The organism is Pseudochryseolinea flava, from assembly GCF_003286915.1.
Lineage (GTDB): Bacteria > Bacteroidota > Bacteroidia > Cytophagales > Cyclobacteriaceae > Ohtaekwangia > Ohtaekwangia flava.
Genome location: NZ_QMFY01000012.1, coordinates 115,343 through 173,013, shown reverse-complemented (window position 1 = coordinate 173,013; position 57,671 = coordinate 115,343). Strand labels below are relative to the sequence as shown.

Sequence of the window (57,671 nt, the reverse complement as noted above, 5' to 3'; positions counted from 1 at the left end):
CCAAACGTGCATTGTCATAGCGCAAGAACTGACCGCGTTCCGTTGCTGCGTTAGTGCTCTCGAGCGTAGCCGTTTCAACGGTAGGTTCTTTTTTCGTGGTGAACGTGAGCCTCACATTGCCCAAGTGGTCTTTCATGAAGTATTGATACTCGGGATCTTGCTCCTCCAACTTCGTGATCTCAACTTCATTGAGATACATAATTTCACCGCTGACGGTCACATCCCACACAACGCCTACCTCGAGTGTTGTTTTGTTCGCTGGTATGGTTACAATCTGCTCAACCCACGATTCTGCCGCCGCACTCGATGACAATTTTACGCCAGGCCAATTTAAGTCCGTGCCATTTGTTTTGATTAACAGGTATGCATCTTTCGTGTTTGCACGATAGCCCTTCACACGAATCTTATAACGCTCTCCTCCTGCTACAGGAATTGCGCCACCGATTGGGAATACGCCCGTGCGCGCTGTTGTTCCTGACGCGGTGATCTTGATATACTTTTCTGTTCCATTTAACGTGGCGGTCTCTAACGTTGCATTCACGGCCGTCATCGAAGTTGTAACTTCACCATGATCTTCATAGATCAGTTTTGTGCCACCCACTACGATACGTCCTTCTTCGTGATTGATGAACTGTAATGCGTTGTTCTCGTAAATAAATTCACCGGCATAGTCGGTTTGTTTTGCATTGCTGCCAGAGGCTACAACTTGACAAAGTTTTCTACCCGTGGCATCGTAGATGTAGCGAATCGTATTTCCGCCTTTCGTTACGGTCTCCGGGAGGTTTAACAGGTTGTACGTAATTCCGCTCGCATTAATTCCTTTGTTAAGATCTTGCGTCATGTTGCCGTTGGCGTCGTACGCGTAGTCATTACTTGTGCCTGGACTTCCATCAACAAAACCCTTATAGTCATTCCCCCCATCAACGACACGATAAAGTCTATTGCCAGCCTGCCCACTCGCGTCGGTGTACTTGTAATCAAGACTATCCATGAATCCAGAAACGTTCTTATCGAACCTTACAAGTTTTTTGATGTTGCCATTCAAGTCATAGACCAATCCACGCTCATCAAAACCATTGTTTGATGGATCGGCCCATGACGTAGTTTTCTCCTTGTAATATGATCCTGCCAACCGGTTCATCGCATCATAAGAGAATGTATACCCTTTCTCTTTTGTCTCGCCGGCGTAATTGCTCCATTTGATACCGCCGATATTGCCATTGTACATGGCGTGATTTCCAAGTTCGTTGTCAACCTTATCGTATGAGAGGTTCATGCCGAAAAGGTCGGTTGCATCGTCATCATTCACACCGGTCTCAGACGTTAACGATGCGTTGTTGATGGAGGTGAGCCATCCACGAATATTGTATCGCATATCAACCGACTGATGCGCATCCGTTGCGTTCGCAGTTGTACTGTGTAGCTTCTTGTCTACGAGTTGACCGAGTTCATTGTATTCGTTTTTCGCGAGCAGTATAGCATCAAGCGTATCGTATTGGTGCCATACATGCGTGAGTCGTCCGGCGTGGTCGTATTCGAAAGTGCGAATGGTGCTGTCCGTAAGCATCGAAAATGAAGATCTCACATTTGTTAATGTACCGCTGATCGTACTCAACGCCGCATCAACGATTAGTGATGATGTCGTCGCGGTCAAGGGAGAATCAATAATCTTAGCATTATTTTTATAATACGTCACCTTATTTCCAACGCGCTCGATTCTGATCACATCGCCAGCAATACAAGTACCATTCCACGGATTGGGATTACCTGACTCATATATCTTCAACGAGTTTAAAGATGAATTAAAATAGACGCAGTAGTTGATAGACGTGTAATTCTGATTGGGATCAGCAGTAGCCAATCCAATCATTCTATTGCTATTCGCCTCGCTCACCACAACTTCCATCCAACCATCTGTATTAGCTGGAAGCGCCTCCACTGAAGAAGCACCGGAAGTACCCCAGCTTCCTGAGACTGTTCTAATGAGTTTATTTCCTTCCACTTTTGCACCAACTATATTTTTCCATGTTATATCACGTGTCGTGTGTACATTCTTTGTCTTCAGAACCTTTCCGACAAAGTCATATAATTGTGTGGTGCGATCTGTACCACTCTTGTAGTTATCTGCTACAGTTTGAATCACACGATATTTATCATCGTAATAATTCAATGTCTTCAACCACGTGTAACCACCTGAAATGGTCGACGAAACGTTGCCGTCAAGTACTTTTACTTTCGTACCTGTAACCTGGCCAACGATACGATTGTTTGTAACTATAGGTTGCGAATAGGTAACACCGTTTACGAGTTGTATTCATGTGATGATTCGATTGCAGGTATTTGCCGGAATCAAATTAGAAAGTAGTTGCAGGATAGATTTGTCGTAACCACCCGAGCAAATGCGTTAGCGTAATTATTTTACAGGCAGGACGTCTTCAATATTATTCACACTTCTCTTCGGAAGCTCTTCAAGCACAAGCGTGAGCCAACTCACCGGTTCGATCCGGTTCACTTTTCAACTTGCAAGCAAAGAATATATCATCGCTATTCGCTGCCCTGGTTCATCATTCGTCCTTACTCACTCCTGCTAAACTAATGATTTAATACCACGGTTGAGTAATCAGCACTTAACACAGACAGTTTTCCTTTCGTAATTAAAAATCGCATTGAATATCGAATGTAAACTTATAACTATCGTTCAATGTAAATTGGAACGAGTTCGGGACCTTTGTGATTTTGTCGCGGACCCTGATCTTTTCAAAATCCTTATTGTTCGAATCTGGAATCAACAGCAATATGTATTTCTTATTCCCATCCACTAAGACAACAGTCTCCGTCGCATGGTTTAACGTGTCGATAAATTTTTCTATTACCATACCTGACTTAATTTCGGAATGGAAAAGATCCTCGTGCTTCTTGCAAAGACTGTTGCTCGGTTTTACTGACAATAACATAACGATCATGCCAAGTATAACCAAGATCATGAAGTAGAGCATTGAATTCTTTATAGTCATTTGTGGAAATTGGTACTACTCATTTGATAAATCACCCCGACGTCAGTAGGAGCAGGAATGGCGACGAATGGCGAGTAGGAGGTATCGAAGTTTTTTTTGATATCGATGCCGTATTGATCTTTGGCTAACTCAATCATTTTCTCAAGGAAATCAATATTGAGCTGTTTCTGACCCACGATACGCTCAAGGTCAGAAATACGCTTCTGCATCTCCTTCAACTTCTGCTTACTATTATCTGCCATCTCGACAACTCTTATTCTACGTTTATTATACGCAGAAAATTTATAAATCCATCGATAGATGATGACACTCTGGATCTGATAAAGTTTGGATAGTTCCAGCACCGAGAGCTGGCCTGATTCATACTCCTTCACACAAGATTTTTTGAATTCTTCTGTGAAAGTTCGATTCGTTTTTACTGTGATTTTCTTTGTCATAAGTTAACCAATTGTGGTCAACCTATATCAGGGACGGGCAACTTGTCGATTGTCGATTGACTTGAACGCTTGCATTCACCACGTCAGCACCCCAACACATGAACACGACACATTTCTTGAACACTTTAACACTCGAACACTTGACACTGGATTAGGTTCGAGTTTCGAGCTGCGAGAAGTTATCGGTTATCTGTTGTCGTTATCAGTAATAGCTTCGAGTCTCTAAGTTGTTTCAGTTTCACCGGGTTTAAACCCGGTGAAACTGTTTAAGCTAGCTTCGAGCTACTACAAGTTATCGGTTATCTGTTATTTGTTATCAGGATTTACTTGAACGCTTGCATTCACGTCAACACATTCCCTGAATACTTTAACACTTGAACACTGGATTAGGTTCGAGTTTCGAGCTGCGCGAGGTTATCGGTTATCTGTTATCAGGATTTACTTGAACGCTTGCATTCACGTCAGCACCCCAACACATCAACACGACACATCCCTTGAACACTTGAATTGAACGTCAACACAAAAAAAAGGCGCAAGTATCACTACTCACGCCAATTTGTGTTACCATGGTTACATCCTAATCAACATCCCACCACAGTGGTGTTCCGCCGGTGTCGGCTCCCATTTTGCTTACGATGCGATTGATCGCTGCTCTGTTCGTAGCGTATTCGTTCGAGGTGAAGGGAAGACGCTTGATGAATCCTGGTATTTTTCCGCCGCTGTTGTTTACAATCACCGGGTATAGAATAGGATATCCTGTTCTTCGGAATTCACTCCATGCTTCTTGTCCTTCGGGATACATGGCGATCCACTTTTGGGTGATGATGCGTTCAAGTTTCTCATCATCATCAGCCGCGTCATCCCATTTGATGGTGATATCCGCAAGGTATTGACTTGCTCCTTTGATATCATTCTGGCCAGGTGTTACGGCTTTTGGATCGAGGTATTCGGCAGGTGTGCTTTCGTCGTCATTCAAATAGTCTGTGAGTTCACTGGACACACCGTGTTGCGCGAAAGAAACTGAAACGCCTTGTTCGTAGTTATCACCCATTGTACCTGCGTTATTCCATCCCCGAAGTGCCGCTTCTGCTTTTAAGAACCATACTTCTGCTGCGGTCATCAGCAAGATCTTATTTCCAAAAGTGATGAGTTTCGAATATCCTTCGTAGCGAGATTTTGCATCGATATTAATTCCTTGACGAATACCAATATACTCTCCTGCTACGGCAGCATCTGTCGCCGGTAGCGCGTACTTCGGAAGACGCGGGTCGTTGTAACCTTTCATGTACGACGCGAGTGGTGCACCAAATCTGATGTCGGCCCACTCTGTGTTGAATACATTCAACGGGTGATTATTTGCTTCGAGATCGACATTGAAATTGCCATCGTTTGTTTCGATGAGTCCCGCTTCGTGTGCAAGTGCCGCCTCTCCTTCTGCGATGGCTTTTTGTGGTGCTACATCAGCAAGACGCATCGCTAATCGAAGGCGAAGCGAATTGGCAAAACGTAGCCACTTCTCATAGTTTCCGCCATACACTAAATCAGATTCCGCAAATAACGCCGAGGGTGTTTTGCCAACCATGGGTGTAAGAATATCGATGGCTGTTTTTAAATCTGCGAAGAAAGCATTGTACGCTTCTTCTTGTGTGTCGTAATCCACCGTACCATCATCGTTGATGACGCCGAACTTGGTGTACACGATTGGCCCGAACACATCACTCACACGATGCAGCGATTCTACCTTGATAATTTTCGACATCGCATACACATCTTGTTTTGTCGGGACGTTTAGTGTACTGTCTTCAACTTTTTTGAGACCAGTCAAAACAAAATCATACGCTGGATCAAACGCATAAGCATTCCATCCATCGACGAGCGCGTACGTCATGTTGTTGGAGTTTCCTTGAAATGGTGTTGGCGACATCATGTATCCGCTGTAGATATCGGCGTTCAGATTTTGTTGCACTTGAACATACCACGCTGGATTAAATACATAGATACTCCGTTGTGCGAGTTTCAAGTTTCCTTTGATCAAGTCGTTGATCGCGACTGTTTCACTCAACTCACGTTCGGTGATACCATTCGGGTTGGTGTTAAATTCTTCAAACCTGTCGGTGCACCCTGCCGCCATACCGACGAAGGCAACGATGCTTAATATTTTACAGAATAAATTATTTTTCATGATTTCATTTTTTGAGTTTAGAACGACGCTTTCAAGTTCAAACCAATAGAGCGTGTTGATGGCAAAGCAAATGCATCTACGCCTTGTACACCTACACCTGTGCTCATCGACAATTCAGGATCGAAAGGTGCTTTGTTCGTGAAGAAGAAAAGATTTCTTCCGATGAGGGAAATCTTGAGATCTCTGATGACGCCGATCTTTGTTGGAAAACTATATCCCAGTGAAAGTTCACGTAGTCTGACATTGGTAGCGCTGTACACATAATGTTCAGAGATACCTGCTCTTCCACCAGCAGTCTGATAGAAAGTTTGCGCAGGGAGAAGACCTTCAAAATCTCCGCTTGTTGTTGCTCCTCCATCGAGTGTTACCACGGCAGGAATATTAACACCTCCCGCATTCCGTGCATCAGCGGTAGTTTTAGAAACACCTGCTTGATCTAACAATGCCTCGGTCATACTCATCACCTGGCCACCGAAGCGTCCATCGACAAGAATGTTGAGCGTAAAGTTTTTATAGGTCAGTGTATTGTTCCATCCTACAACTGCCTTAGGCTGCGGGTTTCCGACGTATTCCAATGGCCCACCTGCAGCGAGTGGTTTACCGCTATTATCGACCACGATCTTACCGTCTTTTCTAAGGAATTTTCTACCGTAGATATCGCCAAAGCTTCCGCCTTCAGTAAGATAAAAACCATAAGAGTTCACACCTGGCGCGCTAATCGCAAATGATCCATCGGCCAATGGAATGCCAGTCACTGTGTTTCTATTCGCGGTAAAGTTTATTCCTGTGTTCCATTGCAATGATCCATTTTGTAGAACGTCGACGTTAAGCGCAGCTTCTATCCCTTTATTTTGAACATCACCGACGTTTATACCGAAGCGTTGATAGCCTGTTGTCTTCGATGCATTCAAGTTGAAGAACTGGTCGGTATTGTTGATTTTGTAGAATGTAAGATCCAATGCTAAACGATCGTCGAGGAAACGGATTTCAGTTCCCAGCTCAAGCGACTTTTGTTTCTCCGGCTTGAGTTCATACTTCGCATAGTATTCAGGCAACACTTGGTTTCCTGCATTGAAGGTGTACGTCGATGACGTCATGTATGCAGGAAGTCCATTTCCGATTTCAGCATACGACGTGCGTATCTTCGCAAAGCTGATAACTTCTGGAAGTTGTGTGAGCTCAGATATAATCACATTCAAGCCACCTGAGAAGTAGAAAAAACCTGAATTCATCTTGGATGTAAATGCAAGTGAAGATGACCAGTCGTTGCGCGCAGTAAGATCGAGGAAGATAGCCTTCTTGTAATCGAACGAGACGGAACCGAAGAGACCTGCTGTTTGCACTTCAGAGCCTACAGTCTTCAGCGCGGTGAGTGACGTTGATGGAACCACAGCACCTAATGTGAAGACGTTTGCTGATACGAGTCCATCACCTGAACCTTTAGAATCTAAATTTTGCTGCGTGAATTGTTCATAGCGTAGTGCTGTACCCAACGTACCGGTTATGCCAAAGTTATCGGTAAGACTTTTCTTTGCTGTGAGAATCGCATCGCCATAAGCGACCATGCTATGTCCTTCTTGCCAAATGAAACGTCCGTTTTTATCGGTTAATGTTCCTTGCGTAGTAGCATAAACCTTTTGCTCGAATTTATCGGCGATATCACTCACGTTACCACGTACCTGCAAAGCAAAAACATCATTGAACTTATAATTCAATCCGACAGAGGCGAAAACATTTCTTCGTGTCAGGTCAGCGGCATTTCTATTGAGAATCCAATACGGATTTTGCTGATTGTCTTGACCTACTTTCGGCTCCGGCTTTGCATCCACGTCGATGTTCCACCACTTCTGCGCATAGATCAATCTTGATGGCGAAAAATATTCGAACTGTTTATACTGATCGAAGTTTAGTCCACGTGGAAACATGTACAAGCCCGTGAGCGGATTGAAATAAAATCCACCGGCCATCCTGTTGTGATTTTTCTGCAACCCCAAGATCACATTGCCGTCGATAGAGAATTTGCTATTGATGTTAACCGTTTGACGGTAGTTCAACGTATGTTGTTTAAAATCTGAAGTCGGCAGAATTCCCTGGTTGTTGGTGTTCGAATATGAGAGATATGTTTGTGATTTCTCCGTACCGGTGGAGATGCTCACGCTGTTAATCCACGTAGTCCCGGTGTCGAAGAATTTCTTAACGTGATCTTTACTAGAACCTTTTTGTCCCCAACTATCCGTTGCATCGGTAGCGGTTTGAAGATATTCATACTGAAGCTCCGGATAATACATAGGCTTATCGATGGTGAAGTTTGAGGAGAAGTCAACCTTCGTAGCACCTGCCTTACCTTTTTTAGTCGTAATGATGATTACACCGTTTTGACCGAGACTACCATACAACGTAGAGGCTGCTGCGCCTTTAAGAACAGAAGTGCTTTCGATGTCGGCGGGATTGATCATACTCAACACATCACCGCCATCACGACCTGCCCAGATTTCGGTTGTCTGTGTACTGTTTGCAGAGGCGATGGGTACGCCATCAATTACGATGAGGGGTTGATTATCGCGCGTCGACTTCTGACCCCGCAAAAGAATTCTGACGGATCCACCTACACCGCTTGAGCTACGGTTGATCACTAGGCCTGGGACTTTTCCCGTGAGACCGTTAATGAAGTTAGCATCCTTGGCAACGTTAAGTTTATCACCGTTGACTTGTTGCATCGAGTATGTCAACGTCTTAGAATCTTTTTCGATACCAAGCGCGGTGACAACAACTTCGTTTAGTGCAGTGATGTCTTCTTGTAGCGTAACGTCCAACGAAGTTTTATTGAGTACAGGGACCTCGATGGTAGCAAAGCCAATAAAAGAAACAACGAGTACAGCAGATGCTGGATCTGCCGGTGTGATGGTGTAGCGACCATCGGTGTCGGTGGTTGTGCCGAGGGTTGTTCCTTTGATGATGACTGATGCTCCTGGAATAGGAGAACCATCGGCCGACGAGGAGACTTTGCCCGTCACCGTTTGACCGTAGACCGTGGCGCTGGTGAGCAGAAGGCACAGCAATGCTACGATCTTAAAAGTAGATCTTTTCATTTGAGATTGGGTTAGGTTTAAACTTTGTTCGTGCATGGATCACCGCCGGATGGAAGGGTGAAAGATGCACGATGAAGATAAACGATATTACCATACGAGAACAATCATGTTTACGCGCACACAAGTAATGTGTTCGAACACATAAGGCTACTAAGATGAATGGCGCTCGAGGATGTTATAGCTCGCTGGAACAGTATGGGCTACCGTGTTAAGGCATCTTTATAGCTTGGCTTGATGGTCTTCTCGACGTACTGAGACAAGGGCTACTGGCTAGCGCGCTGCGACCGAATTTCGAAAGATAGGCGTGAAATTATGGGCTACGTTGAACATCATGATCGGACATCAAAAACTGTCGGTAAAATGCACCCGCCGTGAACGAGATTTGGTGGGCTACATTTGCCACAAAGAGATGAACAGCAATATCATCGACGGGCTACTAAAAAACTGTCAATAATTTTCAGATTTTTTTTCGTGTGCTTTTCAAAAAGATAGTCCGATGCCGTTAGGCATGAAGAACACCGGAAACACTTATTACCTGGTTTTTCAGGTTAATGGAATGTGTTGACGTGTTGACGTTGAATGCAAGTGTTCGAGTGTTCGAGTGTTAAAGTGTTCAAGGAAATACAGATCACTGATCACCGATAACAGGTAACTTCTCGTAGCTCTTAAACAGTTTCACCGGTTTAAGCCCGGTGAAACTGAAACAACTTCGAAACTCGAAACTATTACTGATAACCGATAACTGCTCATAAACTCGTAGCTCGTAACTCGAAGCTGTTTTCCAGTGTTCGAGGAAATACAGATCACTGAGCACCGAAGCAGGTGACGGACAACTTTTCGTAACTCGCAGCTAGCTTAAACAGTTTCCCCGGGTTTAAACCCGGGGAAACTGAACGACGCCGAAACTCGAAACTATTACTGATAACTGATAACCGATAATTTCCAGTAGCTCGAAACTCTAAGCTGATTTCCGGTGTTCAAGGAATGTGTTGACGTGTTGATGTGTTGGGGGGCTGACGTAAATGCAAGTGTTCAAGTGTTCGAGTGTTAAAGTGTTCAAGGAAATACTGATCACCGGTAACAGATAACTGATAACCGATAACTTCTCGAAGCTGAAATATCGTGAAAGTGTTTCAAATCTTACACCCTGAACGGTGCTGCCTACTTTTTCTCTATCATTGCGCCGTTAAGAAAAATAAACACACTATGAAAAAAATTTTACTGGTAAGCGCGATGGTACTCGTAGCTGGATTTTCTTATGCTCAGTCGATCATTCCGAAAGCGGGCGTTACGATGTCAATGTTCACGGGGGACATTTCTGATTCTTTTTTTAAACCTGGATTCACGTTTGGCGCAGCTTTTAACATGCCGCTCGGTGAAGGCAAGTTTTCTCTTCAGCCTGAAATTAATTTCATTCAAAAGGGCGTGAAGATGGAGGGATACAATTCTCAACTTATGATCGACTATACACAAAAGCTCACCATTAATTACCTGGAAGTTCCTGTATTAATCAAGGTGAACTTCGGCAAGTTCCACTTGAATGTTGGTCCTTCTGCAGCATTCGGTTTGGGCGGCAAAAGTAAATATAAGGCAGACGGCGGCGATGAAGTTGAGAGTGACGTCAAGTTTGGCGAGCAAAAGCTCGATGGAAATTATTACATTAAAGAAAGCACTGATGTAAACTTGCAATTTGGTTTTGGTTTCACCGTTGCCGAAAAAGTTCTACTTGATTTCCGCAGCGGTTTTGGCTTGACCAACTTCGACCAACGCGAAGACTACACGACAAAAAACCTTACACTTCAATTCACAGTAGGCGTACCGTTGTCGATCGGGAAGTAAGTTATCTCGTTCATCAGTTGCCAGTTTCCGGTTGCCTGGACTTTATAAATTACAACCCGGCACACGAAACGATGTGGTGCATAAAAAAAAGAGAGGCTGTCTTCACAAAGGCAGCCTCTCTTTTTTATTGGATCCTTATCTAGTAGAACGCTGGATATTTTTCAGGCCCGATGTAACTGCTTACTTCAGTTGTATACTGGATCGCATTACCCGACAATGGTTCCCACACGTATGTCTTGTGATTAGAGCTTCCATCATCCGAACGTGTGTGACATTCGATTATATTGCCATGATCGTCGGCTCCAAAGGTCTGCGTTTCATATCCGCTACCCAACACAGCAAGAAATCCTTTCGCATCATACTCGTAGCGCTCACCCATCCCTTTTTCTGGATACTTTCCTGTTGCCTTATCCAGTGTAAAACGAGTCTTCGTCGTAAGCTTATTTCCGCTCCACACATACTCCTCTTTGAAATCAATTTTAAGCTGACCACCCTCCTCTGTTAAAACTTCCTTACGAATCAACTTGTCGTTCGCATAGGAATATTTAACCTCGGCTTTGGGAGTTTTCAAATGTGGATCACACACATAACGTTCCAATTGCCCGGCAGCATTGTAGTAAAACTTTACAACGGAAGAATCATTTGCACTTCGCTGCGACATCTGCGATACCAACTTTCCATTCTTGAATTTTCTTGTATACAATGGCACGGTCGATGACTTTTCGCCATACACATACATGATATTGAGATCATGATCGTATTTAATGGTATGGACATCGCGTCTTTTCTCCCACCCTTTCGTGGACGGATTATAATTTTCTGTATATGTTCTTGACAAAAGTCCGTTATCAAGATATTCGAAGTAACGTCTTTCATCCGGTAATTTCTTGCTGAAGGAGTTGCTTTTCTGAATGGCACTGATACGATGTGCATGTTTGTTCACGACAAAATCAGGCGATACATAGTATGGGGATTTTATCTTTTCAATTACCAAAGCGTTACTCTTTCGTTTCAAATCTTGTTGTCTTCCCTTGATACCATCATTGACAATTTCTCCGATCATATCCGACCACGATGAACCCCTCGATTCACTGAGCATGGTTAAATAGCGTGTTGCCTCATTATCATTGATCAACCAGTTGTGTGTAAGCGCGAGGTTGGCATAAAGTGCCCCCACATTTTTCACATTGATTTTTGATTTCTTATCATCTGGATTAAACTCTAGAAGTACCTTCTCCCATATCGCAATTGCTTCTTGAAATAATTTTCTATTCTCATCATTCAAACCATTGGCAGAATAACTTTTAAGGCCGTCCATTGCTTTGGTTTGAGCTTGGTCCATTTCACTGTAATCAAATGATTTAGCTTTCATTGACCAGACAGGTATCGTAATCTCGTCAGTAGGATAGCCGTGCGTATACTTAAGGTATTGCTGAATTCCGAAGAAAGTTGAATTCATGCATTCACGTTTCGCTGCCGCTAACATCGATTCATCTTTATTTCCGGCCTCTGTCGCTGCAGCTTCGGTTGCATAGGTTGTCGAGCTTTGATAATGATACTGCGTCGCCTTAGGTTTTAACAAGGTAGACGTCTGATAAAATTCGAAACGACTATCGCCCGTGAGCAAACTAAGTCGAACATTTAGCGATGATTTGATGACGTACGCATATTTTGTTTCGTTCATGCCTTTCACGGCAGCCGTGGTCAATGTTTGATCATACTTATCAAGGTAGACCAAGACGATAACATCAGGTGAAGTGGGAGAAAATTCAAAACCGTCTAACCGCACATAACCATCAACAGCTTCTTTTTGTGGCAAAGGGAGCGGCGTTGAATTTAAGACTCGATAATGGTAACGTTTAATTTCTAACGGAAGGGGTTTCGATGGAAAAGATTTCATCTTGATGTCCACCTTTTCCATTTCAGCTTTCTGAGCGAATGCTGAGTGGCTACAAATAACAGCCAATAGGGCAACTATTACTTTTTTCATTTTGGGGTTGTTAAAAAGAAAAGTAAATATATCCAACACATCGTATGGGAGTTACAGCGTGTAAGATATCGGCAACTATTGATCAATATCGTGTGGGCAATTGGAGATGAGCTGTCAAAAATGGGTGATCGATGATCGACTTCAAACCCTTTTACAAAAGGTCAACGTCTACCAGGCATGAACGAACGTTCTACTTTCCACCTTTAACTTTTAACTTTAAACCCCACACACAATCAAAAGAATGTATTGGTATCAACTCGAACGGGATGCTAGTGACCTCTTTATGAAAAATGAAGAAGTAGACTGTCGTGTTGCGGCAAAATCGGCATGGGACATTAGCAGCGGCGATTTTGTGATGATTAGGCTGGCAAATGGCAAAAAATATAAAGCAGTAGTTCGAAAAATATCCTTATTCTCCTTTAAAGATGGTTTTGTTGGCGAAATGACCGTAAAAAAGACCCATACAACCTGAATTATTCATTTTAAAGGCTGCCCGTCTTTTGAATTCTTTCAAAAAATCACAAGATTTTGGCTTGTTGATTAAATTTTCTACGTATCTCAAACGTTTTCGATGACTTTATCTCAAAAACACATTCGCACAGACCCACCATTGCTTAAAAAAACGGATTTTTGAGGTACTACAACCAGAATTTTAAGCCACTATGAAAAAATCTTTAATCTTTCTCTTGTTGCTGATAGCCGTCAGCGTTGCAGGAGTTTTTATGCCTGCTGAAGCGCCCTTCGCAGGGGCCTATGATCAGGGAGATATTGCATGGATGCTTGCAGCGTCGGCACTTGTATTATTGATGACGCCAGGACTCGCCTTTTTTTATGGCGGTATGATCGACATGAAGAACGTTGTGACCACGATGTTCCAAAGCTTCATCGCGATGGGTGTTGTCGGCGTCGTTTGGATTGTTGTTGGTTTTAGTTTGGCCTTCGGCGACTCACAAGGCGGACTTATCGGTGACCCATTTTCACATTTCATGTTTCAAAATGTATTAGGACATGAACCTTGGAGCGGCGCGAAGACAATTCCTTTCGTGTTGTTCGCATTCTTTCAATTGAAATTTGCAATCATCACACCGGCGCTCATCACAGGTACATTCGCAGAGCGCGTTCGTTTCAAATCGTATATCATTTTCCTCGTTCTATTTACCATCTTCATCTATTCACCATTAGCACATTGGACATGGCATCCAAAAGGATTCTTGGCCGTGTGGGGCGTGCTTGATTTCGCGGGCGGAACAGTGGTGCACATGTCGGCCGGTATTGCAGCGCTTGCTGCGTCGATCTACTTGCGCACGAGAAATGAAGCAAAGACACACGTACAACCAGCAAACATTCCATATGTTCTATTGGGCACCGGCTTGCTTTGGTTCGGATGGTTTGGATTCAACGCTGGTAGTGCGATGAGCGCAGGTACGTTAGCCGCTGCGGCGTTTGCTACTACCAACACGGCTTCTGCCGCTGCTGGATTTGCTTGGATTCTTTTCGATGCCGTAAGAGGTAAAAAACCTTCCGCACTTGGCTTCTGTATCGGAGCTGTTGTAGGACTCGTTGCCATTACACCGGCCGCAGGATTTGTCACGATTCCTTCAAGCTTGTTCATCGGAACATTCGCGAGCTTAATCAGTAACATCATGGTAAGTTGGAAAACTTCTAAGACATCACTCGAAGATACGCTCGATGTATTCCCTTGTCACGGCGTAGGCGGTGCTGTTGGAATGTTGATGACAGGCCTTCTCGCCAATACAAAAGTTTACGGTAATGCAACAGGTGACGGGCTGTTCTTTAACTGGAACTCTCCCCTTTTCTTTATTCACGTGCAAGCGTTGATCGTTGTGGTCGTGTTTGTTTTTGCAGGATCAATGATCATCATGAAAATTACAGATCTCATCTCACCGCTCCTTGTGAAGTCCGATAAACAAGAAGCATATCAAACAGAAGAAGTAGAAGAAACACTTTACTCAACAGACTTGAGCTCTGCGAAGTAAAGATCTTTCGATGACTATAGCGAAAGCCTGGAAATAACTTCCGGGCTTTTTTTGATCGTGAGTTTCATAATGCGAATAAATCTATGGAACCGGTGTGCAGTGTTGTACGATTAAATCTGCGGAAACTGTGCGTAGTATAAAACATCGACCACCACAAAGCCATCGTGCGGATTGGCGCGCGATTACCCGCGGATTGAAATCCGCGGAAACGGTGTGTAGCGTAAACGGCACCGAACACAGAACCATAGTGCGGTTTAACCGCGGATTAAAATCCGCGGAAACGGTGTAGCGGATACGTCAACGAACACAAAGCATCGTGCGATTAACCGCAGAATGAAATCCGTGGAAACGGTGTGTAGCGGAATGCGTCAACAACCACAAAGCCATCGTGCGATTAAATCTGCGTAACGAAAGTAGTATCGTGCGGTTTAACCGCGGATTGAAATCCGCGGAAACGGTGTGTAGCGGAATGCGTCAACAAGCACAAAGCCATCGTGCGATTAAATCTGCGGAAACGTAAGAAGTATCGTGCGGTTTAACTGAGGATTGAATTCCGCGGAAACGATAGGTAGTGCGAAACGTTAACGAACACAAAGCCATCGTGCAATTAACCACGGATTGAAATGGGTGGAAACGGTAGGTAGCGATTACGAGGGTGCGTTGCATTGATGTTACTAAACACAAAAAGAAGGCTGCTTCCAAATTTCTTTTTCAACAGCCTTTTCGCTTAACATGCGCTATGTATTCTTGAATTCTTTTAAGCATTTACATTGACATCAGCGTTGCTGAATTCATCTTCAATCTTTTTCAATTGAATGATATGACGTTGTGCGTGTAACGCCAAGAAATATAAGTATTGATACACATCCAACTTGCCCAGATTGTTAACAGTCATTGTCGTTTGATGCAACGCCCCTTCACCATTGGGTAGTTGGTCCAAGGTTAAAAGGCAGTGCAGCAATTGGTCACGCCACTTTGCGCGTACATCGGTAAGCAATTCTTTTCCCGACGGCGCATGATGATTTGGTCTATGCCATTGAAACGTTCCAGGCTTCGCAATTTCTTGAAAGCCATCCTTCATGAGTGAATAGTTTTCAACTGCAGACTTCAATGCTTGTTCATCGCTGCTTTTAGCAAGCGCTTTTTGTTTTCCTTTTTCTACGAGTACTAACAGGTCTTGCGTGGTGAGGGAGATATGCTCCAACACTTCGCTCACAGACCATCCGCCATTTTGGGGACGATAGCAATGCAACGAGTGCTCTTTGTCGAACCATTCGTCCACGACTGCGAAAGTGCGGATGAGTTCGCGTTTTAGGTTAATGAGAATATGTTCGAGGGTCATTTGTTGTTCAGTAATAATCAAAAAAAAAGCCTGGGTATGAGGCCCAGGCTTTCGATATCGTTGTTTGTATTTTTTCTATCATCGTACAAACACCATCTTGTCCCGGGCAATAATTACGCACTTCACATCCTTGCGAAGCGGCGTCATTGCGGCGAAATGGAACATTGGCGTATTCATAATGAGACAAAGGTAAACGGATTTTTTCTTAAGTTCCTACAGTCGACAAAAGAAAAATGTGATTTGGAATAATTCTAAGCACTCAACTTGCTGTTACTCACAGCCATTCTATGAAGTTATACAACAATAAAATTTATTGATGGCGCTACTGTAAACACAACTAACTCACATCAAAAATTGCTGTAACGGTCGACGAACTTGTCGATGGCTTCGGTCTTTTTGAAATCGGTCGACGTTAACAACTTCAAGTATTCTTCAATAACGGATCTGCTTTTCGACGGTGGATATTTGCCAACGAAGTTAACATAGGCATTCCTAAACTCATCGCTTAAACGCTCCGTCTCGCCATAGTCGAATGCCGGTGTGTTGTCCATTCCGATCAAGAGAAAGTATAAGTAAGCGTTCTTTTTTGCTTCTACTTCTTTTTGAAATATGGTGCCAGAATACTTATCCAGGAAGCTGTCCCAGTAAACCAATCGATCAATAAGTTGTTCAACAGAAATCGTGAAGCCTGCATCAATCGCAAAAGGATGTTCCGTTTCAATTTGCCATTGCGTTATGTAATCTTTTCCCGCAGGCGACATAAACGGATGAAACTCGCGCTTGATCATTTCGGGCTCCGCATCTAAAAACGTAACACCCTCTTCTTGTGTCATTCGCAATGCATTTTGCGCTAGTGAATCGATATAAGCCTGAGTCGCTTCCGAAAATTTTACTTCTTCAGACCAGCTCGCCAACACCTCGTAGTCGGCACGTGCCTCAAGTTGCTGTTGGAGCGTATTGATCAGTTCCGACTGAAAAATCAAATAACGATCGAACGCACTATCACATGATACCGGATTTTGCTTGTTGAAGTTCACTTTGAAAATTTCCAGCCCCTCTCCCGAAGATGAAAGCTTTATTGGCAATGCCGTGAGACGTGCATCATACTGCTTCATGGTAAGTTGCTGAGCACCTGCATTTGTTGCCGAGGAATCATATCCGGTCGAATCCGCAGCCGTCGTTGATTCATTACTTCGCCTACAAGCAAAAAGTAGAAAAGTAAAAATGACACCGTAAAGGATTGTTTTCATACAAACGTAGATCTATCGCGAAGATACACATTCACGTTAGATCTACGGCATGTCAATTCAACGGCATCGATAACAGCATTAGCACATGCATTAGGTATTAGGTCTTGGGTGTTGGGGCGTGGAAATTGGGGATTGCTGGTGACCGGAAAAATACCCTCGTAAATCGGGTTGGCTTCACCTCGGCAATCGTTGGGTGTCGCTTTATCTTCGTGTGTTTTAGCAAAGGCATCTGACTAACGTTTGACTGTATCTTTCTGCACGATTCGATAACGTGACGGAAACATTGCTGTCATATGCCTTGCCTAGATTTCCATACGATTAACCTAATGCAGCATGAGACTACACTACAGTTTCTTATTCTTGTTTTTGTGCGCAACGATATCACATCTTCACGCTCAGATCAGTTTGTTTCAAATCAATGCTTCGTACCGTCAAGACTTTGACTCACTATTAAGCACAGGTACCACCAATGATTTTTCGACATTTCCACACGGTTGGGTTGCGGTAGAGTCAGGAACGAATGCTAACACGACGTATGCGTCATCGACGGGCAGTGCCAATGCGGGGAACACTTATAGCTTCGGAACAAACGGCGAGCGATCCTTTGGAGGATTGCAATCGGGATCACTTATTCCCACTGTTGGCGCTGGCTTTGTCAACAATACTGGCACCGTGATCAACGCGCTACAAATTTCTTATCGCGGTGAACAGTGGAGACTCGGCGCGGTAAATAGAATTGACCGCCTTGATTTTCAATACAGTCTCGATGCTACATCGTTGACCACCGGAACATGGTCCGATCTCGACGCACTTGACTTTAATGGTCCGATTTCTACTGGCACTGCCGGAGCATTGAATGGCAACGACTCGCTCAGCAGCACTGTTCTTATAACGACAATCGATGGACTTACAATAACACCGGGTACAAAATTCTTTATTCGCTGGAATGACTTCAATGCTGGCGGCGCTGACGACGGCCTAAGTATTGATGACTTCAGTATTACACCCATTGGCATCGATCTTGGAACAACAGCCATCACTTTCTCACCGGCATCCTTAAATTTTGGAGATGTGATTGTCGGCTCATCAGACACATTAAGCTATCATGTAGCCGGAAAAAATCTCCCCGACTCCATTGCTGTTTTTACCTTCGGTTCCGAGTTTAGCATATCCGTTGATGGCGTTACGTTTTCAAATTCACTTACGCTGCTACCTACTGGCGGCCGCATCGTTGTAAAGTTCACACCCACGAGAAATGGACTCACACGCGATTCGATACTTCACGTCAGTGACGATGTACAGAGGTCGATCAGCTTAACCGGCAACGGATTTGTTCAGGCTGCGAATATCATTCCTATTGCAGCAGCACGCACTCAGCCTATTGGAACACGTGTGACGGTGGCGGGTAGGATCACCGTTGCAAACCAACACGGCAACCCAGCCTATATCCAAGATGTCACAGGCGGCATTCCTGTATTCGATTACACGATGGCATCTTCGGTTGAGATCGGCGACTCAATTATTGTAACGGGCCCTATTGGCGTGTTTAATAATCAAGTACAGATCAGTGGAAGCAACATCATTTTCACCGACGCTGGTGGCCCGCAAATTATCAGAGCACCAAAGGTAATTTCGCCGTCCGCATTAGCTGCACACGAAGGACAATTGGTAACGGTTAGAAACGTTAGGCTTGTCAACACAAATTTTGTTTTTTATCCGCAGAGCACAGAGATTATCACAAACGACACAACGTCGATCGATTTACGAATTGATGGCGACACGGACATCCCTGGGCTTACCAAACCACAGGGCATTGTCGATATCACAGGTGTTGTCGGAAGGTTCCGATCCAACGCACAACTTCTGCCGCGTTTCCGCGCTGACATTCCTGGTGCTGACGAACCTACTGTCCCATCAGATACAATCCCGAAACATAAAACACTTGACATTGTAAATTGGAACCTCGAATTCTTTGGTGCCACGCGAGAAGATTATCCAGAGGAATATGGACCAGCTGATGAAGCATTACAGTTAGCAAACGTAAAACAAGTATTAGATTCATTGCAGGCCGACATCATTGCTGTGCAAGAAATATCCGATGACTCGTCGTTCTTTGCATTGGTTCGTCAACTTGGCCACTACAAAGGTGTCTGTTCCGATCGCTTCTCCTACTCTTTTGATGGGCCCAGCAACTTTCCTCCACAGAAGGTTTGCTACATCTACGACACATTAACAGTAAGCGCACTTTCCTCACGCGCATTATTTGAAAATCTGTATGACTCTGCGCGCCTCTATGATGCATCTCTTCTACCTGGCTATCCTGGAGGCGGTGCGAGCAGTTTTTATTCCAGTGGAAGACTTCCGTTTTTGTTGAAGGCGTCCATCAATATCAGCGGTGTAGAAACGATAGTATCATTGATTGATATCCATGCAAAATCGGGCTCTACTCCTGCCGACCACGCACGCCGACTGTATGACGCTGCGGTACTTAAGGACACGTTAGATACGCACTTCGCAAATACGAATTTTATTATCCTCGGTGATTTGAATGACGACCTCGATCAATCGATCACATCAGGACTACAATCGCCCTATCAAGCATTTGTGAACGACACGGCGCGCTATTCAACCGTTACTAAAGTCTTAAGTGAAGCGGGTGCAAGATCCACCGTAAGCTTCAACGATGTTATCGACCATCAAATTATTTCTAACGAGATGCACACGCAATACATCGACGGCGCGGCGACGATTATCACTCCCTTTGGCACGATACCTAACTATGGCAACACAACTTCCGATCATCTTCCAGTAATCACGAGATACTCCTTAACAGCACCTCGCATTAATTTCGTTTCAGCAGCAGCCGCCGTTGCAGAAGTAGACTCATCAACCTATCGCATAACACTACGTTCTTCGAAGCGATTTTCTTCAACCAAAACAATTGCAGTTCACATTTCCGGAAACGCGATCGTGAACGAAGACTATGTTGTAACTGGAGATTCGTTAAGCAGCACCATTTATGTGACACTGGAGAGCGATTCACTTCAAACGCATTTTGACATCAGGGTAGTTGATGACTTCTTCGACGAAACCAACGAAAAGGCGATCTTTACCATTCAACCGGGTTACGGATTTGTTTCCGGTGACTCTTCCATGTTCGCGTTGACCATTACGGATAACGATATACCGGAAATTTCTTTTGCAAAAATCATTTCCTCTGCCTTTGAAGGTAGTGGCGATCAAACCATTCAGTTAAAACTCTCGACGCCTGTGGCGACAGAACAACACATTACATTGCAAGTCACCAATGCGTTAGGTGCAAGTTATGGATCAGATTATACCACTACCCCATCCGTTGTGAATGGTAAGATTACGTTGCCTGTTGACGCTGGCAGCAATGAAACGTCATTCGTCATCACACCGCTCAGCGACAGCAGACGTGAGATTGCCGAAGTGGTGACCTTTAAGATCGCTTCTGTATCCAGTGGTATCACTGCAAAAAATCCAACAGTATCCGTGTTTACCATTCTTGACAGCCGACTGCGAAACATTTTTATGAACGTCGCGCCAAACCCAACGACACATACAGCGAAGCTCGTGACAGAAGGCATTGAGTTGTCGGCATTTATTTCGCTGGAGTTACGCAGTAGCACAGGAGAATTATTACTGCATACAAATGGAGCGCTCGACAAAGTGAATGACGTACTCGAATCCAGCTTCATGCAACTTAAACGAGGCATTTATATTATCAAAGTGGTTCATCAAAGCGAAACCCATCAATTCCGCCTGGTGAAATCATAATCGTTTTCTCTAAAGGACTCTCTTGTTCAAGCGCCTCTTTGTAATGAAGGGGCGCTTTGTTTTTACGCGAGCAGAAAGATGGTATTACTCTTCGGTCCATGAGCGCCCAGTACAAGCGATTGCTCTATATCGGCAGTCTTAGAAGGACCAGCGATGAAGGTACCGAAATTGTATCCATCGGCACCGATGCGTTGATAAGCTTCATGGAGTGTTGGCACTATATCTTGCGCGGAAATTATCATTGCTAAATTATTTGCAATGAAAGGCAACGCCCGGTCTCCCATGCTGCCGTCTGTGATCCATACGGCGCCATTCTCTGCAACACCGAATGCTCCTGGCACCACGGTGAGTGCTACGTTTTCGAGTAAATGAGGGTCCGCTTCTAATGTTGTCGCGTAAGAATCTACGCCTTGCACCAAACTCACGACACGCTGACCAGAGAAATGTTTAATGACATAATCATTTACCACCGACAGCGAGCTCACCTTTATGACCGCGCCACCAATACCAACAAGCGTATCGATAAATTTCTGAACAACGTCGAAGCTTGTTGCCGATGGTTGATAATCGGGTATCGCGGTGGCCTCTTTGGGTAACGCTTCACGAATTGCCAATAACATTTTATCGCGACTCATTTCTTCTTTCGATTATCTTGATACCATCTCCGAAAACTTTGTGAAGGCGGCGCCGGCATTTCACGTTGTTTTGCCCATGGATTTATTTTATTTGATGCCAACGTCGGAAATGTTTTCAAGAACCATCGACCCACATTTCCGGCGTAGCGATATAACCATGGACGCGATAGCACTGCTGTCATCGCGGCGATTCCCACCTCCTTTTGTTTCGAAACATAACCTGCTTGAACAATAACTTGGCGCCACTGGTAAAGTTGCTCATGGATGTTAATCTTCACGGGACAAACATTTGAACACGAACCACACAACGTCGATGCAAACGGAAGGTCAGCATACTGTTTCATATCCAGTGAAGGCGCTAAGATCGATCCGATGGGTCCGGCGATTGCATAGTTGTAGCTATGACCACCACTGCGTCGATACACGGGGCAAGTATTCATACAGGCGCCACAACGAATACACTTCAACGCATTCTTAAAGGAATGATGCTTCATTCGTTCACTCCTACCGTTGTCCACTAGAACGATATGCATCTCTTGTCCCGGCCGCGGCTTTCTAAAATGACTCGAGTATGTTGTGATGGGTTGCCCCGTAGCACTTCTGGCTAACAGTCGAAGAAAAACACTGAGATGCTTCCTTTCTGGAATAAGCTTTTCAATCCCCATGCAAGCGATGTGAACATCGGCGAGCTGAACACCGAGATCGGCGTTTCCCTCGTTTGTACACACTACAATTTCACCCGTCTCTGCGACGCCAAAATTGACGCCAGTTATCGCGACTTTACTCGACATGAACGATTGCCGCAGATGAGTGCGCGCTGCAGCCGTTAGAAAAGTTGGATCGGCATTTCCTTCAGGGGTGCCAAGGTGCTTATGAAACAAGGCGCCTATCTCCTCTTTCTTCCAATGGATACAAGGTAGAACGATGTGGCTCGGCGGTTCTCCCGCGAGTTGTACAATTCTTTCACCAAGGTCCGTATCCACCACCTCAACACCATGATCATGAAGATATTCATTGAGACGACATTCTTCCGTAAGCATGGATTTACTCTTCACGATTTTAGAAACCTGATGGCGCTTTAAGATCTGATGGACAATTTCATTGTGCTCTTCTGCATCTGCGGCCCAGTGTACAACAACACCATTACGCTGCGCTTGTGCCTCAAACGAAATCAAGTAGTCATGTAGATTAGAAAGTACGTTGTCTTTTATTGCTGAGGCTTGATCGCGAAGCGCTTCCCAATCAGGTATAGTCCACGCAGCGCGATCACGTTTTTGCCGAATAAACCACAACGTCTTATCATGCCAATCGACACGCGCTTCATCACGATTGAATACCTCTGCACGTGTAGCGTGGTCTTGCGTTGGTTGATTGCCCATCATTGCGCATTTAGGATTTCTGCAATATGTACAACACGTACTTTGCTTTTCTGTCGTCTCAAAATCCCATCCAAGTGCATCAAGCACGACATATCACTTCCGGTGATGAAGTCCGCATCATGTTGAATGTGATCAGCTATACGATCTTTGCCCATTTTCACGGAGACCGCCTCCTCTGAAATACAAAACGTTCCGCCGAAGCCACAACATTCATCTTTGCGATCCAGTGAAATTAATTCGAGACCACCAACCATTTTCAATAGTGACTCCGATTTTGAAAATGGCTTCGCTACCAATTCCGACATTTGAGCAATTGCCAAACCACGTTGACCATGACAACTTTGATGCAATCCAACTTTAAAGTGAAAGCGACTGGTCAATGATCTTACCTGAACAACATCGGTAAGAAATTCGGTGAGCTCCATTACGCGCGAACGAATCGCTGCTGCTGCAGAATCATCTCCACGTGTATGCAAATGATCTTTGATGTGCAACGAGCAACTTCCAGATGGCGACACGATATAATCGAAGCCTGTGAAATTGTGAATGAACAGCTTATTATTTTTATCACTGAGATGTTCAAATCCTGCGTTAGCCATCGGCTGACCACAACATGTTTGATTGACAGGATAATAAACATCAATTCCTAATCGCTCAAGGAGTTCGAGCGTAGCAATAGCAACCTTCGGATAAAACTGATCGACGTAACAGGGTATGAACAATCCTACTTTCATGACAGAATTCCTATCAAAGATTGTTCTTTTTAGAAGATAACCAAAATTGCTTCCTGATAAAAAGTAATCCATTGTTGCGCGAAGGCTGCGCAGTAACAACAGTCATTTTCAAAATTTATCGCAGTGTTTCGAATCGAGGTACGAAATCACGAAGCATAGGCACAAAACTACTACCATGTGTTCCCTTTGGAATGGTGATCAGGGACACCTGATTAGCCCCGTTTGATTTAAAATTTTGCAGCGTGCGTTCTGAATTTGTGAACGGAATAATCTCATCGGCAGTACCATGATAGAGCAGGATGGGAATATCAGTTTTCCATCCTAACACCGAATTATCAGCGAGCGCCCTCTTCACTACAAGCTCGCCATTGCTTTGGCTAAGACTTGCGTAAAAATCCTGATTGAGCAGCGCTGATACCGTGGTCGTAAGTTTGCTATTGAGAAAACTTCCTGAATAATTTCCGTTAAGATAAGTATCGATAGCTTTTGCATAGGGTTCATTAAAGAAATCGCTGGTCGGCCTACCCCAGTCATAGGTTTTATTGTAAGCCGTGAGTACAAATGCCAAATAGCTTGGGTATGCATAATGTTCAGCTTGCGTAACACTCTCCAACATCGACGATAAATCATAGCCTCCCGCACCAGCTGCTACGGCGGTAACTTTTAAATCATGACTTGCATTTGTATCTATTTCTTTCGCTGCAGCTAAGGTAACGTATCCTCCCTCGGAATATCCAGCGAGAAACAACTTATCATTAAATGCGATTTTGTGCTCGCGTAAGTATTCTTTCACCGCTTTAATCATGTCAATCACACTTTGTGCAGACGAGGTTCTATCGTAATATGGGTGAAAGATTTGAGATGACTTTCCATAGCCAACAAAATCAGGCATAAAGGCAATGTACCCTGCAGACGCAAAATACTCCATCCCCGTGGGATCGCTAGATGTGGATGGCGCGTCAGACTTTACAAATTCAGTTCCATGCTGAAGGCTTAGCAACGGTGCTGCATCACGAATACCCTCGGGAATAAAAAGAACACCCGATGCATCAATCACCTCACCTTTAAAAGTCGTTTTATAAACGATGGTATATTTTGTAACTGCATACTTCAACAGCTTTAAGAATTCTGTCTCACCAGACAATTGCGCGAACGACTGAAGAACCGGTAGCGACACCGTTGCTGTTTGTTCTGCCGACACGAAATAGCTATTTGATTCGCCTGCGATCGGCTTATCCGTCGATGCATCGTCACCACACGCGACGATGGCCGCTGTGCTGAAAAGGGTGATGAGATATGATTTAAAAATATTCATAGGTATGGTCGTTCGTATAGTTAAAGTGCCATGATCCAGCCAGTTTGCCCGGCCTTTGTCTTTACAAAATCGAAATTCTTAAAGCGCGCAAGGATTTCCACGGTGGAAGATTTCTGAAGATGCTCGAGGGGCGCGGCATCATCCTTACTTTCAGATAACAACGTCGCATCACTCTTCAATCGTATCAGCCTTCCCTTGTCTGTAGACCCGATGCTCTTGGGCAAAAATCCTTGCCTGTTGTCGGGGAGTGCCACGCGATACCAGGTCTTAGTCTGCGCAAGTACCCGCACGTAAGTATCTTTCGACAACTTTTCTCGCACGCCTTGCTTCACATCAGGCCCGACACGAAGCAATGCGTTTTTCTGAATCACACGGTAAGGCTGAAAATTGAATGCCGTATCAAGCGGCGATGGGTTATCAAGTTTATCCATCGTGAGTATATAGTGAATGGGATCTTTACTTTTGGTTTGATAAATTCCAAAGTGTAAATGCGACGGCGTATATTTTGCATTACCTGTATTTCCAACCAACCCGAGCGTATCTCCTTGCTTGACGTTCACGCCAGGCTTCACCAATTGCTCGTCGAGGTGCGCGAAGTAGTATGAGTTACCGCGCTTACCATCTTGCATCCAAACCACTTTTCCACCGAGCGTGCTTGTACCGACGCGTGTAATACGACCTGCTGTTGGTGCTACTACTGGTGTTCCTTTCGGCGCAAAAATATCGACGCTTTCATGTTTCCTTTTCCCGCCGTCGCGCGCGTCGCCATAGAAGCTCCCAATAGATTTATTCGATGCACCCTGAACAGGATTCACAAGTACGGGTGTCATGGTAATCGTAATAGTATAATAGGTATTGACCAACAACTCAGGCTGAATTCGAATCAAGCATTGTTGATCCTTCTCAAATTCATATGATAGCTGTAATGTTGAATCACCATGCGCTAAGGCAGTCCATGTGGTATCTGTGCGGGCAAAAAGGTCAACAAACATAGCAGCCGACTGCGCTGATTTTATCTTCGCGCTTACTTGCAACACCTGACCATCGCGCGCTGCAAATGAATACGACCGCGCTTCCGGAATACCCGCTTGAAAAGAGCCCCCTTCTGTAAACGGAAGCGATATCGTAATGGAGTCTTGCAATGCACGCTTGCCAGCGTCTATCCACGACGATGCCAATACAGTTTTATCGAGTTGAGCATTCTCCAAGCGCTGCACATAATGCTCATAGGGAGATTTTTTTATGAATGCCGACTTTATACTTTTAATACCATTGCATGAAAGGAGTATCATGCTCACGACAACGTAGAGGATTTTTCGCATGCCATCATCAACACACGAAAGTTAAATTTAGTTTAAACAACGAAGCAAGGCGATCTGCAAACAATTGCCGATCGCCTTACAACGGAATGGCTACTCGTCCTTTAATGTCGCGATGAAAGCGACAACATCACGAATTTCTTTTTTCGTTAACAGCAGTCTCATCGGCGGCATGCTCGACATGGCGTTTTTGCGATTGCTGATATCAGTCTTCGTTACTACTGTATCAGGTTTATCGCCGAATTTCAGCCTTAATGTCGTTGCTGTTTCCTCTTGCAAAATAGCGCTTACACTTTTTCCGTTCTTCAAGCCGAGTGTTACCATTCCATACCCCGGGGCAAGGCGTGCGCTAGGGTCTATCAAAGCTTGCAGTAACTGCTCACGGGACAATTTATTTGCAACGCCGTTCAAGCGTGGACCAGCGTTTCCACCATGATCACCCAATGAATGACAGCGAATACATTGTGCCGTTTGATGACTATAAAATATCCGTCCACCCTTATCAGCATCTCCGCCCCATAAAGCGCCTGCATAAGCAGCGGCTAGCGTATCGGTAGATGATTTCGATATGATATCCTTCAGTTTTGTTTTTAGCGTAGCGTTACCAACGTTATCCAACGCTTCAGCAAGTTCAAGCTGAACTTCAGAGGGTAATTTTTTCTGCTCAAGTTGAACGAGTAATTTTTCAAACACCGGTGTGGTGTGTTGCGCCGGAAGACTTCCCAGTGTTAATAAAGCTGCTTGTTTTTCCTCGACCGTTTTGGTGTTGATCACTTGCGACAGCAACGACACCATCAGATCATGTGCAAGCTCCATTTTCGGAAGAAGGTCTAACGCCGTAACACGAACATTCTTTTCTTTGTCCGCCAGGCCGGCTTTGATGGCGTCGCCGATATTCGTTGCGCCAATAGCGGCAAGCGACTTCAACGCTTCTTCTCTCACACGCGCATCTTTATCTGTCTTGAGGATTGTGAGCAACTTATCGCTCGCCAGCGCAATCTTCAACTTACCTGTGGCTTTTACCGCTGCAAGTCGAACCGTTGCATCTTTGTTCGTTGAAAGGGTAATCAACGCAGCAGAGGACTTACTTTTTACAGGACCATCATCGCGTTTTATTTCACCGCGATACCTTCCATCGACACGATCCACCACGGAAGGTTTGCTCCAGGTACTTAGTGCAGCCAACGCTTCGGCGCGCATGGCGGCGGGCGCGTCTTCGCGCGCGGCATAGCTGATCAGATTTTGCATCGCTTCATCTGTTCCAACTCTAAGATTTGCGTTGATCGCTCTTCTCACCAAAGGCTCGCCGTTAAATTTTGTAGCTTTTAAAAGATTACCCAATGCCGGGAGTGCTGGCAAAATGGAAAGGTCGTCATTAATTCCGCGGGCGGCCTCAGTAACGATATATTCATTTTGATCATTCAGGAAATTCTGAATGCCTTCGTGCTGCATTCTTCTCAACGCTAACACAGCCCCAAGTCGCACGGCATTACTTGCATGTGTAGTCAATGCCGTTAACGGCTCCGGCTTATTGATTCTCGCGAGCGCTAGACTTGCGGCATGTCTGATGTAAGCATCTTCATCATTGTTTGCAGCAAGCAGGTCTATCAATGGCGTAATGGCCTTTTCATACGCTGTTCTTCCTAAAGCTTCTGCTGCAAAGAAACGAGCACGACTGTACTCATCTTTCAGGAGCGCGGTTAACGCATCGCCGGCACCAGCGTAGCGAACTTCGCCAATCCAACGTGCTGCCTGAGCGCGAATTTCTGGATCATTATCCTTTAACAATGGAATGAGTAAGGCGGCATGCTCGAGATTTTTCTGCGCAAGCTGGCTGATACCCCAAATCGCATGTACTCTCGCAAGCTGATGCTTTGTTTGTGCCACGTTAGCTTTAAATATTTTGAGGCCCTCATCGCCGCGTTTCGCTAATGCAAATTGTGATTTTTGGCGAACACGCATGTCATCATGCTTGAGCAATTCGCTGAGTTGATCGTCACCGTAATCAGAAAAATCTGCATTGAGAATTGCTTTGACTTTACTTCTCAATAATGTATCGGGTTTATCGACGTCGAGTTTCCAAATACGGCCATGATCCTTTGTGTCCCAACCATCAATCCAGTCAGCAACGTACATCGCGCCATCTGGGCCCCAGTCCATTCCTGTTGCTAACACACCACCAAGAACCTTTTTGCTTTCGCCTAGCTCAAACGTTGCGCCCTTTGGTTTCAACGTGAAACCGTGAATGCCAGATTGCGCTGGATTCCCCACAAACTCTGCAATAAAAAAGTGATTCTTCCATTCTGGTCCCCACGCGGTACCCGGATTATAAAGCATACCTGTAGGACCATTCACATAATTGGCAATGGCCGGCGTGATGTAGGCAGCTTGTCCATCCCAGCGTGGCTTGTAAAGCTTTTCATCCATCCACACCTTGTAGGTATTGTTGTCAGGGTCGCGATATTTTCCAAATTGCCAATTAATTCTCCATCCGATGTCTGCACCATTTACAACGTAGACAATACGCTCACTCTCGCCAGGGTGATCACCATCGTTGTCTTCACTAATCATGTTTCCGTATTCATCGAATACAAACTCGTGCGTATTTCTATTGCCATACGCGAAAACCTCAAAGTCACTTCCATCAGGATTGGCGCGCACGATTACACCACTGTTGGGATGTTCCCATTTTTTTCCATCGGCGTCAACACCGTTAAAACCAATATCGCCGATTTGCCAATAAATTTTTCCATCAGGTCCAACTTCAACACCAGACATTCCGTGACCGCTAAAACCTACGTGAATTCCATAGCCGTGAGACAAAGACGTCTTTTCATCAGCAACACCATCGTTGTCGTTGTCTTTTAGTTTCCAAAGGTCTGGTCCTATAGCCACAAAAAGATCATCTTCATGTTTTGCAATACCACCTGCAGCGTCAGTGACTTCATCATGAAAATCTTCAATCACAAGTTGACTGAAATCAGCAAGGCCATCACCATTTGTATCTTCAAGACGGAACACTTGCTCTTTCTCGACAGTCATATCTCTCCAATCATGAGAGCCGTCTTTGTTTAGGTCACCAAGCCACTTATTCTTTTCACTATTCTCCGGTGAAAGTACGCGATGAAGAAAGGCACGCTTATCTTCGATGGTTTGAAGTTTTATCGATTCGATTTCCCAATCTTGGTGTCCTCGAATATCAAATTCTGAATGTTTTTGTCGGATGATTCTCGTGTAAAATAAATTGCCCTGATCATCGATATCAATCGACACAGGATCGCCCATTAAAGAATCTACGGCCCACGCGCGCAATGTAAGACCTGGTGCTAGCTGAGGTGACACAACAGATTCAACCTGCTTAGCCATAGCCGCCACCTTCTCTGGCTGGAATTGTTTTACATTTTTAACACGTGCTTCTTTTTGTTGACAACTGAAAACTAAAAATGCGCACGCTAACAAGAGCGAAGCAAAATGTGTCCGCTTAGAAAAATTGATCATCGGGATTTTGGTGAAAAGTTTTGATATGATTTAAGCGTTTTTTTGGGTCATGTTATTGAGGCTTCGCAAGTGGGATGGTAAAACAAAAAGTCGTTCCTTGGTGAACCTTAGATGTTACCCATATCTTCCCACCCATTTCCTCCACGAATTCTTTACACATCGGAAGACCTAGCCCTGTTCCCTTCTCACCACGTGTACCGTCCGTCCTATTGCGTTCTGTCCAAGAGAAAATTCCATTCTGACGATGCTCGTCGATACCGACACCAGAGTCGGAAATATTTACTTCAAGCGCCCCGCCCAAATCGAGCGAGTTGATACTTAATGTACCGCGCTCGGTATACTTATTGGCATTCAAAAGAAGATTGCGAATAACAAACTCCATGCGATTTCGGTCAGCCATGATCACATGATTAGCGTTGATGTTATTCACAATTTGATTCTTCTTGGCTTCAAAAATCTGCGCGTGGGCATTTAAGATGTTTTGTACAACGACTTGTAGATTGAGTCGCTGTGCATTGTTGAACTTTCCTTCAATCTGAGACTTTGCCCAATGCAAAAGATTTAACAATAAGTTACTCGAGGTATCGAGCATCTGCCGCATACGCGGGATGAGTTCTTTATACTCTTCTAAAGAAAGGTCGTAGCGTTCTGCAAGATAGAGCAAGCCCTCAATAGAATTGATTGGCCCACGAAGATCATGGCCAATGATAGAAAGCAAGCGATTATGCATTTCATGAATGCGATGCAATTCGATGTTCTTCTTTCGAAGCTCAAACATATTCATCACTTGATCGCGCAATACACGAAGGGCAAAATACTGATGTCTTGAGAGCTCTTTCGGCTTTCGATCAATGACACAAAGCGTTCCGAGTTTATAGCCGCCATGCGTAATCAGAGGCATCCCGGCGTAGAAGCGAATATCAGGGTTATTTGTTACATAGGGATTATCGTAAAAACGATCATCCTTAGTCGCATCCGTCACGACCATAATATCATCTTGTAAGATGGCATGTGCGCAAAAAGCAACATCGCGTGGTGTCTCAGAATCCTCTATTCCTTTTCGGGCTTTAAACCATTGCCGCTGATCGTCAACAAGAGTGATCGTTGAAATCGGCACATCACATATAAATGAAGCAAGCTCGACGATTTCGTCGTACATATTTTCTGCGGCGGAATCTAGGATGGCATATTCATCCAACGCCAGCAGTCGTTCTTTTTCATCCTTCGGGATGGGCGCGTGCTTCATAATGACTCGTACGGTCCTAGTCAAAATTATAAAAAAGGTAAGGTTTACACTAATTTATCAACATTAAGTTGCCAACCGATCAAGCTTGCTTTCCGAGAAAAGCAGACAAACTACACGCTTCAGGTACAATATTTTTAGGAGTCTGTACAAAACAAAGCGTTATGAAAGTAATTATGTTATCGATTCTCCTCCTGGGTTGTTGCGCAGCTTTTGCACAAGAAAAGAAGACAAGCAAGGGCCACGGCACTGATAAACACACGCCCGCCAACAAGGACTACGACAAGACGGTTTCGAAGGAGTCTGGAAAAATGCAAATCAGAAAATCAGGCAACAACACGAATGGACTCGCCGACACGACGCGCACGTTAACAGGCCCCGAACAGAATACAATGAATCGCGCCGCCGATTTCAGTGCGAGCAGCAGCGGCTCACCGAGTACACCGGCAAACAACGACGGTCTTCTCCCCGATGGCACGAACACGACACAACGTGCATCTTATAATATGGCTGGTTCGCCAATTCCTTCCAGTCGTCGATTGATTGAACCTGCAGAAAAGAAAGAGGTAGCCGTTGAAGAACCGAAGCGGAAAACTAAAAAGAAGCGTTAACTGGAAAATGAAGAGCGGATGAGCGATACAAATTACGTATAGCCCATCCGTTAGTATTTATCGACCTTCGGTTACACCTTTCCACTGGTCCGTTCTGAACGGTGCCGCTGGAAGGTCTTCGTTGTTGTATAGGTTGGCGTCATCAGGATTGTTACCCCATGCGTAACGCACCGCCACCGGGTTTGCTACCTTGTCGCTGTAGACCACAATGTTATCCCCTTCGATACTTGCTTTAGCCCATACAAATTTTTTATCTGCACCGGCTATCGCGAAACCTCTTACATAGCCATACTTGTCTTTCGTCTTTAAACCACTACCCTTTTCAGAAAAAGACAAGATGATTTTATTCCCTTCAACTTTCATCGATTGGTATCGCGGTCCTGAGTAAACGATGTTCTTGTTGTACGAATTTTTCAGTGCTGCCAGGGCTAGACGATACCCCACATCTTGTTTATTTCGCGGGTGAATATCGAACGCTTCGCCAATGTCGATGATGACAGCTTGCCCCGTATTTGGAACGGAAAGGGTCATGTCCTGAGCCTCGCGCAACTCAGCCCAATCGCTATCGACCGGTGTTGCCGATGGCTCCATGAAGTTTGCAAGCTGTACCCAATAGAATGCAAACGAATCATTCCAATGTTTGCGCCAATCATTGATCAAAGTCGGCAGCAATGTACGGTATCGATATGCTTGGTACGTGTTGGCTTCGCCTTGATACCAAATGGCTCCCTTAATACTATAGGAGATCAGCGGCGCCACCATCGCGTTGTACAACTGAGAAGGAAATTCATTTGGTCCAATAAATTTCACACCGTATTGTGACGTTGTCACAGACTCTTTGTACTTCCATTCGCCTGCTAGTGATATGGTTTTTCCGTCGATATCTACAAAAAGTTGTTCGGGTTTACCATGTAGTCCGCCACCGCCTTGGTTGTCGATTACTTTGATGGTGATAGTGTTTGTCCCAGCCACGAGCGTTCCAGCAGGAACTTCATAGCGACGATCTTTATTCCACTCCACTTCACGGCCAATTTGTTTTCCGTTAACATAGGTAACATCTTCATCGTCGATTGGCCCGAGACTAAGTGTTGCATTCTTAGCAATCATATCGGCAGTCGCTTGAAAATCTTTTTTGAACCAGATAATGCCGTCGGTATTACCAATAGAAGTTTGTTCCCATGCCTTTGGAAGCTCCACTGTTTTCCAATCGCTGGCTTTGTAGTTGGAGTCGAACCATTTTTCAGCAACCCCCTTTTCATTCAGCAACGCAGCCTTGTATTGCGCTTGTTTCTCGTGTTGTTGAGACGCCATCTTTTCGAACGCTTCCGGCGTGATATCCTTATACGCTTCGTCCTTCGACATCACATCCCAACTAATCCAAGTCTGAATGTTTGTTCCACCCCAAGATGTGCTGATGAGTCCGATAGGAACATTCAGATCTTTGTTGAGTTTCCGTCCAAAGAAGTAAGCTACGGCTGAAAAATCAGCGAGTGTTTGTGGGCTACATACGAGCCATTGTCCGGTCACATCTTCCTTTGGCTTATAACTCACGGCTTTTTCAACCGTAAAGAATCTAATATTTGGATAGTTCGCTTCGGCTACTTCCTTTGCCGAGTTGTTTGTATTCTTTATAGTCCACTCCATATTTGACTGGCCACTGCAAATCCAAACGTCGCCGATCAGAACATTTTTCAGTGAGACGTTATTTGCTTTTCCGGCAATTTTCATTTCAAAGGGACCGCCAAATGCCATCGGCTTTAACGAGACAATCCAGTGTCCTGACTTGTCGGTTTTTACTTTGACCGTTTGACCATTGAAGGATACCGAAACGTTCTCGCCAGCATCTGCCCATCCCCATACTTTCACAGCTTTGTCGCGCTGTAACACCATGTTATCCGTAAATATTTGGGGTAGCGTAACTTTCGCGAAAGAAGAAACTGAAAGGGTTAAAGTGGTCAGAAATAGTAGGAAGGAAAATCTTTTCATGACATTACGTTGTGTTTAAGATTGCTGCATAAAGGCACAGTGAGCCGTGCAAATTCGTGTTAATATACTACGGCACATTAAAAAAGCTAAATCGGTTTTACGAGAACGGCAGGATAAACGCGACGTGTCCGCCCACACAGATAATGTAAAGACAAAAAAAAAGGGGACCGACACCCATTTGCCGGCCCCCAACTCCCAAAAATCCAATTTACTCCACGACTACTCTTTTTGATATCACACTATTGCCCTCGGTGATTGACACCACATATAATCCAGGCGCGATGTCTTTCATAGCGATCAATACTTCTTGAACACCGCGTGCAACGGCGACAGACTTTTGCAATACCGTTTTGCTGTTCACATCAAGAATTTCAATTTTCACTTCTCCCGCTCGATTAAAATATTTTCTAATCTTCAAAAGATCTTTCGCGGCCGTTACCGGATTAGGGAAAAGTGAAAGTTCTGCTTCCGTTTCTATCTCTTCTACGGCGGCAGCTTCGCGCGCATTATTGTTAACACGATCGAATCGCCACAACTGGCAATCTCCGCCCCACCAAGTCCATTGCTTTATGTTGGCACCATTGGCGGTTGAGCAATTGTCGACATCAACGACAAGACCACTGTGCTTAGCAACGATTCGATAATAACCATTGCTTACTGGTTCGATCGCGAATCGTTGGCAATCGCCGCCAAGCCATGGCCATTGATGAATATTTGCTCCTGCGGTTGTTGAACATCCGGCAACGTCTAACACTTTACCGCTGTGTTGTGCTACAAGTCTGAAATATCCATCGCCAGTAGATTCTACGCTCCAGCGTTGACAGTTACCGCCAAGCCACATCCATTGATGAACATTGGCACCGTCGGCGGTTGAACACCCCGACACGTCAAGTACTTTGTCACTAACTTTGGAAACGATGCGATACACACCTGCAGTGATGGGCTGCTGTGCTTGCAACTCCAATTGCCATTGCTGCGGATCTCCGCCGAGCCATTCCCATTGTTGAATGTTCGTGCCATCGGCAACATTTCCCCCAGATAGATCGAGCACCTTTCCACTGTGTCGTGCGATGATACGATAGTAACCATTGCTGGTAGGTTCTACTTTCCATTGCTGACACGTAGCACCATTGGGCGCCCACTGCGCGACATTCGCGCCGTTGTTCTGAGAACCACCGACAACTTCCATTGCTAGTCCTCCTTGCAACGACGTGATCGTGTAGTACCCATCGCCTGTCGCTTGAAAATGCCACTTCTGACAATCGCCACCAAGCCAAGACCATTGATGAACGTTCGCACCTAAATCCGGAGAACATCCAGCAACGTCTACAACTTTACCTGACGCCTTCGAAATCATTCGATAGATTCCGTTGGCAATTGGTGTACCCGTTGCCAACGACGATTCACCAGCAGGTGCTTGCAATACCAAGCCTGTTTTAATCGGCACACCGAAGTTTGGCGTACCATCAGCATTCCAGGTAATTTTCTGAGCACGATCTGTTCGTGTATTGTCGCATGCGCCTGCCCCTACCGTTGTAGCATGATACATAAACCAGTCGTCGACACCATTTGGTGATTTAAAGAAACCATGATGCCCAGGGCCAAAAGCTTGCACTGCATCGTTTCTTTCAAACACAGCACTCGGGTGTTTTGTCCATGAAGACGCGACCATTGGATTAGCGTTATCGTTCATCGAGAGCATCCCTAATTTATAGTCAGGTGTCCAGCAACCATTCGCCGAATACACCATAAACACTTTGCCGTTCTTCTTTAATATTTCCGGACCTTCATTTACCGCGCCGTTATTTTCCCATGGCAGGCTTGGACTGGTTAATAAAGTGCGGCCAGGCACAAGCGTCCACGCATTGCTCATGCGCGCGATGTAGATACGTTGCGGCTTATCGCCATCTTGTGGCGCTGCTACGCCGGACCAAATGAAATAGTTGATGTTATTTAGGGAGAGCACCGTTCCGTCGATAGCCCAGAAGTCAGCGTTTGAATCAAAAATTCTTCCGCGATTCGTCCACGTACCCGTGAGTGGATCTGCAGCTGAATTCTCGATTACAAAAGTGCGTTGTCCTGAAAGCGACGAACTCTCTGCCGCGGTATAGTAGATATACCACTTATTGTCGAGTCGATGTAACTCGGGCGCCCAATAGTTACAACAAGGCCCTCCTTGCTGTGGCGTAAATACTACTTGCAGTGGCGCAGATTTAAGTCCTTGGAGTGTTGCCGCTTTTTTTAGTCCAACATTTCCGCCTGTTGTTCCTGTGAGATAATAAAAACCATTGTGATAGACGACAAATGGATCTGCGAGATCGGCTACAGGATTTGAAAAAGTTTGCGCGTTGGTCTGCACATGCATACAGACCAACAGACACAAAATTCCGATTGTGCTTCGAATAATAGAGAGGGTTTTCATTTAGTTTGGTTTAAGGTTGTGGTTTCTTCGTCCACTCCTCTAGAAACTTAATGAAGTAACCACCCACAACACTGCGCGCTTGAAATCCTACCTGCTTTCCATCCGTTGTTTCATGCCAGTCACTGAGGGGAACGCGTGTAGGGGTCTCCGTTGCGAACTTATACATCGGCTTGACCAATGCTTCGAAGTCTGCAGGATTTGATGCAAGTGTTGCCGTCCAGATAGTCCAATCAGATTTTGTATAGGACTTTCTGCTATCGAGTGGTAATCCAAAAGCATTTTGTTTCTTGAGGTAGTACGAAATTTCTTTTGCGTACACATCTTGTGGGAATAGATTCAACTGAAGTAATTTATCCCACACCATATTGTATTTCTGGCTCCATGTGCCAGGTCTTCCGAAGGCCAACGTGAAGTGATCGCCGTCACCCGCTGTTGTGATCCAACGCTCGGCAAAATCTTTTGCAATCTTCTGGTATTTTACGGCAGTCTCTTTTTCACCCAGTATTTCCGCGAGCATAGCATAACCACCAATACCAACAATTGCTTTTAGCGAGAGGTTTGCATTTCGCGCCAGGTGACCTGCAAAGTCATCTGTACACAATTGATTGGCCGGATCGAATCCATCTTGCTCTAAAAACTTTACCCATTGTGTTAACGTCGTCCAATGTTTTTTCGCATAGTCAGCATTACCTTCGGCACGCGCAATCGCAGCAGTAAGGATGATCATATTACCGGCTTCTTCTACAGGCATATCTTCACCATATACTTGACCATTCGCGAGTGGATAAGTTCCCAGATCGTGCGCAGCCCAAGGTTTTGTCCATTTTCCACTTTCGCTGTAATAGAAAATTCCATTGAGCATACCTTTTAACAAATCTGGATTGTATACCAGGAACAATGGCGCCGACGGGTAAGTAACGTCAACGGTGTTGATACAACCATTGCTATAATTCTCTTTCGAGAGGAATAGAATTTCCCCCTGCGGACTCTTTACAAGTTTATGCGCCGAGATTGCTTGACGATATGCAAGGACGCATAGATCAGCATATGTTTTTCCGCCAGCCGTTACAGCCTTACTGTACATTGATGTATTGAAGGCCTCACACTTTTTGATCACATCGCTGTATTCTCTCGCTGCCGTTTCCAATAGTTGGTCAAAGCTTACATCGCCATTGTTCTTCCACCATGGTTTGAGGTTCGTTTCAAAATATTGAATTGAAAACACATCATCGTAACCAATTAAGAAGAGTTGTTCTTTTGGCGTAGCACCAACTTTTCCAAACGTTACTTTGGTAGAAAGAATCAACTGCTTTCCTGAATTTACAGCAGTTGCTTTCCCTGTTGTTACTGCAGCGGTGGCGTCCTGCGATGCAATAATTGTTTGTGCTACTGATGACGAAGCCGCTACGGCAACATGAACATATCCCCAATCAATTCGAAGATCATCACCTTTCTTTTGAAGCGTCGGCTGCTGTGTTGAGCCTGCTTGCAATATTGAAAGATTATTTGCCGTGTATTGTTTGGCAGTAACTTCTTGCGAAGGAACGTTTACGGCTAACGCTGTCGACGCCTGAAAATAGACATCAACATCGTGCTGCGCCTGATCATTCGATTTTACTTTGTAGGAGACATACGTCACCGGACGCGCTAAAAGATTGAGGTCACTCATCAGTAGTGGCGACGTAAAGGTGAGCGTTACATCAGCCTTTCCGCAGGTGAATTCATAAATCGTCTGCGTGGCGTTAATCGTAACATTCTTCTGCTCTCCAAGCAAAACATTGTTTTCTTTTTTCGGTGCTTTCTCATTCGCCATCCCAACATCCACCCAAGCGCCGCCAGCGGTGTTCTCCACATGAATAGCAAAAACATTTTTACCTTTTTTCAAGAGCTTTTTTGTTTTTGCATCCATTGGAAAGTGTTGCATTTTATTCAACCATCCAACATGGCTATAGATTTTTTCGCCATTGAGATAAACTTCCGCATTGTCATCGTGTTGAAGTTTTAAGAAAGGATTTTCGAAGTCAATTCGATCGAGCGTAAATTCACGACGTACCCAGATATGTCGGCTTGTCCATTTTGTTTTATGAACGGAGGAATTATCTCCAAATGGCGCACCACCTGTCTTCCACGATGCATCGTTGAAGTTGGCGGCGAACCAATTGTCTGCAGGTTTCCCTTCCGTGTACTTTGCTTCATACGCTTGATCATCTGATGCAGGCACTACCGATTCAAAAGCTGTTTCAGGACTTCCGAGGATACGATATGTTTTTCCATCAACTTTGACGAATCCCATGATTGATTGATCCGATCCTGTCCAATGCTTGGTTGGCGTCGCATTGAGTTTATCTGTAGTAGACCACACACTGAAATAAGGATCGTGGGTAATTAAAGGATAAGCAGGCGCTTTGTGAACTTGTGCGCATGCTAATGACGAACCGAGTAGTGAAAGAAAAACGAAAAAGTAAAGTTTAGTTTGTTTGATCATGAATATAACTATTTAGAAAAACGCTCCACATCACAAGAAGAATCTCGGCAGCATGATATACATGCTGCCAAAGTTCTTGTTTAAAGTGAACTTAGAATTCGATTTTTTGTACGGGGGTGTAGATCAAATCTTCGACACCTGCAACTTTTACGGCGACGATTGCATAGACATATTGCTGCGCGGGAACTATGTTCGGAATGTTAACCTCAAGGTTTACGTCATCCAAGTCAGCGATGCTACCACCGCTGATTGTTGCTTCTCCTCCCGCAAGCTTCACACCTTTAGACACGAACCGAGTTTTATTGATATAAAGAGCTGCGTATTCAATATCTTTTGCGTTAGCATCCGTAATAACCTTATCGATTGAAAAGTTTACTGATATCTTAGATGATGCGGTACTAAACGTAGCACTGTGCGGAATATAATATGGCCTTACTTCGATATCCATTTCGGTACTACCACGCAATGTTAGTGCAATCGTATCGGATTGTGTTACGTCATTTGTAAGCTTCATAAAAGGTCCGTCATTCTGTGGAATCACCACTTTGTAATCGCCGTTGAATAGCAGGGCGGAGAATGATCCGTCAGGTTCTATAGCAACATTGATTGGTGCTTTTGTTTTCCAACCATCCTCCCAAAGCTGAAGACGAACTTGTCCCTTTTCAACATTGATCGCCTGTCCATTATACACAATGCGTCCGGTGAGTTTTTTGCTTGGCGCATCGTAATTATCAAGTTCACCACATGATGCCAATGCAGCGAGCAAAGATGCACCAATGAAATATTGTTTAAAGATTTTCATAACCTAGTGATTAGGGTTTCTTACAATTTTAGGATTTGCGCCTGCCACGTTGTCGGCGATATAAGAATAGTAATTACCCAAGCGAAAGCGGTGGGTGTTTGTGACACGACCTGGCTTTACTACTTTATAAATAAACTTGCCGTGGTTCGCTTCCCCTGGATCATGAATTTTATAAGGGATTAAACCATATACTTGAGTACTTGGTGTTGTCGCATCTTCAAGATTAGTTGGAAGTCCAGTGTTGGAGCCATCCCAAACGACGTGTGCAATTCTCCAACGTTTCATATCCCAGAGCTGATGACCTTCGAATGCAAGTTCAACGCGACGTTCATGTACGATCCGATCGAACGTAATATCACTCTCTTGAAGAGGCGTAATCAGTCCAGCTCTCGCGCGTACTTGATTCATATAGTCTGCAGCCACATTCAGTTGTCCGAGTTCGAAAGCAGCTTCGGCAGCATTAAGCAAAACTTCTGCGTAACGATATCGCACCCACCAAACCTCACTCTGCGTTCCGATCTGACCTGCACCAACCGTTGGGTCAAGGTGCTTACGAATGTAAAATCCTGTTTGTGCTGTAAATTCAAGACCATCTATAGGTCCATCTTTACCAACAACCTGTACTTGTGGCCCTCCTTCTTCAAGCTGTTTTGTTTGCCCACGTGTGTCGCCAGTTACAATGGCACCATTGTTCATTACTAATCCTGCCCAGATGTCAACTTCTTTTCCTTTAAAAGTCGAGCCAGGGAAAATGATCGTTCCTGCGAGGCGTGCATCGCGACCTGCAAAAATATCTTCCGCATTATCATACACAATGGGATCTCCACCACCATCAACAATCTCAAATGGAGCAAAGGTATTATCCAATAACTCGAATTGCTGTGCAAGGTTGAGTGATGGATTTAGACGTCCACCTGTTGTACCTTCTTCCGAAAGAGAAATTGGAGTATTATCCAAAGTCCATCCATTCACTTTACCGCTTTTCAATTTGTAATCATTTACAAAAATGACCTCTGGATTGTTTGCCTTGTCGAGGAAGATATTAGCAAAATTATCCGAAAGATCCGGCTTCTTATTGTAAAGACTATATCCCGACATCTCTTGAACCGCGTCCAATACTTTTTGATAGTATGCGTCCGCCTTGTCAGCAGGAATGCCAACTTCTCCATTGGGAAGCGTTACTTGTGGTGTCGTTGTCCCATACTTCGCGATAGAACCTGCGTACAAAGCGGCTCTCGCTTTCACTGCTAACGCTAATCCCTTTGTTGCTCGCGACTTCGTATTAGGATCGTCAGGCAACATAGTTTTGATCGCATCCATTTCGCTGATAATGAAATCATACATTTCAGATTCTTTAGCGCGTGGATATTGCAAGTATGAGGCATCGCCACTGAAATCGTAGGTAAGCGGTTCAAGAATTAAAGGCACGCCCCCCATCCTTTTTGTCATTTCAAAAAAGAGCGCGGAACGAAGGAACCTCACCTCAGCTTCAAATCTTTTGCGCACCGGTTCTTCCAGATCTTCAGCCTGCGCAATTTTCTGAAGGAATACGTTCATTTCTCTCAGATATCCATACTCGGCTCTCCCCCACATTCCCCACCAGTCATATCCGTAGTCCTGAAACTGATGACGCCAGTAATCGCCAAATGCTGATGCAAATGCTTCGTCAAAATTTGTGTATTCCCACCAGTTTGTCAGCGATTGATATTCGGGGTATCGGTTATAAAAACCACCGACGACAGAAAGTACAAGTTTTTCGTCCTTGAACACATCGTCATCCAATAGAATATCCTTTGGTTCTTTATTCATGAATTCTTCATCCTTACATGCGGTTGTAGCAATACACAGCATCATGACGAGAAGGAAAATATATTTTTTCATAAGTTGATGCATTAGTGGTTAAAAGGTAAGATTGAAACCAACGTTAATGATCTTGTTCTGCGGATATTGAAGTCCGTTCTCATCCCATATCTCAGGATCGATACCGTAATCCTTCACATTATCGATAGAGAACAAGTTGTAGGTACTCACATATACTCTCGCTTTCGAAATGCGCACGCGCTCACTCAAACTCGTAGGCACAGTGTAGCCCAACTCCATCGTACGCAATCTGATGTAGCGCTGATTAACCATCCACCAATCTGATGATTTGTTATAGTTACTATGATTTGGATCATTGAATCGAAGTGCTGGATTTTTTCCAGCAACCCACGGACTTTCAGGATCTAAGGGATCTGCACGGTGCCAACGATCATCATACATTGAGCGTAGCAAATTACCCGTGTTCTGATATGGCCAACGCATCTCCCAATTTTGTTCATAAGACGACAGTGCTCCACCTGAAAAATCTGCAGTAAAGTCAAATCCTTTATACATTAACGACATCGAAAATCCAAAGTTGACAATCGGAGTCGATCCACGTGCATATCCAATTGGGCGCTCATCGTAATTGTTGATTAAGCCATCACCATTTACATCTTCATAAATAAAATCACCGGGTAAAAGCGTTGTATTACCTCTTCCGTCAATATCAACCGCATAGTCGTTAATCTCTTCAACAGATTTAAATTGTCCTACTACATGATAACCCCACTGAATACCTGTCCACCGACCTGTATTGGCATCACGATAATATTGCAGTGAATTTCCAAATTGATCCCGTTCTTTGTAGATATAATCGTCCTTACGACGCGAGTAAGAGAAGTTACCACCAATACGATAGGTGAGATCACCGTACGATCCGTTGTAGTTAAGAGCAACTTCACCACCTCTCTGAATATCACTGTTCAAATTTTCTGCAGGCAACTCGTATCCAAGTTCATGAGGAATAACGACCTCACGTTTTGAATCCGTAAGTCCAGTACGCTTACGATAGAACCAATCTAATGAACCCGAAAGTTTTCCATTCAATAAAGAGAAATCGAGACCGATGTCGGTCATATTTGCGTTAAACCACGATATGTTCGTGATTGGCACAGGACGATTTTGAGCTGCTGTAGTCACAACTTGCCCGTCAAGAATTGCAGGTCCTGTTGGATATCTGTATCCGGTAATATACGCGAAATCGGGCAACGCTACGCCATCGTCTCCAAGCTTACCATACGACGCGCGAAGTTTCAAGTCGTCAATTACACTCGCACCAGGAAGTCCTTCAAAGAACGGTTCTTTGCTGATACGCCATCCACCTGAAACCGACGGAAACGTTCCCCATCTTTTTCCTTCAATAAATTTGAATGACGCATCTCTTCTCCCCGCAATTTCCAGATAGTATTTCTGGCGATAGTTATAACTCAGCCTTCCAACATATCCGACACGCGCTTGCTCTCGGTCTGTATCTTCATAACGGTCCATATCAGCAAATAGCAGCAATGGCAACACGTTAGTCTTCGGAACAGTGTGTGTCCAAGTGGTAATCTCTCTCCGGTCTATTCTTTCAGCAACAAAAGTTGCAGCGATCGTATGGTCGCCGAATGACCGATCATAGTTTATGAACCCTTGTGTTACATTCTCCAAAACCTTGTTAGCACCTCTCTCTCTCCATGGGTTACTGCTACCGCCTGTAACATTGTACTGGTCGGTATTAGGGTCGTAAGTATATACCTCGTAGGTATACTCGTGACCATTCATTAGACGATCAGCGAAGTAGTTAGAAAAAATACCTTTTACAGTTAATCCTTTAATTGGTGTTTCGTACTCTGCGGTAAAGTTTGACTGCAATACACGCCAATCCTCACGCCAGTACCCTGAAATTTCCTTGGTTTGAAGCGCCCAGTTTTCAGCATTGTGTCCGATGTTATTCGGATAGAGCGGGTTATCGTTTGCATATGGCCTTTCTGTAGGACGGTTTCTAAACAACGCAAAACGTGGTGCCCAATAATCATCAACCCCTGGAACACCGGGGTTGTCACGGGTTTCTACACGGCCGTTGATTTGAACACCTACTTTAAATCGCTTGGCAATTTTTGCATCGATGTTACTTTGAATGTTTGTACGGTCGAATGTAAACTCCCGACCCAGTACGGAAACCTGCTTTAGCTTCGTAAACGACAAATAGTAGTTTATTTTATCGGTCGATCCTGTTGCATTGATATTCAACGAATACTGAGGGGAGTTTCTTTTGATAATGAAGTCGTACCAATCGAAACTTTTATAACCATATTCTGTTCCTTGTCTCCACTTCTCAAGTTCTTCGCGCGTGATGCTGGTTGCTCCGGTCTGATTTACTTCAGAATCCGCTTTTCCGAGCATCCACTCATATGCATTTACACCCTTGGGAAAACGTACCCAATTCTGCCATCCGTAATATGAATTAACGTTAATGTGACTTCCCTGAGCACCTGTACCTTTCTTGGTTGTTACGATCACAACACCATTGGCAGCACGAGATCCATACACAGATGCAGAAGCATCTTTAAGAATACTAATGCTTTCGATATCGTTCGGAGAAATGTTATTAAACTGGCCCGCGTCCTTTTGAATGCCATCAATCACAAATAGCGGATCTCCCATATTGCGAATTTGAATAGCGGCAGAAGCACCAGGTCTACCGTCAGGCATCCTAAAAGACACTCCAGGAAGTTTCCCCGCCAACAAACCACTAGTGGTTGATCCTGGAACACGCTGTAGGTCGGCACTATTAACGCTTACAACCGCCGAGGTAATATCTTCTTTATTCTTGGATCCATAACCCACCACAATAACTTCCGAAAGTGTTTGTATATCGGCAACCAGATTTACGGATACATTCGTGCGATTTGAGATCGCTACTTCCTGCGACACATAACCAATGAAAGAAAACACCAATACGCCATCAGCAGCATGTGCATCTGGTATATCGATCGTGTATTTACCATCGGCGTCTGTAACGGTTCCCAGATTTGTTCCTTTAATCAGAACACTCACACCGGGAAGAGGCTCTCCTGTTTCGGATTTCACTTCACCCGATACGGTCATGGCGAAGATCACATAGTTTTCGATTGTAGAATCTTCTAGTGGTGCTTCCACGAGTTGGATTGAGCCGTCGGCACTCGCCATCAAGATTGCAGCCTCACTACTCGATCGTTTTTTTCGCAGCACGATTTGATCGCCTTTAATCTTGAAGGTGAAGTCGGTGTCTTTCAACAACGCCGTTACAACTTGTTGAATATCGGCGCCCGTAAGTTTGACGTTTACTTTTTTCGAAACGTCTACCGCGCGGTGATTGTAGAAAAAGCGATAGGGTGTCTCCTTTTCTAGAATTGTCATCGCATCTTTCAGCGTCGTGTTTACAATGCCTAGCGAAATGTTTTCCGCTTTCGGCACGGTATCTGCAGCTTGTATTTGAAAGAAGCTCAGGGTTGAAAATAAAAGCGCTAGCATAGTAGTAATGGGTTGAATACCTGCTTTTTGCTTCCAGGGCGCCCAATAGTGCTCCCGTAAAGTTTTTTTCATACTTTTGAAATAAGGTTAATAAAGAGTCCATTTTTATTAATCACTGCGCATACCCCCGGGCATGCACAGTTTTAAGGTCGGAAGGTGCGCCAACATCTTCCGATTCTTTTTTTGGTGTAGTTATGTCTTCATAACAAAGCGTGGTTTAGGTTGGGGTTGGGTGTACATGGATTGGTTATTCATGTATAATGAGTTGGTTATTCAGCGCATATAAATCCTTCGATGTATACATCCTTTCCTTTGATCTCGTAGGTAATTCCCTCCGATGCCTGGAAAAGCTCAAGTACTTCTTCTAATGTCTTCGTCTCTACCTTTGCTGAGAAACGACATTTCAATTTTGTGTTGGCCGGAATATGTATGGTGACATTATACCAGCGTTCAAGGGCTGCAATAATTTCATCCAACGGAATGTTCTCGAAGTTCAAATTCCCGTCTTTCCAACCTGTCAATGACGCCGTGTTCTTCTGATCAACCAACGTCATATTTTTTGATTCCTTCTGATAGATTGCCCTTTGGTTCGGAAGGAGGGTGATTGATTTCGTTTCGCTGCCGTTGGTAGCAATCGACACTTTACCTTCCACAAGCGTTGTCTCTACATTGCGTTGTTCTGGATAAGCGCTCACGTTAAAGGATGTTCCGAGTACTTTTACATTGAGGTCCGCAGTGTGGACAATAAAAGGTTGATTCGGATTTTTTGTCACCTCAAAAAAGGCTTCACCGTTCAACGTCACTTCACGCGATGGCTTTCCATTAAAGCTCTTTGGTGCGGTGAGTTTACTATCGACATTCAACCAAACTTTCGTTCCGTCTTCAAGCGTGATGATTGACCGGTGGCCGCGATCGGTTGAATATAATTGTGTTGAAGGGAATGCAACTTCCCAAAGCAGGATGGTGACAGCACATATTGCGACACAGGCCGCCGCTGCATACCAGATCCGACGTGTCGTATTTTTTTCTATTGAAATGACTGCTGCTGACTGAACTGAAATTGATTCATCCTGCAGAAGCGGAGCGTTGCTATCTATGGCCTGGTTGACGCGCTTCTTCAAGTTTCCAATGCGCGATTGAAGGCCATCATTTTTGTCGATCGTGAAAACGTGCAAGAACTCCTTGGCTTCTGTGACAACGGCCTGCTGATGAGGATTTTCGTGAAGGTAATTCCGCCAATACGTATCGGTTTCGTCATCCGGAGAAAATATCCACCGTTGGAAATATTCATCCATGATGAAGTCATCCGAAGTAAAATTTGCCCTGTTCATTTAATCTGCTATCGATTGTTCAATAGCATAAAGCAGGAACCGGAATTTTTACCCCAACTTTTTTGAGAAATATTTTCATTTAATGTGCTCCTCAATAAAAAACGCTGCACAGTTGACGCGTACGGGCAGTATGATATTTTCAGATCTGAAGAAAAGCACCTAACAAAAAGAACTTGATAACAGAAATGAGATTGATGCCCGGAGGCTGAATAGCTTTCTATATTTAACTCTTAATAACTTTCCGGAGTGTTTCAATGGCCTTACCAATTAATTTGTAGGTTGATTTTACGGTAAGGTTCATCGCCTCTGAGATTTCATTGTAATCGAAATGCTCATAGAATTTCAGATAGACCGCCTCACGTTGGCGTTTGCTAAGTTGTGCTAAGCCATCTTTTAATTGTTTGCGGCGGTCGTTGACAACTTCATTTTGAATTAGGTTAAACTCGGCTGAGAATTCTAGTTCATCTTCGTAGTCTACGTCCAACGACTGCACGTGAAGTCTATTTTTAATTGACAATGCACGGATGATTTTGCGGCGAAGGCTTTTTAGCAGATACAACTTAATGTTGTCTGTATCGCCGATCACCTCGCGCTTGTACCAGAGCTCTACAAAAATATCTTGAATGCAGTCTTCGATCAGAAAATGATCTTTTGTGATGCGCGATCCATATGCTAATAAGAGACGCGTATGTTTCTCAAGAATCAGATCCAACGCTTCCCTGTTACCAGCCCGATATGCCGACCACAACGCAATGTCCATTTCAGCCGGAGACGTTCCATACTTAAATAAGAATGTCCGCTCACCTGAGGGCAATACGCGCTTGTCCGGCAGATTGGTCATAGGCAGGAGTGGTTTAGTACTCCGAATTAGAAAAATGTTTCAGAGAAAATAAAGAGGTAACGGTATAAAATTTCAAAAATAACGTTCTCGAAAACGATAACGCTCACCAAAATCGTTCCGGGAACAAAATAAAATTCTTCTTAACACCTCTTTTACGATCCCCCTAACGGATCCATTCTGACGGAAAAAACAACCGGTTAGTTGCCCTATCCCCGCTATTGGCCCTAGGTTTTATGCCTGGCTTCAATGATATGATACGAAATTTCTTCACCGGAGAATTTAAATGGATCGACATTTTAGATCCAACGGCTGACGACATGCACAACATCGCGCTTGAATATCACATTCATGAAGCGTTTGTCGCCGATGTTCTGCAACCAGAGCACTTGCCGAAGTACGAACCGGTGGAAGGAACTTCATTTTTTATTCTCCGCTACTTTGATCCCGACGATAAACTCACCGATACGATTCAAGGCCTAACCAATAAGATTGCCATTTTTCAAACGGACAATGTCGTCATCACCATTCATCGCAAGGAAATTCAATTCCTCAACGAGGTTCATCATCGTTTAACTTCCACAAACAAATGCGATGGTACATGTCACTTGTTGAACAAAATCATCAAGCAGGTATTTCTCAGCTTCGAACAGCCTGCATTTCTATTAGCGCAAGAAATCGATCATTTTGAAGCCAAAGTTTTTCTGAAAAAGAATACGCCGGCATTGGAAGATATGTACCATGCCAAGAGAAAAATCGAAGTAATCAAGCGCATCCTCATTCTCTCGAAGGACATTTTAGAAAAAATAGACGGCGCTGAGCATCGTGATCCTGAAACACGCGACACCAGAGACCTCTATGTACGTGTGCTTACACTCTACGATGCCATGGCCGACAACACCAATCACATTCTTACTTTGTATTTCTCCATATCGTCTCAACGTACGAATGAAGTAATTCGAATCCTCACCTTGTTTTCCGTATTCTTCATGCCGCTCACGTTCATCGTTGGTATTTACGGAATGAATTTTCGACACATGCCCGAACTCGAGTGGAAGCTTGGTTACCCGTTGATGATTATCGTGATGGCCATGGTGTCGCTCATCATTTACAAATGGTTTAAGCGGAAAGAATGGCTGTAGTTTCGTTAGCCGTGATCGAGGTTTGATATTCGTTATTCCAACGCAATTGGTTAAGTATTCACACATTATAAATTTCCATCCTGCCCTTGCATTCTAAAGGGTCAGTCCGCAAATCGAGTTCCACGTCAGGACCTGGAGTGAAATCTAAAGCCGAGGGAGGTTGCTTAAGGCAAAGACAAAGAGATATTGCTTATTCATAAAGAGATATTGCTTATTCATGAATGATCGTGTCGATTTTCGCCAGTTGATTATGAACAGGTCTTTCCTGACGGCATGATATTTTTAATTCGCCACTGTATCGAAAGTATACTATCACTAAAAGACATTATAGCTATGCCACGAACAGCAACAAAAAAGACAGCGCGCAAGAAAGCAGCGGTATCTCAATCGACAGAAGAAATACAATCAGCATTATTGGATTTTTTTATTGATGAGGTGAAAGACATCTATTGGGCCGAAAAACATTTGGTTAAAGCGTTGCCAAAAATGAAGAAAGCGGCTACTTCTCCGGAACTACAAGACGCGATCGAAACACATCTTGAACAAACCAAGACGCACGTTGAACGATTAGAACAAGTTTTTGAATTGTTAGAAGTGAAGGCACAAGGCAAGAAGTGCGATGCCATGGAGGGACTTGTAAAGGAAGGTGAAGGGGTGATCGAAGATACAGACAACGGTACGGCCACACGCGATGTCGGAATTATCCTTGCTGCCCAAAAAGTGGAGCACTATGAAATTGCCACATACGGCGGTTTAACGCAACTAGCCAAAACAATTGGTCGTGAAGACATCGCCGACATTCTCGCCGAAACATTGATGGAAGAAAAAGAAACAGACGAACTGCTCACCGACATTGCCATCAATAATGTCAATTACGAAGCCGCTGAGGAAGAAGCTTAACGATATCAACAGCGCCGGGGCTCGCCTCGACCGTTGATTTAACTCGTTGTTTAATGGTTTACAGTAGTTCATTGTTCACAGACACATGCTGTGGACAATGAACTTGTTGTTTATCTCCAATGCTGTCACATAGCAACAGACTAATACATTCTTGCCGAAAAATTGCGAATACCGCATACGTATCACTTTAACAAATGCCTTGGTACTTAAGATTGAGACTAGATCGGACGTTATCCTAATTCATTTGTTACCAATCAATTACCAGTAGGCACCCCGTTGATTTTTCTAGATTCGACGCCGACAAATTGATTTGCCCTCTCCCATTTTCGTGCTTTGGATGTACCCGAACGCAATCGTTGTAACGCGTCAATCAATCGATTACGACACTGGCGGATCAGGTCACAATCCAAACACTTAAACCATTCAACTATGAAAGATTTTATCAGTCGACGCGGGCACGCGGGAGGTGGGATTACGGTCCTCCTCTTGCTGCTCTTCACCCTTTGGGGCAACATGCTTTACGCCCAAGATCCGCCACAGTACGGAACACCATTTTCCGGCGTACCCGATGTTCGGGACGTGAACATGTATCAAGTGCACATTCGTCCCTATAGCGCGGCCGGAAATTTACAAGGTGTGATCAACCGCCTCGATCAGATCAAAGCGCTTGGAACAAATGTCGTGTATCTGATGCCTCATTATCCTCATGGTACAGATTCGCGCAGTTCACAATCGCCTTACTGCATCAAAGATTTTAAAGGTGTCGCTGCGGAGTATGGAACACTTACGGATTTGCGTAATCTTGTTGATGGCTGTCACCAGCGCGGGATGGCCGTGATTCTCGACTTTGTTGTCAATCAAACTTCATGGGATCACCCATGGATCACGCAGCATCCGGACTATTATGTTCGTAGTGGCGGCGTTATTCAGCCCTTAAATCCATTTCCCGATGTTGCCGCATTAGACTTCAACAACACGGCAATGCGTGCCGCCATTGTAGACGCCATGCGCTACTGGATTTTTGCAGCGAATGTTGATGGCTATCGATGCGACTATGCAAACAATGCACCGCTCGATTTTTGGACAAACACCATCAATAATCTCCGTGGCATTACATCTCACAAACTGTTAATGTTTGCAGAAGGCGATCGTCTTACCAATTTCAACGCTGGATTCGACATGAACTTCGGCGACAAATGGTACTACGATGCGATCGAAGACATCTCAACAGGTGCTTCGGTATCATTGATCCAATCAACTACCAATACCGAATACACGAATGCCAATAGCGTACAACAAGTAGTACGATATACGGCTAACCATGACTCAGAAACTTCGATCACAGCTATACAACGATTCAATGGACACAATGGCGTGGTTGCTAACTTTCTTGTATCAGCGTACATGCGCGGTGTTCCTTTCCTAACCAGTGGACAAGAAGTAGATTTTAATCAAACAATTCCTTGGCCCTACACTTCAGTAAAGATCAATTGGAATGCAAACACCACCGCCGCCGCCGATTTCACGAAGGTCCTAAATTTTAGAACTGCTAGTGCAGCCATCAGACGCGGCACCGTGACAAATTACTCAAACAATGATGTTTGTGCGTTCACGAAAATCAACGGCTCGGAAAAAGTAGTGGTGATGGTAAATATGCGAAACACGAATGCAAGCTTTGTTATTCCGTCGGCGATGGCAGGAAGTTATACTGATCCTTTTAACAATAATTCAGCCGCTACACTCACTGCTGGCGCGACGCAATCTCTCGGCGCATTTCAATATCGTGTATTAACAAATGCGAGTGTTACACCGATTGCTGTGGCTAGTGTTTCTCTTTCACCAGCAACGGCGAGTGTATCGGCCGGATTAACACGCCAACTCGTTGCGACCATCGTTCCCGCGAACGCAACCAACCAAAACGTAACTTGGAGCTCAAGCAACAACGCAGTCGCTACTGTCAACGCCGCTGGTTTAGTCACGGCGGTCGCAGCAGGTACTGCAACCATTACGGTAACGACACAAGACGGAAATAAAACCGCCACCAGCGCGATCACTGTAACACCTTCTTCAACTTTCACGGTTCACTTTTACAAGCCGAGCACGTGGGGTAGCGGCATTCGTATTTACTGGTGGGCCGCCCAACCATCGGGTGTTCTCGCTGATGGTGCGTGGCCCGGCACGCTGATGACCAACGTCGGTAATGGATGGTACAGTCACACCTTCACGAATGTGACGTCGACCAATCTGATCTTTAATGACGGAACAAACCAAACTTCCGATCTCAGCAGAAACAAAACAGGCTGGTATATGAATGATACCTGGTACGACACGAATCCAGGTGCGCCCGTAGCTGTGACTGGTGTAACTGTTTCACCCACCACCGGAACCATGAGCATCAATGGCACGGTGCAGCTTACAGCTACTGTAGCGCCATCTAACGCCGCTAACAAAACCGTCACGTGGAATTCAAGTAATACCACGATCGCTACAGTAAGTGCTTCGGGACTTGTAACTGGAAAAGCATCGGGAAGCGCAACGATTACCGTCACGACACAAGACGGCAACAAAATAGCAACAGCGAACATCACGGTGACATCAACAGGAACAACATACTATCAAATTGTAAATCGCTGGCAAAGCAATTCCTATTTGTACGACGGCGGCAATGGACAAGTTCGCTATGGCACAAATCCTTCCGGCAATAGTTATCAATGGGCGCGCATCGATGTTAGTGGCGGTTACTATGTGCTAAAGAATCGCGCTACAGGAAACATTATGCACGTAGAAAATCAAAACGGCGCTGTGCAGTTAAGTGCGGGAGATCAATCGTGGTGGAGCGCACAATGGTCCATCTCTGCTACGGGCGACGGCTGGAACTACATCATCAACAGATGGCAGACATCTCAACGAATTCACCTCGAGAATTTATTGGGTTATGTACAATATGCGAATGCACAAACCGGATGGCATAGCGCGATGTGGCAATTGGTAAATCCGATCACGGCACGCGAAAGGACATCGGAGCGTACGTCCGAAGAAAACGAGCTCGTTAGTATTTATCCAAATCCATCGCGAGGAAACCAACTTTTTGTACTCGTGAACGGAGAACAAAAAAATGAAACCGCAGAGTTAACAATCCTAGATGTTCATGGCAAAACATTTTTGGTCACGAAAATTGAAGGTTATGGAAAAGTGATGCACGATCTCACGCCAGGGCTATACGTTGCTAAAGTTAAGATTGGCAACCTCAATGTTACAAAGAAGATTATCATTGAATAACTTCATTTAGGTAGACGAAGCACCGTAACGACTGCGGTGCTTCGTTACTTTCCTTTCGATTTTGCCATCGGCAATGCAAAATAAAATGTTGCGCCGTTGTGTACAGTTGCAGAAGCCCAAATGCGACCATCATGTTTGTCGATGATTCTTTTAACCAAAGCAAGACCAACGCCAGTACCTTCGAAGTCTGCCGCACGATGTAATCGCTGGAACACACCGAATAGCTTTCCTGCAAATTCCATATTAAACCCGGCGCCGTTATCCTTGATAAAAAAAACTACCTCGTCATTAGTACGGTAAGAGCCTATTTCAATTATGGGATCTTCTTTTTTGGCAGAATACTTTACGGCATTCGAAATTAAGTTAAACCAAACTTGATTAATCATGGAAAAGTCGGCGAAAGAAGGATGCAGCTCATGAATAATAAATTTCGGCTTGGTTGAATGCGTCAATCCAAAATCAGCAATATTCTTTTCAACAACCTTCGTCGTCTCGACTGATGATTTCACAATTTCAAGCTTACCCACTCTCGAAAACTCTAAAAGGTCGTCAATCAATCTTCCCATCTTCTTTGCGCTGTTGGTAATTCGATTAAGGTGACTCTTCATCACATCATCAAATCTATCGCCGAAATCAAGTTGTAAAATTTCAGCATAGCCCATGATGGATCGAAGCGGCGCTCGCAAATCATGCGATACTGAATAGGAAAACGACTCAAGCTCCTTATTCACGGCTTCCAGTTTTTCCTGCGCACGTTTGCGCTCTGTGATGTCATAAATAATATTGATGGCATAGCGTTCACTGTTATGGGTGATCGTTTCGATAGAAGATAAAACATGAATAAGCTCGCCTGACTTTCGCCTAACCGTCATCTCAGCTTGTTTCACGGCACCTTTCTCTCGTACTTGCGCGAGCACGTATTCACGGTGTTTCATATCGACAACAAGCGCTAAATCAGCGGCCGAATGATTGATCACCTCCTCGCGGGAATAACCAATCATATTTAAGAACGCATCATTGACATCTGCATAGGTGGAATCTGAAAGTTTGGTAATGGTTATACCCGCGGAGCTCGCATGAAATGCTTTATAAAATTTCTCCTCACTCTCTTGAAGCTGAATGATCTTCTTCTGAAGTTCTTCTGTTCGTTGCAACACTTTAACTTCTAACTGTGCATTCACATTTTGAATAGCATCCTCTGCCCTTTTTCTATCCGTGATATCACGAACAATGCCCAGCATCTTTCCATTCGATAACATACGCGCACTAATCTCTACGGGTATCGCGGTGCCATCCTTTTTCTGAAGTCGTCGCGTTGTCAACATCGCCTGGCCTTTCATCAGCGCGTCAAAGTTTGGCGGTCTACTCACGCGATCTTCGGCAGGCAGAACGTCCATCGTGTTCATCTTTAAAAGCTCTTCCTTTGTATAGCCGAGCATTTTACATGCGCTATCATTCACATCCAGATAATTGCCATGGCTATCAGAGATGAAGATTCCGTCATTTGCCTGTTCAATCACGGAACGATATTCCAATTCCGCTTCGAACACGCGCTTCGTTTTTTGGACTACCGTTCGCTCTAGGTTTTCATTAATAGATTTTATCTTATCCTCCGCATTTTTCCTGTCCGTGATATCGATCATCACCGCCATCAAACATGGTTCTTCGTCGATGGTTACAAGAATGACAGAAATGGATGCCCATTTAAAATCACCTTTTTTCGTTCGAATCCTCCCCTCGCCTGTTACAACCTTTTGTTTTTCCATCAACGCACGAATGGCATCACCGCGATGTTGATCATGCTCTATAAGCTTTAATTCCTGCGAAGTTTTCCCAATCAGCTCGTCTTTACTATCAAACTCGAACAACGACAAGAATGAAGCATTCACGTTCTTTATTTTCGAATCGCGCGCACCGGAGATTACCAGCGCTGCCGGATTAAATTCGAATAGATCTTGAAATAATTGATTAGTCTCTGGTGACGCCGTTGATGTCGCCTGCGTATCATCTGTAATTTGGAGAACGATGAATGACACCGTCCCGTCCTTCAAAATTGGCTTATAAGAAATCGCGATGCGTCGCGACGATCCGTCTGCAATCGTATCATCCATAGCAACCTTCTCACGCGCCACCCTTTCCACCATCGGCCGTATGAACGGATAAATCTCTAACAGATTACGACCAATAACGTGCTCACGCGAAGATCTCTGATCGTTAACGAAATTGTCATTTGCAGCAACTACTGACGCTTGCAGATCAATCACAACGACAAAACCGGGAAGCGCACCGAAGAACGCTTCAAAATCGCGGTCGATCAAATTTTGTGATTTCATGCGTTGGCAGTTAACGAGTATCACCAGCCGTTACGAGATGCGCTTCAAAAAACAGGCCACCTGTTAAATATAAGAAATCGAAGTAATGAAAGCGAGCCTCAATAAAACCGACCAAGAAAAACCACAAAGCTTGTTTATTAAATCGATCTACCGAGATGATGAGCAAGTGAAAAAAGTCACGCGCCTATTGATCACAATGTGGTAATTACGTTCCCAAAGTAACTTGCCGCTGTCCCATTGCGTTACTACCTTTCGATATGGACAGTAGCACAAGCGCGAATAAAATTTTAAACACAGGCCTGGAATTCGCGATGGAGTTTGGCCCCAATTGGCTTAAACCAATTCAAGATAGACTCCACGCATCTTTCCCGTCGCTCACAACACAAACGTTAGATGAGTACAACGAAACTTGTCGCGACGTGATGTTCAAAGGACATGAATTCATTTATAAACAACTTGAAGCCACAGCCAATGGTGGCCATAAGATAAACCTTCCGCACTGGAAGAGATGTTTAGAAACTTTTTATCAACAGCTTATCCGTGGGTGAATGATGCTAATCGTCAACGTCTGTTCAGTCAAGGTATTTATTATGCGTGGAAAGATGGTTTGGACCGTTGTTTGGGCGAGTGAAGTCCCTTAAAACCTTATTGCATTGGTATGGAAATTAAACTGTATAAATCCAGATGGAAGGCCATCAAGCTGATCTTGCTGTGTTCCATTTTTGTTGTGATGGGAATTTTTCTATTGGTCTACAATAAGTCACCATCATGGGTAGCTTGGATGTCTATTGGTTTTTTCGGACTTGGTTATCCCGTCGGATTTTTTCATCTGTTTGATCGCCGTCCTCAGATCATCATCAATGAGATAGGCATTTTCGATCGCATGGCTTACCGTGATTTCATAAATTGGGACGTAATGCTTAGCGCTTACCCGATCAATATCCATGGCCAGAAATTCATTTGTCTTATCGTTGATCCTAAATTTGAGCCCAAGATCAAAGCCAAAAAGTTTGTCAAGCAACTAAACAAAGAAATTGGCGCACAAGAATTAAACATATCGCTTGGCCAAATCCAAATTGATGAGAAAAGGCTTATCGATTTTATCATGAAGATGATCGCATTGCCACAGGAAGCGAGGAAATCAAACTTAGACGAGAAGCTTTTGAAAGGATGACGCGCAGACGCCATAATATCTACGATTTTAAACCGTCGCTATCGGCGTCTTAAAGACGCCACCCTTTTGCGATTCTAATTCGCGTCGCCGTGATATCATTCACGACACCACTTGTTAGATTTCAAGGCATCGTTTGTTTCATTTCACGGGATACTTTGTTAAACGCGACTACACGCTAACGATTTCGAGCGTAACTTTAATATCCAAACCCACAGACCTGCCCATGAGAAAAATTATACTCCTTCTTTTAATCCTCTCGTTTCAAGTTGATATCGATGCCCAAACCACTACGAAATACATTTGCGTTGATCAATTCGGCTACCGTACCATATCGAAAAAAGTTGCGGTGATCCGCGATCCGGTGGTGGGCTTCGACAGCGACGAATCGTTTACACCGGGCAGTAGCTATGCCGTTGTAGATGCAACCACAGATGAAAATGTTCTTACAGGGACCATCGCATCTTGGAATAGTGGCAATACCGACGCCTCATCCGGGGACAAGGTATGGTGGTTCGATTTTTCAAGTCTTGAAACACCAGGGGATTATTACATTCTGGATATCGAACAAAACCTGCGCTCTTATGAGTTTAAAATCGCCGACGATCTTTATCAAGAATTGTTAAAGCATGCCGTGCGAACATTCTTCTATCAGCGCGCTGGATTCAAGAAAGACGCGACGTACGCTGGCGCAGCATGGGCCGACGAAGCTAGTCACTTGAAAAATCTTCAAGATCCAAATGCCCGCGTTTACAATCAGCAGAATAACGCATCTACGGAACGTGATTTACGCGGTGGTTGGTATGATGCCGGCGACTACAATAAATACACGACATGGACGGCAAACTATGTTGTCGACTTTATGCTTGCCTATTTGGAAAATCCTGGCGCATGGAGCGACGATTATAACATTCCTGAGTCTGGCAATAACATTCCAGATCTCCTTGACGAAGCGAAATGGGGAGTCGATCATTTGGTGCGCATGCAAAACACCAATGGAAGCGTGCTCAGTATTGTAGGACTTTCCCATGCAAGCCCACCTTCAAGTGCTACAGGTCAAAGTTTGTATGGCAATGCAAGCACATCGGCTACGCTTAACACGGCGGCTGCATTTGCAATCGCATCAAAAGTGTACGGCTCGCGTGGTATGAAAAACTATGCTGCTGATTTGAAAGCACGCGCTATCAAAGCCTGGGATTGGGCGACTGCAAACCCCAATGTAATCTTCAAAAACAATGATACTGCATCCGGTACGAGCGGACTCGGTGCAGGACAACAAGAAACAAACGACTACGGACGGTTCATGGCTAAGCTTGAAGCAGCGATGTATTTATTCGAGATCACCGGAGAAGCGAAGTACAAACAATTCTTTGAAGACAACTATGACGAGGTGCATTTGATCGCTTGGAATTTCGCTTTCCCTTTTGAAACAGCGAATCAAGAAATACTATTACACTATACGACGATACCCAACGTATCGGCCAACGTGGTTACAGCGATTAAGACAGCATATAAGAATGCGATGAATAGCGACAATAATTTCGCCGCCTATACCAATATGACCGATCCTTATCGTGCATTCATCAAAGATTATACATGGGGTAGCAATGCAACCAAAGGAAGTCAAAGTTTGATGTTCTTAGACTGGAAGCGATACAACATCGATGACACTAAAAATGATATCGCTTTAGCAGCTGCAGAAGAATTCATTCACTACTTGCATGGCGTGAACCCGTTGAATTTTGTTTACCTCTCGAACATGTATGCCTATGGAGCGGAAAACGGTGTTAATGAATTTTATCATACTTGGTTTGGCAACGGTAGCGCCAAGTGGGATCGTGTTGGCGTCTCCACCTATGGACCAGCACCTGGTTTTGTAGTTGGTGGACCTAATCCAAGCTACGACAAAGATGTTTGCTGTGCGAACAATACATGCAGCACTACCGCAT

General features: G+C 44.5%; 36 protein-coding genes (2 of these 36 running past the window's edge). 11 read left to right on the top strand and 25 right to left on the bottom strand.

Going from position 1 to position 57,671, the window contains the following annotated elements; all coding sequences use genetic code 11:
* From DQQ10_RS28145 to DQQ10_RS20435, 6 genes are all read right to left on the bottom strand, one after another.
* A protein-coding gene (locus tag DQQ10_RS28145; protein ID WP_221409762.1) for an RHS repeat-associated core domain-containing protein crosses the window boundary here: on the bottom strand, positions 1–2,179 show its 5' portion. Its footprint begins 1,523 nt before the window's first position; the window shows 2,179 of its 3,702 coding nt (coding positions 1–2,179); it begins with the start codon at positions 2,177–2,179; its stop codon lies beyond the left edge, outside the window.
* Positions 2,180–2,413: 234 nt separating this feature from the next.
* Complete coding sequence (locus DQQ10_RS28445) at positions 2,414–2,512, bottom strand: hypothetical protein (RefSeq protein ID WP_394341991.1); 99 nt, start codon at positions 2,510–2,512, stop codon at positions 2,414–2,416.
* Between the two features lie 142 nt (positions 2,513–2,654).
* Positions 2,655–3,014 carry a hypothetical protein gene (locus DQQ10_RS20450; protein WP_112748782.1) on the bottom strand — a complete coding sequence of 120 codons (360 nt, stop codon included), beginning with the start codon at positions 3,012–3,014 and terminating at the stop codon, positions 2,655–2,657.
* Positions 3,011–3,451, bottom strand: coding sequence for a transposase (locus tag DQQ10_RS20445; RefSeq protein ID WP_245970483.1), 441 nt, complete (start codon positions 3,449–3,451; stop codon positions 3,011–3,013). The genes DQQ10_RS20450 and DQQ10_RS20445 overlap by 4 nt, the downstream gene beginning before the upstream one ends.
* A gap of 577 nt (positions 3,452–4,028) precedes the next feature.
* Positions 4,029–5,633, bottom strand: coding sequence for a SusD/RagB family nutrient-binding outer membrane lipoprotein (locus tag DQQ10_RS20440; RefSeq protein WP_112748781.1), 1,605 nt, complete (start codon positions 5,631–5,633; stop codon positions 4,029–4,031).
* A 17-nt stretch (positions 5,634–5,650) separates the two neighbouring features.
* Positions 5,651–8,722, bottom strand: a complete 3,072-nt coding sequence (locus DQQ10_RS20435; RefSeq protein ID WP_165824029.1) for a SusC/RagA family TonB-linked outer membrane protein — start codon at positions 8,720–8,722, stop codon at positions 5,651–5,653.
* Between the two features lie 1,206 nt (positions 8,723–9,928).
* On the opposite strand from DQQ10_RS20435, the gene DQQ10_RS20430 reads away from it, so the two are divergent.
* Positions 9,929–10,561 (top strand): porin family protein, encoded by a 633-nt coding sequence (locus DQQ10_RS20430; protein ID WP_112748779.1) that lies wholly within the window; start codon positions 9,929–9,931, stop codon positions 10,559–10,561.
* A gap of 139 nt (positions 10,562–10,700) precedes the next feature.
* Here DQQ10_RS20430 and DQQ10_RS20425 read toward each other — a convergent pair whose 3' ends face one another.
* Complete coding sequence (locus tag DQQ10_RS20425) at positions 10,701–12,551, bottom strand: hypothetical protein (protein ID WP_133259706.1); 1,851 nt, start codon at positions 12,549–12,551, stop codon at positions 10,701–10,703.
* A 283-nt stretch (positions 12,552–12,834) separates the two neighbouring features.
* On the opposite strand from DQQ10_RS20425, the gene DQQ10_RS20420 reads away from it, so the two are divergent.
* Positions 12,835–13,023, top strand: coding sequence for a hypothetical protein (locus tag DQQ10_RS20420; RefSeq protein ID WP_133259705.1), 189 nt, complete (start codon positions 12,835–12,837; stop codon positions 13,021–13,023).
* 190 nt (positions 13,024–13,213) lie between these two features.
* Positions 13,214–14,548, top strand: coding sequence for an ammonium transporter (locus tag DQQ10_RS20415; protein WP_112748776.1), 1,335 nt, complete (start codon positions 13,214–13,216; stop codon positions 14,546–14,548).
* A 757-nt stretch (positions 14,549–15,305) separates the two neighbouring features.
* Here DQQ10_RS20415 and DQQ10_RS20410 read toward each other — a convergent pair.
* Positions 15,306–15,890 carry a DinB family protein gene (locus DQQ10_RS20410; RefSeq protein ID WP_112748775.1) on the bottom strand — a complete coding sequence of 195 codons (585 nt, stop codon included), beginning with the start codon at positions 15,888–15,890 and terminating at the stop codon, positions 15,306–15,308.
* A gap of 347 nt (positions 15,891–16,237) precedes the next feature.
* The gene (locus DQQ10_RS20400) at positions 16,238–17,140 is read right to left on the bottom strand and encodes a hypothetical protein (protein ID WP_112748773.1); all 903 of its coding nucleotides are present in this window, start codon (positions 17,138–17,140) and stop codon (positions 16,238–16,240) included.
* 333 nt (positions 17,141–17,473) lie between these two features.
* On the opposite strand from DQQ10_RS20400, the gene DQQ10_RS20395 reads away from it, so the two are divergent.
* A complete protein-coding gene (locus tag DQQ10_RS20395) occupies positions 17,474–20,941 on the top strand; it encodes a DUF5689 domain-containing protein (RefSeq protein ID WP_112748772.1) in 3,468 nt (1,155 codons plus the stop codon).
* A 62-nt stretch (positions 20,942–21,003) separates the two neighbouring features.
* On the opposite strand, the gene DQQ10_RS20390 is transcribed toward DQQ10_RS20395, so the two are convergent.
* From DQQ10_RS20390 to DQQ10_RS20360, 7 genes are all read right to left on the bottom strand, one after another.
* The gene (locus DQQ10_RS20390) at positions 21,004–21,576 is read right to left on the bottom strand and encodes a LutC/YkgG family protein (RefSeq protein ID WP_112748771.1); all 573 of its coding nucleotides are present in this window, start codon (positions 21,574–21,576) and stop codon (positions 21,004–21,006) included.
* Positions 21,573–22,955, bottom strand: a complete 1,383-nt coding sequence (locus DQQ10_RS20385; RefSeq protein ID WP_112748770.1) for a lactate utilization protein B — start codon at positions 22,953–22,955, stop codon at positions 21,573–21,575. The genes DQQ10_RS20390 and DQQ10_RS20385 overlap by 4 nt, the downstream gene beginning before the upstream one ends.
* Positions 22,955–23,689: a (Fe-S)-binding protein gene (locus tag DQQ10_RS20380; RefSeq protein WP_112748803.1), complete on the bottom strand. Its 735-nt coding sequence runs from the start codon at positions 23,687–23,689 to the stop codon at positions 22,955–22,957. The genes DQQ10_RS20385 and DQQ10_RS20380 overlap by 1 nt, the downstream gene beginning before the upstream one ends.
* A gap of 115 nt (positions 23,690–23,804) precedes the next feature.
* Entirely contained in the window at positions 23,805–25,004 is a 1,200-nt protein-coding gene (locus DQQ10_RS20375) for an alpha/beta hydrolase family protein (RefSeq protein WP_112748769.1), read from the bottom strand.
* 20 nt (positions 25,005–25,024) lie between these two features.
* The gene (locus DQQ10_RS20370; RefSeq protein ID WP_245970485.1) at positions 25,025–26,296 is read right to left on the bottom strand and encodes a M23 family metallopeptidase; all 1,272 of its coding nucleotides are present in this window, start codon (positions 26,294–26,296) and stop codon (positions 25,025–25,027) included.
* A gap of 120 nt (positions 26,297–26,416) precedes the next feature.
* Entirely contained in the window at positions 26,417–29,821 is a 3,405-nt protein-coding gene (locus DQQ10_RS20365; protein WP_112748767.1) for a HEAT repeat domain-containing protein, read from the bottom strand.
* A 52-nt stretch (positions 29,822–29,873) separates the two neighbouring features.
* Positions 29,874–31,067 (bottom strand): GAF domain-containing sensor histidine kinase, encoded by a 1,194-nt coding sequence (locus tag DQQ10_RS20360; RefSeq protein ID WP_112748766.1) that lies wholly within the window; start codon positions 31,065–31,067, stop codon positions 29,874–29,876.
* Positions 31,068–31,228: 161 nt separating this feature from the next.
* On the opposite strand from DQQ10_RS20360, the gene DQQ10_RS20355 reads away from it, so the two are divergent.
* A complete protein-coding gene (locus tag DQQ10_RS20355; protein WP_112748765.1) occupies positions 31,229–31,675 on the top strand; it encodes a hypothetical protein in 447 nt (148 codons plus the stop codon).
* A 57-nt stretch (positions 31,676–31,732) separates the two neighbouring features.
* On the opposite strand, the gene DQQ10_RS20350 is transcribed toward DQQ10_RS20355, so the two are convergent.
* The 8 genes from DQQ10_RS20350 to DQQ10_RS20315 all read right to left on the bottom strand — a co-directional run bounded on the left by DQQ10_RS20350 (position 31,733) and on the right by DQQ10_RS20315 (position 46,900).
* Positions 31,733–33,661 carry a sialate O-acetylesterase gene (locus DQQ10_RS20350; protein WP_112748764.1) on the bottom strand — a complete coding sequence of 643 codons (1,929 nt, stop codon included), beginning with the start codon at positions 33,659–33,661 and terminating at the stop codon, positions 31,733–31,735.
* 208 nt (positions 33,662–33,869) lie between these two features.
* Positions 33,870–36,083, bottom strand: a complete 2,214-nt coding sequence (locus DQQ10_RS20345; protein ID WP_112748763.1) for an RICIN domain-containing protein — start codon at positions 36,081–36,083, stop codon at positions 33,870–33,872.
* 10 nt (positions 36,084–36,093) lie between these two features.
* Positions 36,094–38,568: a glutaminase family protein gene (locus tag DQQ10_RS20340; protein ID WP_112748762.1), complete on the bottom strand. Its 2,475-nt coding sequence runs from the start codon at positions 38,566–38,568 to the stop codon at positions 36,094–36,096.
* 91 nt (positions 38,569–38,659) lie between these two features.
* Complete coding sequence (locus DQQ10_RS20335; RefSeq protein ID WP_112748761.1) at positions 38,660–39,370, bottom strand: DUF3823 domain-containing protein; 711 nt, start codon at positions 39,368–39,370, stop codon at positions 38,660–38,662.
* Positions 39,371–39,373: 3 nt separating this feature from the next.
* On the bottom strand, positions 39,374–41,251 hold the full coding sequence (locus DQQ10_RS20330; protein ID WP_112748802.1) for a RagB/SusD family nutrient uptake outer membrane protein: 1,878 nt from the start codon (positions 41,249–41,251) through the stop codon (positions 39,374–39,376).
* Positions 41,252–41,269: 18 nt separating this feature from the next.
* Entirely contained in the window at positions 41,270–44,800 is a 3,531-nt protein-coding gene (locus DQQ10_RS20325; protein ID WP_112748760.1) for a TonB-dependent receptor, read from the bottom strand.
* A gap of 197 nt (positions 44,801–44,997) precedes the next feature.
* Positions 44,998–46,059, bottom strand: coding sequence for a FecR family protein (locus tag DQQ10_RS20320; RefSeq protein WP_112748759.1), 1,062 nt, complete (start codon positions 46,057–46,059; stop codon positions 44,998–45,000).
* Between the two features lie 223 nt (positions 46,060–46,282).
* Positions 46,283–46,900 (bottom strand): RNA polymerase sigma factor, encoded by a 618-nt coding sequence (locus DQQ10_RS20315; RefSeq protein ID WP_112748758.1) that lies wholly within the window; start codon positions 46,898–46,900, stop codon positions 46,283–46,285.
* A gap of 251 nt (positions 46,901–47,151) precedes the next feature.
* Between DQQ10_RS20315 and DQQ10_RS20310 the strand changes: the two genes are divergently transcribed.
* From DQQ10_RS20310 to DQQ10_RS20300, 3 genes are all read left to right on the top strand, one after another.
* Positions 47,152–48,039: a magnesium transporter CorA family protein gene (locus DQQ10_RS20310; protein WP_112748801.1), complete on the top strand. Its 888-nt coding sequence runs from the start codon at positions 47,152–47,154 to the stop codon at positions 48,037–48,039.
* A 333-nt stretch (positions 48,040–48,372) separates the two neighbouring features.
* Positions 48,373–48,939 (top strand): YciE/YciF ferroxidase family protein, encoded by a 567-nt coding sequence (locus DQQ10_RS20305; protein WP_112748757.1) that lies wholly within the window; start codon positions 48,373–48,375, stop codon positions 48,937–48,939.
* Positions 48,940–49,368: 429 nt separating this feature from the next.
* Positions 49,369–52,218 carry an Ig-like domain-containing protein gene (locus DQQ10_RS20300; RefSeq protein ID WP_112748756.1) on the top strand — a complete coding sequence of 950 codons (2,850 nt, stop codon included), beginning with the start codon at positions 49,369–49,371 and terminating at the stop codon, positions 52,216–52,218.
* A gap of 44 nt (positions 52,219–52,262) precedes the next feature.
* Here DQQ10_RS20300 and DQQ10_RS20295 read toward each other — a convergent pair whose 3' ends face one another.
* Positions 52,263–54,551 (bottom strand): PAS domain S-box protein, encoded by a 2,289-nt coding sequence (locus DQQ10_RS20295; RefSeq protein ID WP_112748755.1) that lies wholly within the window; start codon positions 54,549–54,551, stop codon positions 52,263–52,265.
* Between the two features lie 257 nt (positions 54,552–54,808).
* On the opposite strand from DQQ10_RS20295, the gene DQQ10_RS20290 reads away from it, so the two are divergent.
* The 3 genes from DQQ10_RS20290 to DQQ10_RS20280 form a co-directional block, all read left to right on the top strand.
* Positions 54,809–55,099 carry a hypothetical protein gene (locus DQQ10_RS20290; RefSeq protein ID WP_112748754.1) on the top strand — a complete coding sequence of 97 codons (291 nt, stop codon included), beginning with the start codon at positions 54,809–54,811 and terminating at the stop codon, positions 55,097–55,099.
* Between the two features lie 110 nt (positions 55,100–55,209).
* Positions 55,210–55,725 (top strand): STM3941 family protein, encoded by a 516-nt coding sequence (locus DQQ10_RS20285; protein ID WP_112748753.1) that lies wholly within the window; start codon positions 55,210–55,212, stop codon positions 55,723–55,725.
* Positions 55,726–55,948: 223 nt separating this feature from the next.
* Positions 55,949–57,671: the 5' portion of a glycoside hydrolase family 9 protein gene (locus DQQ10_RS20280; protein ID WP_112748752.1), read on the top strand. It continues 533 nt past the right edge of the window; only the first 1,723 of its 2,256 coding nucleotides appear in the window; it begins with the start codon at positions 55,949–55,951; its stop codon lies beyond the right edge, outside the window.

What these genes read in the sequence shown, in the direction of transcription:
- DQQ10_RS20395 (WP_112748772.1), top strand. Translation starts at nt 17,474, where the DNA reads ATGAGACTACACTACAGTTTCTTATTCTTGTTTTTGTGCGCAACGATA.
- DQQ10_RS20345 (WP_112748763.1), bottom strand. Translation starts at nt 36,083, where the DNA reads ATGAAAACCCTCTCTATTATTCGAAGCACAATCGGAATTTTGTGTCTG.
- DQQ10_RS20370 (WP_245970485.1), bottom strand. Translation starts at nt 26,296, where the DNA reads ATGATACTCCTTTCATGCAATGGTATTAAAAGTATAAAGTCGGCATTC.
- DQQ10_RS20355 (WP_112748765.1), top strand. Translation starts at nt 31,229, where the DNA reads ATGAAAGTAATTATGTTATCGATTCTCCTCCTGGGTTGTTGCGCAGCT.
- DQQ10_RS20365 (WP_112748767.1), bottom strand. Translation starts at nt 29,821, where the DNA reads ATGATCAATTTTTCTAAGCGGACACATTTTGCTTCGCTCTTGTTAGCG.
- DQQ10_RS20335 (WP_112748761.1), bottom strand. Translation starts at nt 39,370, where the DNA reads ATGAAAATCTTTAAACAATATTTCATTGGTGCATCTTTGCTCGCTGCA.
- DQQ10_RS20290 (WP_112748754.1), top strand. Translation starts at nt 54,809, where the DNA reads ATGGACAGTAGCACAAGCGCGAATAAAATTTTAAACACAGGCCTGGAA.
- DQQ10_RS20360 (WP_112748766.1), bottom strand. Translation starts at nt 31,067, where the DNA reads ATGAAGCACGCGCCCATCCCGAAGGATGAAAAAGAACGACTGCTGGCG.
- DQQ10_RS20300 (WP_112748756.1), top strand. Translation starts at nt 49,369, where the DNA reads ATGAAAGATTTTATCAGTCGACGCGGGCACGCGGGAGGTGGGATTACG.
- DQQ10_RS20410 (WP_112748775.1), bottom strand. Translation starts at nt 15,890, where the DNA reads ATGACCCTCGAACATATTCTCATTAACCTAAAACGCGAACTCATCCGC.
- DQQ10_RS20330 (WP_112748802.1), bottom strand. Translation starts at nt 41,251, where the DNA reads ATGAAAAAATATATTTTCCTTCTCGTCATGATGCTGTGTATTGCTACA.
- DQQ10_RS20390 (WP_112748771.1), bottom strand. Translation starts at nt 21,576, where the DNA reads ATGAGTCGCGATAAAATGTTATTGGCAATTCGTGAAGCGTTACCCAAA.
- DQQ10_RS20325 (WP_112748760.1), bottom strand. Translation starts at nt 44,800, where the DNA reads ATGAAAAAAACTTTACGGGAGCACTATTGGGCGCCCTGGAAGCAAAAA.
- DQQ10_RS20375 (WP_112748769.1), bottom strand. Translation starts at nt 25,004, where the DNA reads ATGAATATTTTTAAATCATATCTCATCACCCTTTTCAGCACAGCGGCC.
- DQQ10_RS20350 (WP_112748764.1), bottom strand. Translation starts at nt 33,661, where the DNA reads ATGAAAAGATTTTCCTTCCTACTATTTCTGACCACTTTAACCCTTTCA.
- DQQ10_RS20320 (WP_112748759.1), bottom strand. Translation starts at nt 46,059, where the DNA reads ATGAACAGGGCAAATTTTACTTCGGATGACTTCATCATGGATGAATAT.
- DQQ10_RS20420 (WP_133259705.1), top strand. Translation starts at nt 12,835, where the DNA reads ATGAAAAATGAAGAAGTAGACTGTCGTGTTGCGGCAAAATCGGCATGG.
- DQQ10_RS20440 (WP_112748781.1), bottom strand. Translation starts at nt 5,633, where the DNA reads ATGAAAAATAATTTATTCTGTAAAATATTAAGCATCGTTGCCTTCGTC.
- DQQ10_RS20295 (WP_112748755.1), bottom strand. Translation starts at nt 54,551, where the DNA reads ATGAAATCACAAAATTTGATCGACCGCGATTTTGAAGCGTTCTTCGGT.
- DQQ10_RS20450 (WP_112748782.1), bottom strand. Translation starts at nt 3,014, where the DNA reads ATGACTATAAAGAATTCAATGCTCTACTTCATGATCTTGGTTATACTT.
- DQQ10_RS20315 (WP_112748758.1), bottom strand. Translation starts at nt 46,900, where the DNA reads ATGACCAATCTGCCGGACAAGCGCGTATTGCCCTCAGGTGAGCGGACA.
- DQQ10_RS20340 (WP_112748762.1), bottom strand. Translation starts at nt 38,568, where the DNA reads ATGATCAAACAAACTAAACTTTACTTTTTCGTTTTTCTTTCACTACTC.
- DQQ10_RS20425 (WP_133259706.1), bottom strand. Translation starts at nt 12,551, where the DNA reads ATGAAAAAAGTAATAGTTGCCCTATTGGCTGTTATTTGTAGCCACTCA.
- DQQ10_RS20385 (WP_112748770.1), bottom strand. Translation starts at nt 22,955, where the DNA reads ATGGGCAATCAACCAACGCAAGACCACGCTACACGTGCAGAGGTATTC.
- DQQ10_RS20305 (WP_112748757.1), top strand. Translation starts at nt 48,373, where the DNA reads ATGCCACGAACAGCAACAAAAAAGACAGCGCGCAAGAAAGCAGCGGTA.
- DQQ10_RS20380 (WP_112748803.1), bottom strand. Translation starts at nt 23,689, where the DNA reads ATGAAAGTAGGATTGTTCATACCCTGTTACGTCGATCAGTTTTATCCG.
- DQQ10_RS20285 (WP_112748753.1), top strand. Translation starts at nt 55,210, where the DNA reads ATGGAAATTAAACTGTATAAATCCAGATGGAAGGCCATCAAGCTGATC.
- DQQ10_RS20415 (WP_112748776.1), top strand. Translation starts at nt 13,214, where the DNA reads ATGAAAAAATCTTTAATCTTTCTCTTGTTGCTGATAGCCGTCAGCGTT.
- DQQ10_RS20400 (WP_112748773.1), bottom strand. Translation starts at nt 17,140, where the DNA reads ATGAAAACAATCCTTTACGGTGTCATTTTTACTTTTCTACTTTTTGCT.
- DQQ10_RS20445 (WP_245970483.1), bottom strand. Translation starts at nt 3,451, where the DNA reads ATGACAAAGAAAATCACAGTAAAAACGAATCGAACTTTCACAGAAGAA.
- DQQ10_RS20430 (WP_112748779.1), top strand. Translation starts at nt 9,929, where the DNA reads ATGAAAAAAATTTTACTGGTAAGCGCGATGGTACTCGTAGCTGGATTT.
- DQQ10_RS20310 (WP_112748801.1), top strand. Translation starts at nt 47,152, where the DNA reads ATGATACGAAATTTCTTCACCGGAGAATTTAAATGGATCGACATTTTA.
- DQQ10_RS20435 (WP_165824029.1), bottom strand. Translation starts at nt 8,722, where the DNA reads ATGAAAAGATCTACTTTTAAGATCGTAGCATTGCTGTGCCTTCTGCTC.